Source organism: Micromonospora chokoriensis (assembly GCF_000718555.1).
In the GTDB taxonomy this organism is placed as follows: domain Bacteria; phylum Actinomycetota; class Actinomycetes; order Mycobacteriales; family Micromonosporaceae; genus Micromonospora; species Micromonospora chokoriensis_B.
Genome location: NZ_JOAN01000010.1, coordinates 228486 through 284925 on the forward strand (window position 1 = coordinate 228486; position 56440 = coordinate 284925).

The 56440-nt window shown below is 70.7% G+C and carries 54 protein-coding genes, 1 tRNA gene and 2 pseudogenes (2 of these 57 only partly in view); 32 read left to right on the forward strand and 25 right to left on the reverse strand.

The genetic code is table 11. The features are described from left to right. A pseudogene (locus IF46_RS33820) lies at nt 1-102 on the forward strand (winged helix-turn-helix domain-containing protein); it begins 67 nt to the left of the window's first position. A gap of 74 nt (nt 103-176) precedes the next feature. Here IF46_RS33820 and IF46_RS0115410 read toward each other — a convergent pair. Further along, nucleotides 177-470 (reverse strand): hypothetical protein, encoded by a 294-nt coding sequence (locus tag IF46_RS0115410; protein ID WP_030489031.1) that lies wholly within the window; start codon nt 468-470, stop codon nt 177-179. Nucleotides 471-500: 30 nt separating this feature from the next. On the opposite strand from IF46_RS0115410, the gene IF46_RS0115415 reads away from it, so the two are divergent. Next, on the forward strand, nt 501-788 hold the full coding sequence (locus tag IF46_RS0115415) for a DUF6244 family protein (protein WP_231394634.1): 288 nt from the start codon (nt 501-503) through the stop codon (nt 786-788). Between the two features lie 72 nt (nt 789-860). Here IF46_RS0115415 and IF46_RS0115420 read toward each other — a convergent pair whose 3' ends face one another. From IF46_RS0115420 to IF46_RS0115435, 4 genes are all read right to left on the reverse strand, one after another. Continuing rightward, complete coding sequence (locus tag IF46_RS0115420; protein WP_030489033.1) at nt 861-1352, reverse strand: GNAT family N-acetyltransferase; 492 nt, start codon at nt 1350-1352, stop codon at nt 861-863. 69 nt (nt 1353-1421) lie between these two features. Next, nucleotides 1422-1880: a nitroreductase family deazaflavin-dependent oxidoreductase gene (locus IF46_RS0115425; RefSeq protein ID WP_030489034.1), complete on the reverse strand. Its 459-nt coding sequence runs from the start codon at nt 1878-1880 to the stop codon at nt 1422-1424. A 174-nt stretch (nt 1881-2054) separates the two neighbouring features. Continuing rightward, nucleotides 2055-3041 carry an SEC-C domain-containing protein gene (locus tag IF46_RS0115430; RefSeq protein WP_030489035.1) on the reverse strand — a complete coding sequence of 329 codons (987 nt, stop codon included), beginning with the start codon at nt 3039-3041 and terminating at the stop codon, nt 2055-2057. A 106-nt stretch (nt 3042-3147) separates the two neighbouring features. Next, nucleotides 3148-4614 carry an MFS transporter gene (locus IF46_RS0115435; protein ID WP_030489036.1) on the reverse strand — a complete coding sequence of 489 codons (1467 nt, stop codon included), beginning with the start codon at nt 4612-4614 and terminating at the stop codon, nt 3148-3150. Nucleotides 4615-4836: 222 nt separating this feature from the next. Between IF46_RS0115435 and IF46_RS0115440 the strand changes: the two genes are divergently transcribed. Further along, nucleotides 4837-5412 (forward strand): TetR/AcrR family transcriptional regulator, encoded by a 576-nt coding sequence (locus tag IF46_RS0115440; protein WP_030489037.1) that lies wholly within the window; start codon nt 4837-4839, stop codon nt 5410-5412. Between the two features lie 7 nt (nt 5413-5419). On the opposite strand, the gene IF46_RS33305 is transcribed toward IF46_RS0115440, so the two are convergent. Further along, nucleotides 5420-6778 carry a pentapeptide repeat-containing protein gene (locus IF46_RS33305; RefSeq protein ID WP_157563042.1) on the reverse strand — a complete coding sequence of 453 codons (1359 nt, stop codon included), beginning with the start codon at nt 6776-6778 and terminating at the stop codon, nt 5420-5422. 204 nt (nt 6779-6982) lie between these two features. Here IF46_RS33305 and IF46_RS0115450 point away from each other — a divergent pair, with 204 nt between their 5' ends. From IF46_RS0115450 to IF46_RS0115460, 3 genes are all read left to right on the forward strand, one after another. Beyond that, entirely contained in the window at nt 6983-7774 is a 792-nt protein-coding gene (locus tag IF46_RS0115450) for an esterase/lipase family protein (protein ID WP_030489039.1), read from the forward strand. Between the two features lie 174 nt (nt 7775-7948). Continuing rightward, the gene (locus IF46_RS33310; RefSeq protein ID WP_051723923.1) at nt 7949-10144 is read left to right on the forward strand and encodes a M48 family metalloprotease; all 2196 of its coding nucleotides are present in this window, start codon (nt 7949-7951) and stop codon (nt 10142-10144) included. Between the two features lie 14 nt (nt 10145-10158). After that, a complete protein-coding gene (locus IF46_RS0115460) occupies nt 10159-10563 on the forward strand; it encodes an effector-associated constant component EACC1 (protein WP_030489041.1) in 405 nt (134 codons plus the stop codon). A gap of 24 nt (nt 10564-10587) precedes the next feature. On the opposite strand, the gene IF46_RS0115465 is transcribed toward IF46_RS0115460, so the two are convergent. Continuing rightward, nucleotides 10588-11460, reverse strand: a complete 873-nt coding sequence (locus IF46_RS0115465; protein WP_030489042.1) for an aldo/keto reductase — start codon at nt 11458-11460, stop codon at nt 10588-10590. 242 nt (nt 11461-11702) lie between these two features. On the opposite strand from IF46_RS0115465, the gene IF46_RS0115470 reads away from it, so the two are divergent. The 4 genes from IF46_RS0115470 to IF46_RS0115485 all read left to right on the forward strand — a co-directional run bounded on the left by IF46_RS0115470 (nt 11703) and on the right by IF46_RS0115485 (nt 16112). Beyond that, nucleotides 11703-12068, forward strand: coding sequence for a YciI family protein (locus IF46_RS0115470; protein ID WP_030489043.1), 366 nt, complete (start codon nt 11703-11705; stop codon nt 12066-12068). A gap of 132 nt (nt 12069-12200) precedes the next feature. Further along, nucleotides 12201-13583 (forward strand): FAD-binding oxidoreductase, encoded by a 1383-nt coding sequence (locus tag IF46_RS0115475; protein WP_030489044.1) that lies wholly within the window; start codon nt 12201-12203, stop codon nt 13581-13583. A gap of 199 nt (nt 13584-13782) precedes the next feature. Continuing rightward, entirely contained in the window at nt 13783-15231 is a 1449-nt protein-coding gene (pyk, locus tag IF46_RS0115480) for a pyruvate kinase (protein ID WP_030489045.1), read from the forward strand. Next, nucleotides 15228-16112, forward strand: a complete 885-nt coding sequence (locus tag IF46_RS0115485) for an acyl-CoA thioesterase (protein ID WP_030489046.1) — start codon at nt 15228-15230, stop codon at nt 16110-16112. Before pyk ends, IF46_RS0115485 begins: the two co-directional genes overlap by 4 nt. 47 nt (nt 16113-16159) lie before the next feature. Here IF46_RS0115485 and IF46_RS0115490 read toward each other — a convergent pair whose 3' ends face one another. Beyond that, on the reverse strand, nt 16160-16828 hold the full coding sequence (locus IF46_RS0115490) for a YceI family protein (RefSeq protein WP_030489047.1): 669 nt from the start codon (nt 16826-16828) through the stop codon (nt 16160-16162). A 255-nt stretch (nt 16829-17083) separates the two neighbouring features. Here IF46_RS0115490 and IF46_RS0115495 point away from each other — a divergent pair, with 255 nt between their 5' ends. The 3 genes from IF46_RS0115495 to IF46_RS0115505 all read left to right on the forward strand — a co-directional run bounded on the left by IF46_RS0115495 (nt 17084) and on the right by IF46_RS0115505 (nt 21134). Next, a complete protein-coding gene (locus IF46_RS0115495) occupies nt 17084-17548 on the forward strand; it encodes an RrF2 family transcriptional regulator (protein WP_007462839.1) in 465 nt (154 codons plus the stop codon). A gap of 142 nt (nt 17549-17690) precedes the next feature. Further along, nucleotides 17691-18608 carry a sulfite exporter TauE/SafE family protein gene (locus tag IF46_RS0115500; protein ID WP_051723924.1) on the forward strand — a complete coding sequence of 306 codons (918 nt, stop codon included), beginning with the start codon at nt 17691-17693 and terminating at the stop codon, nt 18606-18608. Between the two features lie 279 nt (nt 18609-18887). Beyond that, nucleotides 18888-21134 (forward strand): cellulose binding domain-containing protein, encoded by a 2247-nt coding sequence (locus IF46_RS0115505; protein ID WP_030489049.1) that lies wholly within the window; start codon nt 18888-18890, stop codon nt 21132-21134. 200 nt (nt 21135-21334) lie between these two features. On the opposite strand, the gene IF46_RS0115510 is transcribed toward IF46_RS0115505, so the two are convergent. Next, a complete protein-coding gene (locus tag IF46_RS0115510) occupies nt 21335-22330 on the reverse strand; it encodes an LLM class flavin-dependent oxidoreductase (RefSeq protein WP_030489050.1) in 996 nt (331 codons plus the stop codon). An 87-nt stretch (nt 22331-22417) separates the two neighbouring features. Then, nucleotides 22418-22897 (reverse strand): Lrp/AsnC family transcriptional regulator, encoded by a 480-nt coding sequence (locus tag IF46_RS0115515; RefSeq protein ID WP_030489051.1) that lies wholly within the window; start codon nt 22895-22897, stop codon nt 22418-22420. A 102-nt stretch (nt 22898-22999) separates the two neighbouring features. Here IF46_RS0115515 and IF46_RS0115520 point away from each other — a divergent pair, with 102 nt between their 5' ends. Continuing rightward, nucleotides 23000-24160, forward strand: coding sequence for a trans-sulfuration enzyme family protein (locus IF46_RS0115520; protein ID WP_030489052.1), 1161 nt, complete (start codon nt 23000-23002; stop codon nt 24158-24160). A 4-nt stretch (nt 24161-24164) separates the two neighbouring features. Here IF46_RS0115520 and IF46_RS0115525 read toward each other — a convergent pair whose 3' ends face one another. The 4 genes from IF46_RS0115525 to IF46_RS0115535 all read right to left on the reverse strand — a co-directional run bounded on the left by IF46_RS0115525 (nt 24165) and on the right by IF46_RS0115535 (nt 25762). Further along, nucleotides 24165-24815, reverse strand: a complete 651-nt coding sequence (locus IF46_RS0115525; RefSeq protein WP_030489053.1) for an NAD-dependent epimerase/dehydratase family protein — start codon at nt 24813-24815, stop codon at nt 24165-24167. A gap of 84 nt (nt 24816-24899) precedes the next feature. Continuing rightward, a complete protein-coding gene (locus IF46_RS35195; RefSeq protein ID WP_232234048.1) occupies nt 24900-25322 on the reverse strand; it encodes a hypothetical protein in 423 nt (140 codons plus the stop codon). 20 nt (nt 25323-25342) lie between these two features. After that, the gene (locus IF46_RS35200) at nt 25343-25633 is read right to left on the reverse strand and encodes a hypothetical protein (protein WP_232234049.1); all 291 of its coding nucleotides are present in this window, start codon (nt 25631-25633) and stop codon (nt 25343-25345) included. 46 nt (nt 25634-25679) lie between these two features. After that, a tRNA-Leu gene (locus IF46_RS0115535) sits at nt 25680-25762 on the reverse strand. Between the two features lie 83 nt (nt 25763-25845). On the opposite strand from IF46_RS0115535, the gene IF46_RS0115540 reads away from it, so the two are divergent. The 8 genes from IF46_RS0115540 to polA all read left to right on the forward strand — a co-directional run bounded on the left by IF46_RS0115540 (nt 25846) and on the right by polA (nt 35775). Continuing rightward, nucleotides 25846-26469, forward strand: a complete 624-nt coding sequence (locus IF46_RS0115540) for an ANTAR domain-containing response regulator (protein ID WP_030489054.1) — start codon at nt 25846-25848, stop codon at nt 26467-26469. A 50-nt stretch (nt 26470-26519) separates the two neighbouring features. Further along, the gene (locus IF46_RS0115545; RefSeq protein ID WP_030489055.1) at nt 26520-27707 is read left to right on the forward strand and encodes a hypothetical protein; all 1188 of its coding nucleotides are present in this window, start codon (nt 26520-26522) and stop codon (nt 27705-27707) included. Nucleotides 27708-27916: 209 nt separating this feature from the next. Continuing rightward, a complete protein-coding gene (locus IF46_RS0115550; protein ID WP_030489056.1) occupies nt 27917-29083 on the forward strand; it encodes a branched-chain amino acid ABC transporter substrate-binding protein in 1167 nt (388 codons plus the stop codon). Nucleotides 29084-29193: 110 nt separating this feature from the next. Further along, complete coding sequence (locus IF46_RS0115555) at nt 29194-30144, forward strand: branched-chain amino acid ABC transporter permease (RefSeq protein WP_030489057.1); 951 nt, start codon at nt 29194-29196, stop codon at nt 30142-30144. Beyond that, nucleotides 30141-31331, forward strand: a complete 1191-nt coding sequence (locus tag IF46_RS0115560) for a branched-chain amino acid ABC transporter permease (RefSeq protein ID WP_051723925.1) — start codon at nt 30141-30143, stop codon at nt 31329-31331. The genes IF46_RS0115555 and IF46_RS0115560 overlap by 4 nt, the downstream gene beginning before the upstream one ends. Beyond that, nucleotides 31324-32241: an ABC transporter ATP-binding protein gene (locus IF46_RS0115565; RefSeq protein ID WP_232234050.1), complete on the forward strand. Its 918-nt coding sequence runs from the start codon at nt 31324-31326 to the stop codon at nt 32239-32241. The genes IF46_RS0115560 and IF46_RS0115565 overlap by 8 nt, the downstream gene beginning before the upstream one ends. Beyond that, complete coding sequence (locus IF46_RS0115570) at nt 32231-32941, forward strand: ABC transporter ATP-binding protein (protein WP_030489060.1); 711 nt, start codon at nt 32231-32233, stop codon at nt 32939-32941. The genes IF46_RS0115565 and IF46_RS0115570 overlap by 11 nt, the downstream gene beginning before the upstream one ends. A 134-nt stretch (nt 32942-33075) precedes the next feature. Beyond that, nucleotides 33076-35775, forward strand: coding sequence for a DNA polymerase I (gene polA / locus IF46_RS0115575; RefSeq protein ID WP_030489061.1), 2700 nt, complete (start codon nt 33076-33078; stop codon nt 35773-35775). 306 nt (nt 35776-36081) lie between these two features. Here the strand turns inward: polA and IF46_RS0115580 are convergent. The 4 genes and pseudogenes from IF46_RS0115580 to IF46_RS0115595 form a co-directional block, all read right to left on the reverse strand. Then, nucleotides 36082-36426 (reverse strand): annotated as a pseudogene (locus IF46_RS0115580) (DUF3140 domain-containing protein); the annotation flags it as partial. Next, a complete protein-coding gene (locus IF46_RS0115585; protein WP_030489063.1) occupies nt 36413-36631 on the reverse strand; it encodes a DUF2945 domain-containing protein in 219 nt (72 codons plus the stop codon). The gene IF46_RS0115585 and the pseudogene IF46_RS0115580, both read right to left, overlap by 14 nt. A 36-nt stretch (nt 36632-36667) precedes the next feature. Further along, a complete protein-coding gene (locus tag IF46_RS0115590; protein ID WP_030489064.1) occupies nt 36668-37270 on the reverse strand; it encodes a Uma2 family endonuclease in 603 nt (200 codons plus the stop codon). 54 nt (nt 37271-37324) lie between these two features. After that, nucleotides 37325-38131 carry a class I SAM-dependent methyltransferase gene (locus IF46_RS0115595; RefSeq protein ID WP_030489065.1) on the reverse strand — a complete coding sequence of 269 codons (807 nt, stop codon included), beginning with the start codon at nt 38129-38131 and terminating at the stop codon, nt 37325-37327. Nucleotides 38132-38536: 405 nt separating this feature from the next. On the opposite strand from IF46_RS0115595, the gene rpsA reads away from it, so the two are divergent. Both rpsA and coaE read left to right on the forward strand, forming a co-directional pair. Then, nucleotides 38537-40048, forward strand: a complete 1512-nt coding sequence (gene rpsA, locus IF46_RS0115600) for a 30S ribosomal protein S1 (RefSeq protein WP_030489066.1) — start codon at nt 38537-38539, stop codon at nt 40046-40048. A gap of 203 nt (nt 40049-40251) precedes the next feature. Continuing rightward, nucleotides 40252-41433: a dephospho-CoA kinase gene (gene coaE / locus IF46_RS0115605; protein WP_030489067.1), complete on the forward strand. Its 1182-nt coding sequence runs from the start codon at nt 40252-40254 to the stop codon at nt 41431-41433. A gap of 9 nt (nt 41434-41442) precedes the next feature. On the opposite strand, the gene IF46_RS0115610 is transcribed toward coaE, so the two are convergent. Further along, nucleotides 41443-42951, reverse strand: coding sequence for a hypothetical protein (locus IF46_RS0115610; protein WP_198041447.1), 1509 nt, complete (start codon nt 42949-42951; stop codon nt 41443-41445). Between the two features lie 299 nt (nt 42952-43250). Between IF46_RS0115610 and uvrB the strand changes: the two genes are divergently transcribed. The 4 genes from uvrB to IF46_RS0115630 all read left to right on the forward strand — a co-directional run bounded on the left by uvrB (nt 43251) and on the right by IF46_RS0115630 (nt 47964). Next, nucleotides 43251-45356, forward strand: a complete 2106-nt coding sequence (uvrB, locus tag IF46_RS0115615) for an excinuclease ABC subunit UvrB (RefSeq protein ID WP_030489069.1) — start codon at nt 43251-43253, stop codon at nt 45354-45356. A gap of 82 nt (nt 45357-45438) precedes the next feature. Beyond that, nucleotides 45439-46332, forward strand: a complete 894-nt coding sequence (locus IF46_RS0115620) for a helix-turn-helix domain-containing protein (protein WP_232234051.1) — start codon at nt 45439-45441, stop codon at nt 46330-46332. A 79-nt stretch (nt 46333-46411) separates the two neighbouring features. After that, the gene (locus tag IF46_RS0115625; RefSeq protein ID WP_030489071.1) at nt 46412-46780 is read left to right on the forward strand and encodes a VOC family protein; all 369 of its coding nucleotides are present in this window, start codon (nt 46412-46414) and stop codon (nt 46778-46780) included. Nucleotides 46781-47106: 326 nt separating this feature from the next. Further along, on the forward strand, nt 47107-47964 hold the full coding sequence (locus IF46_RS0115630; protein WP_030489072.1) for a helix-turn-helix domain-containing protein: 858 nt from the start codon (nt 47107-47109) through the stop codon (nt 47962-47964). Nucleotides 47965-48100: 136 nt separating this feature from the next. Here IF46_RS0115630 and IF46_RS0115635 read toward each other — a convergent pair whose 3' ends face one another. Next, nucleotides 48101-48394, reverse strand: coding sequence for an antibiotic biosynthesis monooxygenase family protein (locus tag IF46_RS0115635; RefSeq protein ID WP_030489073.1), 294 nt, complete (start codon nt 48392-48394; stop codon nt 48101-48103). 82 nt (nt 48395-48476) lie between these two features. On the opposite strand from IF46_RS0115635, the gene pnuC reads away from it, so the two are divergent. The 3 genes from pnuC (at nt 48477) to IF46_RS0115650 (ending at nt 51566) form a co-directional block, all read left to right on the forward strand. Next, nucleotides 48477-49133: a nicotinamide riboside transporter PnuC gene (gene pnuC, locus IF46_RS0115640; protein WP_030489074.1), complete on the forward strand. Its 657-nt coding sequence runs from the start codon at nt 48477-48479 to the stop codon at nt 49131-49133. Further along, entirely contained in the window at nt 49130-50254 is a 1125-nt protein-coding gene (locus IF46_RS0115645; protein WP_232234052.1) for an AAA family ATPase, read from the forward strand. Before pnuC ends, IF46_RS0115645 begins: the two co-directional genes overlap by 4 nt. 313 nt (nt 50255-50567) lie before the next feature. Continuing rightward, nucleotides 50568-51566: a TerC family protein gene (locus IF46_RS0115650; protein WP_030489076.1), complete on the forward strand. Its 999-nt coding sequence runs from the start codon at nt 50568-50570 to the stop codon at nt 51564-51566. Nucleotides 51567-51603: 37 nt separating this feature from the next. Here IF46_RS0115650 and IF46_RS0115655 read toward each other — a convergent pair whose 3' ends face one another. Beyond that, complete coding sequence (locus IF46_RS0115655) at nt 51604-52527, reverse strand: NlpC/P60 family protein (RefSeq protein ID WP_030489077.1); 924 nt, start codon at nt 52525-52527, stop codon at nt 51604-51606. A 59-nt stretch (nt 52528-52586) separates the two neighbouring features. Next, the gene (locus IF46_RS0115660) at nt 52587-53684 is read right to left on the reverse strand and encodes a mandelate racemase/muconate lactonizing enzyme family protein (RefSeq protein WP_030489078.1); all 1098 of its coding nucleotides are present in this window, start codon (nt 53682-53684) and stop codon (nt 52587-52589) included. 43 nt (nt 53685-53727) lie between these two features. Between IF46_RS0115660 and IF46_RS0115665 the strand changes: the two genes are divergently transcribed. After that, the gene (locus IF46_RS0115665) at nt 53728-54525 is read left to right on the forward strand and encodes a tyrosine-protein phosphatase (protein ID WP_030489079.1); all 798 of its coding nucleotides are present in this window, start codon (nt 53728-53730) and stop codon (nt 54523-54525) included. On the opposite strand, the gene IF46_RS0115670 is transcribed toward IF46_RS0115665, so the two are convergent. The 3 genes from IF46_RS0115670 to typA form a co-directional block, all read right to left on the reverse strand. Beyond that, nucleotides 54494-55186 carry a lysoplasmalogenase gene (locus IF46_RS0115670; protein ID WP_030489080.1) on the reverse strand — a complete coding sequence of 231 codons (693 nt, stop codon included), beginning with the start codon at nt 55184-55186 and terminating at the stop codon, nt 54494-54496. The genes IF46_RS0115665 and IF46_RS0115670 overlap by 32 nt on opposite strands. Before the next feature lie 50 nt (nt 55187-55236). Continuing rightward, entirely contained in the window at nt 55237-56088 is an 852-nt protein-coding gene (locus tag IF46_RS0115675; protein ID WP_030489081.1) for a serine hydrolase, read from the reverse strand. Nucleotides 56089-56204: 116 nt separating this feature from the next. After that, nucleotides 56205-56440, reverse strand: the final stretch of a protein-coding gene (gene typA, locus IF46_RS0115680; protein WP_030489082.1) for a translational GTPase TypA. 1630 nt of this gene lie beyond the right edge of the window; only the last 236 of its 1866 coding nucleotides appear in the window; its start codon lies off the right edge, out of view — the gene reads right to left on this strand; it ends in the stop codon at nt 56205-56207.

Here is a 56440-nt window from a genome sequence, read left to right on the forward strand (position 1 = left end):
GCGTCTCCGCGATCGTCGTGCGCAACGCGATGCTCACCCTGAAGGCCGAAGGGCTTGTGGTTTGGTGTGCCCGGCGTGGGCGTGTACGTCGCGGAGCGTTGAGCAGTCAGGGTCAGCTTCTTCGCACGGCTTGATCTCAGAGGCTGGCTGCTCGTGTAGTGACCAACGCCGCTGCGTTAGGCGAAGCGGCCGTTCGTTAACCGCACCGCCTCGTCGATCATGGAGTTGTGGTGGGTGACAAAGTGCTCGCATTGCACTAATTCAGGCACCACAACTCCATGATCGACGAGGCCGAGCCGCCCCTTGTCCGCGATCTTGCACTTACTGTCCCGGCGTAAGGGGCATTCCGCGGTACTTGGCGACCGAAACTGCAAGATCGGCGCAGTGGCGCGTTCCTGGAGTGGCGAACCAAGGTGGCGAGTGAGCGAGCGGGTGGTCGCGTTGAGTGCGCGGATCTCGTACGCTCCCATGTGGTCTCCGCCGGTGCGGCGGTGGAGGCGATGGTCGACCACGGGGAGGTGCGCGTGAGCGCAGCACAGATCATCGCGAGGTTGGCGGCGGCTTCGCAGAAGCTGGACGAGGCGAAGGCCAAGACCGCTGCGGCAGCACAGGACGCGGCCGAGGCGCGGGCACTCGTGGCTGGTGCGCTGGAAGGCGTGGCGGCCGGTCCGCTGGTCGGCATGATCGATTCGTACCGTCAGGCGCTCGCGCAGGCGTCTCAGGGTGGCGACCCGGCCAAGCAGCACGTGCAGGAGACGATCGCCAAGGTCCGAGCGCTGGGAAACTAACCACGGGTGGCCCAGAGGCGATTGCGGTTGGCGGGTCAGCGGCGGCGACAGCATGGGCGACCGTCTGGGCGCTCACCCGATCTCAGCGACCATTGTGTCCGCGTCCTCGAACGACTCAACCGTGCGAAACCCTTCGGCGACGTATAGCCTCGCAGCGAAGTTCGCCCGCTCCACGCTCAGCGACACCGTGCGGATGCCACGTTCTCGTGCGGCGTCCAGTACCGCGCGCAGGAGCACCCGGCCCACACCCCGGCCCCTCCAGGTTTCCACCACGCCGATAGTCAGCTCTGGCACGTCGTCACTCACGTACCCGTAGCCTGGATCGGCGGCGGTCAGGTATCGGAGCCAGGCCGCGCCGACTGGCCGATCAACCGGGTCCACCGCGACCAGGCCGAGGTCGTTGGGCCGCATCCACCCGGTGACATAGTGGACCAGCGCGGGATTCGCCAGGATCTGCTCGCGAGACCAGTTGCGCTCGGGCAGCCAGTTCACGGCCTCCATGAGCATGTCAACCAGGAACTCGGAATCAGCTGAGGTGGCTGCGCGGATGCTGAGGTCAGTCACCGCCGAAGCCTTGCATACAAGATCGGACAGAGCCAAGAGTTCGGGTAAGGCGTACGACGACGGCGGAGATCAATCGGTGGCGGATTCTGAGCGTTCCACGACGATGAGCGGGATCTCGCGGTCGGTGCCCTTCTGGTAGCGGGCGTACGTCGGGAAGACCTTCGTCATCACCGGCCACAGCCGGATCTTCTCCTCGGCCGTCGCGGTCCGGGCCCGACCGGTGAACCGCTCCGCGCCGACCTGGATCTCGACAGTCGGGTCGGCGCTCAGGTTCAGGTACCAGGCGGGGTGTGTGCCCGCCCCGCCGTTGGATGCCACCAACAGGTAGTCGTCGCCGTCACGGCCGTACATCAGAGCCGTGCGGCGCAGCTTGCCCGAGCGGCGTCCGCGCGTGGTGAGCAGCAGCGAGGGTACGCCGTGGAAGGTGCCGCCGTCGGCGCCGTCGGTCTGGACGTAGCGCCGGATGTGGCTGGCGACCCAACCGACCGGGCTGTCTTCGATCGTCTCGTGCTGCTCCTGCGCGGACACGCCATCGCCTCCATCGTCGAGCCCGAGCGGCCGATCGGGCGTTCCGATCATAAGTAGAGCGCTACCGATTCAGTAATGAGTGTGATGTCGGTGAGTCATCCTGATGACTCACCGACATCACGCTCTCCGGGGAATCCGCCTCCGAGGCGTAAGCAACACGACGGCGGGGGAGTGTCAGCTTCGCGAGCGCGGCAGGCAGCACTTCTTGTACTTGGCGCCGGAACCGCACCAGCAGGTGTCGTTGCGGCCGGGCGGCCAGGCTGTCACGCCCGCCTCGTCGAGGCTGTCGGCGTACTCGTCGAGGGTCTCCTCGCTGGTGGGGTCGCTTCCGGTGCCTTCGGCGAAGGCCGCCAGCCCGGCGGCGGAGCCGACGACCACGCCCAGGTCGGCGCCGCCCAGCCCGGATGCCTCGACGAGGGCGCGTTCGATCTGGGTGCGGTGTTCGTCCCAGGTGGCGGGGTAGCTGTCGGCGAGGGCGGGCCAGCGCAGCAGCAGCGCGGTGAACTCCGCCTGCGGCCAGAACAGCAGCGTCGCCGGGCCGTCGTCGAGGGCGTCGAGCGCGTGGTCGCTCGCGGCGCGTAGCCGGTCGGCGAGGTTGTCGTACTCGTCGTGGGGTAGGCCCATCTCTTCGCGCAGGTTGTGCCGCCGCTGGGTCAGGCCGTAGATCATGGCCGCGGCCTCGTCCTGGGCATCCTCGGATTCGTGCTGCTTGCCACGGGTCCGTTCCAGGATGGTGTCGAGTGCCCCGGTGAGCCATTCCAGCGCCGTCTCGGGGTGGCCGGATTCGGCCAACTCGTCGATCAGGTACGTGGCCCGGTGGTCGGTTTCCAGCAGCGGACGCAGGGCGGTCAGCTCGGCCATGCCTTCGTCGGTACGCCCGAGTCGCAGCAGCAGACCGCCGCGCACCGCTCGGGCGTACGCGTTGTCGTCCGGCTGCTCGGCGATGGCGCGGGTGGCCAGCGCGAGCGCGTCGGCCAGGTCGCCGGCCGCCTCCATGATGTCCGCGGCGACCAGCAGGGCGTACCCGATGTCGTCGGGGTTGTCGACGCGCCCCTCGTCGACGGCACCCACCAGTTCGGCGACGAGCGCCGCCGGGTCGGGGCTCTTGAGGCCCAGGGAGCCGATCTCGTCGATGCGGTCGGCGGTCAGCAACTCGGACATGGGCGCATCCTGAAAGGCGACGAATGGGCGGGTGGGGGAGCGGCCAGCGTACTCCTGAACGAGTCGCAGCCCGGGCGGCGAACCGCCCGGGCTGCGACACGTTCCCTTAGCGGGTCGCTGGCATGGTGGCGAACTCGCCGGCTAGCTCCGACTCGACGATCGTCGCGGCGGACGGCCGGCGTCCGGCCGACGCCCGCCGGGCGGACGGGACGGCGAGGGCCGCGAGCGCGGCGGCCAGCGCGATCCCGGTGAGGACGAGAAACCCCATCGTGAAGCCGGCCTCCCGCGGCAGACCGTTGGCCTGCGGGTTCGCGGTGATCACGCCGCTGACCACGGCCGCGCCGATCGCGCCTCCGATGGTGCGGATGTTGGCGTTCATGCCGGTCGCCACGCCGGTCTGGCTGGCGGGCACGCTGGCGACGATCAGGTTCGCCATCGAGGCGAAGGCCAGACCGATGCCGAGGCCCACCAGGCCACCGGCAATGGCGACCTCCCAGCGGGTGTCGTGCGCGGCGGCGAGCATCGCGGAGGCGGCCACGTTGAACGCGGCACCGCTGGCGAGCTGCGCCTTGGCGCTGAAGACGGCCTGGAGCCGGCCGGCGATGATGCCGGCGACGAACATCGCGCTGACCATCGGGAGCATGAGCAGACCGGCCTGGCTGATGCTCGCCCCGAAGCCGTACCCGGCGGCGGTTGGGGTCTGCAGGAACTGCGGGAGGAACGCGTACACGGAGAACATCGACGCGCCGTAGAGCAGGGCGACCAGGTTGGTGGTCCAGACGCCGGGCAGGCGCATCATCCGCATGTCGATAAGCGGGTTGCTCGACCGCAGTTCGGCGATGAGCCAGCCGACCAGCAGCAGCACGGCGAGCGCCAGCAGGCCGAGCACCCGAGGAGAGGTCCAGCCCCAGGCCGCGCCCTGGCTGATCGGCAGCAGCAGCGCGACCAGCCAGCCGGAGAGCAGCAGGGTGGCGCGCCAGTCGATGCGACCGGGGGTACGCACCGGCGACTGGGGGATGAACAGGTGGGCGGCCACGGCGGTCAGCCCGACCACGACCATCGGGATCCAGAACAGCCAGCGGTAGTCGAGCGTGCTGACGATCGGGCCGGCCAGCACGATGCCCAGGCCGCCGCCGACCGCGACGATCGCCGAGATGGCGGCCACGGCGGTGGAGACCCGCGCGGCCGGGAACTCGTCGCGGATGATGCCGAACGACAGCGGGAAGACCGCTCCGCCGATGCCCTGTACGACGCGGGCGATGATGAGGACGCCGATGTTCGGCGCGATGGCGGCCAGCAGGCAGCCGAGGGCGAGGGCGGCGAGCGCGACGACGAGCATCCGCTCCTTGCCGACCATGTCGCCGACGCGGCCGAGGATCGGCGTGAAGATCGACGCGCTGAGCAGGTAGGCGGTCAGGACCCAGGTCACGGTGTTCTGGGAGGTGTGCAGGTCCTGCTGGATGGTCGGCAGCACCGGGGTGATCAGCGATTGGAGCATCGCGAAGAATCCGGCACCGGCCGCGAGCACGGTGAAGGTGAGCCGACGCGAGCCGCGTCGGGAGGTCACTGCCACGAGAGAGAACTCCCTGTTGCGTACGGGAATGAAGGCTTGTCGCCCGTCGTCTGTGACGGGGTTGTCTGTCGGGTCCGGGGCGATCGGGGTGGCCAGGCGGCGATCGAGCGGATCCCGAGGTAAGCTAACCGGAGGCAGGCCTCCGGGGATTCCGGAGGGGTGCCTCCACTAAGCTAGCGGAGGGTTTCCTCCGGATGCAACCAGGGTGAGGTGACGCACGTCATGACCAGCGCGGGGCAGGCGCCCGAGGTCTTCGCCCAGCGGCCCAAGCGGGCCGACGCGCGGCGCAACTACGACGCCCTCATCACTGCGGCGCGCGAGGCGTTCGCCGAGAACGGTGCCGCCGCCTCCCTGGAGGACGTGGCTCGCCGGGCCGGAGTGGGCATCGGCACGCTCTACCGCAACTTCCCGACCCGTCGGCACCTGTTCGAGGCCGTCTACGTCGAGGAGGTCCGGGCGCTGAGCCGCTCCGCCGAGGACCTGGCCGAGCTGCCACCCTGGGACGCGCTTGTCGCCTGGCTGCACCGCTTCGTCGCGTACGTCGCCACCAAGCGCGCGCTCGCCGAGCAGCTGCTACACGACTCGGAGATCTTCACCAGTTGCCGGGCGGAGATCTTCGCCGCCGGTGAGCCCTTGATGCGTCGCGCGCAGGCCGCCGATGTGGTCCGTGACGACGTCGGCTTCGACGATGTGGTGCGGCTGATCAGTGGCCTGACCATGGCCCAGTTCCCGTCACCCGAGCAACGCGACCGGGTTCTCGGCGTGGCCCTGGACGGGCTGCGCGCCCACACCCGCTGACCCGGTCTCAGCGGTCGACAAGCAGCAGCCACTCGTCGTCGAGGCGTTGCACCACCGTGCCCGCCGGCCAGCGGTGGCCAGGATCGACCACCGCCCGCGCCTGCTCGACCTGCGGTGGCCGGCTGAACTGTGCGTCGCGGAAGCTGACCATGCCGTGGAACCGGGACCGGCCGAAGTTCGCGGCGTCGGTGAACCGGGCCCGGTCGAACAACGCCTCCGCGCCGAACATCGTCCAGCGAAACAGCGCCATGCTCGTGAAGCGGGCGGAGTGGAAGCTGGCCGACCCGCCGAACTCGGTGTGCTCCATCGACAGGGCGCCGTCGAAGGCGGCCTCCTGGAAGGTGGCGGCGTCCTCGAAGCGGGTCGCGTCGAAGCTGGTCGGCTGACCGAAGGTCGCCCGACCAAATGAGGTCGGGCCGGCGAAGCCGGATCGACGGCAGGAGAGGCCATCGGTGAACGCGGCCCCGTCGAAACTGGCCAGACCGCCCACCCGAACGTCGTCCAGCATGACCTCGCCGTCGGCCGTGAGGCCCTCGAAGGTCACGTCGCCGAAGGTCGCCTTCCCGAGCCGGAGAGGGCCCCGCGCCGTCGCGCCCGCGAAGGTGGTCGTGCCGGTGAAGGTCGCCGCCGTGAAGTTCGCGTCGACAAGCGTGCAGCCTGCGGCATCGAAGCCGACCAGCCGTGCGCCGGTCAGATCCAGCGTGATCTCCGGCCAGTGGGCCGCGTCGTCCGCGTGTAGGTGCCGGGTGAGCACGAGCTGCGCGCTGCGCCGGACCTCCGTCTCGCGCGGCTCGTCGTCCGGCGCCGGCATCCGCAGGTACGCGCAGAGCACCGCGGCGATCGTCGGGCGCTGCCCCGGATTGTCCTGACCGAGGCGCTCCAGCGCGTGCAGGCCGCCGAGGCGTACCGCCGCGCTGTCGTTGCCGAGCAACTCGACCGCCCGGGTGTAGAGCTCGGTCAGTCGACGCTCCGCCGCGTCGTGCTCGGCGGCCCCGGACTGCCGGTCGTGGTTGCGCTGCGCGGCCTCGGCCACCGCCTCGGCGTGCGCCTGCACCCGGTCGCGGTGTGCCTGGTCCCGCGCGGCGACGCTCTCCTGGTGCCGCTGCGCGCGTTCGGTGATCCATTGTCGTCGCGCGGCCAGCAGCAGCGCGAGCCCTCCGCCGGTGCCGGCGACCACGGTCAGGCCGGTGCGGATCGCGTCGATGCGCAGCGTGGCGCGGGTGTCCGGCTGGCTGGCGCGATCGGCCTCGGTGAGCAGCAGGTCCAGCACCAGCCAGCCCAGGGCGACGGCGGCCAGCAGGCCGACCAGGACCAGCCACCACGGCATCACCCGCAGCTCGCGCTCGGTGGGTTCGTCGACAGCCACGGCCACAGCATGCCAGTCATCGCCAATGTCCGATCTGGACCGTGGCGGTATGACCGTTTGCGCCCCGGCCGGAACAACGGGTTACCCGCGCGTAACAAGTCATTGACGTTTCTGAATTGTTGCGGGCATCATCGTCGCACGGTCGACCGGACACCCCCACCCACCTGCCCGGTTCGCCGGGCGCCTCCCCCCGGAGGTGCAGCGATGCTGCTCCGAAAGACCGCCCTCGTCCTGGCCCTCACCACCGCCGCGTTGCTCGTGTCGACCGCCCCGGTGGCCGCCGCCCCCGCCGATCCCGCGCCGGCCACCGTCACCCCCGCAGCCTTCGCCGCTGCCGCGGTCAACCCTGTCATCGTGGTCGGCGGGCTCAGCGGCGTCGCCGTCGCCTACGAGCCGATCGCCGCCCGCCTGCGCGCCGACGGCTACCGCACCTTCATCTACCAGTTGCCCGGTCTGGGCCTCGGTGACATCCCCACCTCGGCCCGGGCGTTCGCCAGCTACGTCGACCAGGTACGCGCCAGCACCGGCGCCGCGACGGTGGACGTCGTCGCCCACTCCGAAGGGGGCCTGGTCAGCCGGTACTACCTCAAGCGGCTCGGTGGCACCGCCAGTGTGGGCCGATACGTCAGCCTGGGCACACCGCAGTACGGCACGTACGTCGCCAACATCGTGGCCTTCCTCGGCCTGGGCAGCTGCGCCGGCATCGTGGCCTGCCAACAGATGACCATCGGCTCGGCGTTCCTCGCCGACCTCAACGCCGGCGACGACACCCCGGGCTCGGTGCGCTACACCACCATCCGCACCCTGCAGGACGAGTTGGTCCGCCCCACCGGGAACGCCGCCGTCAACGACGGTGCCACGAACGTGCTGATCCAGGCGTACTGCCCGGTGCGGGTGGTGGGGCACCTCGGCCTGGTGCTCGACGGCACGGCGTACACCATCGTGCGCGGCGCCCTGGTCGACGGCCCGGTGCGGCCCAACTGCCTCGCGCTCTGACCAGGTCCGGTGCGGTGGTCCCGGAGGGGGCCGCCGCGCCGGATCCGCGACGGTGAGTGTCGGGTCGGCGACGTTCTTGGGAAACGGGGTGTCGGACATCAGGTGTCCTCGATAGCCTGCTGCGGCTGTCCATTCCCGACAGTGGACGCTACTCGCCGAGAAGGAGCAGCGCGCATGACCGAGCCGCCCACCGCGCCGCCGGAGAGCACCCCGCCGACAGTGCCGCAGCTCGACGTCCGGGCCGCGGAACCCCCGGCTGCCGACCCACCGGCGCCCACCGATCGGTTCGCCGACCGCCCACCGGGCTATCCGAGCGCGCTGGTCTGGCTGCGCGCCGGGATCCTGCGGGACTGGCGCGGCGTGGTCGGCGCGTTCTTCGCCACCTGGTTCTACCTGCCGGTGGCGCTGCTCCTGGCGTTCTGGGGCGGTCTCACCTTCGCCATCGCGGGGCTCTTCGCCGTCGGGACCGGCGTCGACGACCAGATGCCCCAGGTCCTGCGCGACGCCCCGCTGATCGGCTCCCTGATTGATGCGTTCCTGACCCGCTCCGGTGGGGTGCTCGGCGGGGTGGCCGGCTTCGTCATCGGCTTCCTGGTCGGCTTCCTCTACGTGCTGGCGCTGCCCTGGATGGGCGTCTCCGACGACCCCTTCGCGCTGCTCGCCGGCCTGATCGGCACGGTCGTCGCGGCGGCGCTGATCGGCGTCCTCTACACGCTCTACCGGGTGCTGCTCGAACCGCGTCTGCTGGTCGTCTCGGGCGCCCGCCAGCCCAGCCGCCGCGAGGACGCGCGGCTGCGTCCCATCCTCGACGACTGCGCCCGACGACTCGGCCTGCCCACCGTGCCCCGGCTGCTCATGGAGGACGACCCGGTCCTGAGCAACGCCCGCACGTATGCCCGGCACGTGGTGGTCACCACCGCCGTGCTGACCGAACCGGACGACGAGGTGGCCGCGCTGCTCAGCCACGAGCTGGTGCACTGGCGGACCGGGGACGAGATCACCAGCGCCTTCGTCCGCGGTGTCGGCCTGCCACTGACCCTCGCGCACGCCCTGCCGACCTGGCTGATGCGGACGTTCCCACACCCGGGCACCAACTTCGTGGTCTTCGTGTTCTTCTGGCCGGTGCTGCTCACCATGCGGTACGTGGTGCTGCCGCTGCACGCCCGCGACGTGCGGGCGGCCGAGTACCGGGCCGACCTCGGCGCCGTGCTCACCGGGCACGTCGACGGAATGCGGCGCATCCTGGACCGGCGGCTCTCCTTCGAGACTGGCCGCAGCGGCTGGGACGAGGCGGTCTGCGCCACCCACCCGCCGCACGAGCTGCGGCTCGACGCGTTGGAGCGGGCATCGCTGACTGGTGCGGGCGCACCCGTCACCGTCGAGCGGCTGTTCAATGACCCCGGCCCGGTCGGCACCCGCCGCACCTGGCTGTTGGTCGGCGCTCTCATGCTGGCAGCCTGCCTCGTCACCAGCGGGCTCGGCGTGGTGCAGTGGGCGTTCTTCCGCCCCCAGGCGGCGGTCGACGGCTTCTTCGCCGCACTCGCCGACCGGGACAGCGACGCCGCGCTCGGCTACCTCGCCGACCAGCCCAGCGGCGCCGACACCAAACTGCTCGCTCAACTCCTGCGCGGCAAGGGCTACCAACCACCGACCGACGTCGAGATCACCTCGCTGGAGCGCGACAGCGACAGCGACACCGCCAAAGCCACAGTGGCGTACCGGCTGGGTGACACGCGGGAGACCACCACCCTCACCCTGCGCCGCGAGGACGAGACCAGCGCCGGGCTGTTCCACGGCTGGCGGTTGAGCGGTGGGCCGATTCCACTCAACCGCGCGACCGCCGAACCCGGGGTACGGCTCAACGGGGTCGAGCTGCCGGTCGCCACCGAGGGCACCCCGCTGGTGCTGTTGCCCGGCCGCTACACCGCGACCGGCCCGTCCAGCGCGCTCAGTGAGACGCCGCCCGCGACCGTGCTGGTCGGTCCAGGGGAGACCGCCGCCGTTCTGCAACTGGCTCCGGTGCTCAAGCCGGCGGCGATCGCTGCCGTCGAGACGCAGGTACGCGCCTGGTTGGACGAGTGCGCCAAGCAGACCGTCGCGGCCCCGCCGGGCTGCCCGTTCAGCTACAGCAGCTCTACCCAGAAGATCACCTGGAAGATCCTGGAGTACCCGAAGCTCGCCGTCGAGCTCACCGGCCCGTCCAGCGCCCAGGTCTCTACGCCGTACGAGACGCAGGGCAGGGCGGTGGCCAGCGGCACCACCACCTACTTCGGCACCACCTCACCGTTCACGGATGAGGACGCGTTCACCGTCGCGGGCGTCGCCACCGCCGACGGCGACCGCATCACCTTCCGCCGCAGCACCAACTGACCAGGAGAACGACCGTGACCGACAGTGACGCCGCAGCCCGGCTGCCCGTCCGGCTGACCATCAACCCCCGGCAGCGGCAGCCTCCGTCGGTCGACCTGCTGACCTGGATCCACCGCCGCCCCGAGTACCGGCCGGGGGTTCGCCCGGCCGGCGGCGGCGGTGGCCGGCCGGGTTTCAGCGACGCGGTGATCATCGCGGTGCTCGCCCAGGGGCTGCTTCCGGGGCTGTTCAACCTGTTGCAGTCCTGGGTCGACCAGCAGCGCACCGAGGCCAGCATCCGGATCCAGGCCGGGGACACCGAGGTGGAGCTACAGGTGAGCGGACGGACCGACTCCGCTCGCCTGCTGGCCCAGGCGACCGAGGCACTGCGCGCCGCCCGGGAGCCCGGTTCGGAGCCCGGGTCGGACGCCGCCGGCTGAGCCGACGGCGTCCGAACCGACGGGTCAGCTCGCCTTGGCGAGCGCCTCGAACTCGTCGTCGGTGAGCCGCACGTCGGCCGCGCCGACGTTCTCCTCCAGGTGCGCCACCGAGGACGTGCCGGGGATCGGCAGCATCACCGGCGAGCGGCGCAGCAGCCAGGCCAGCGCGAGCTGCGCGGGCGACGCGCCGTGCGCCGTGGAGATGGCGTCCAGCGGGCCGCCCGGGCGGGCCAGCTCACCGGTGGCGATCGGGAACCACGGGATGAACGCGAGGTCGTTGCGCTCGCAGTACTCCAGCACGTCCTCGGCGCTGCGGTTGGCGAGGTTGTACAGGTTCTGCACGGATGCGATCGTGGTGATCGCCCGGGATTCCTCGATCTGCGCGACGCTCACCTCGGACAGCCCGATGTGCTGGATCTTGCCCTCCTGCCGCAGCAGCGCCAGCTCACCGAGCTGATCGGCGAGCGGCACCAGCGGGTCGATCCGGTGCAGCTGGTACAGCGGGATGCTGTCCAGGCCGAGGTGGCGCAGGCTCAGCTCACACTGCTGGCGCAGGTACTCCGGCCGGCCCACCGGGCGCCAGTCGCCCGGGCCGGAGCGGGTCAGCCCGGCCTTGGTCGCGATGACCAGATCATCGGCGTACGGGTGCAGAGCCTCGCGGATCAGCAACTCCGAGACGAACGGCCCGTACGAGTCGGCGGTGTCGATGAACGTCACGCCCAGCTCGACGGCGCGGCGCAGCACCCGGACCGCCTCGGCCGGGTCCTTCGGGTCACCCCAGACACCCGGGCCGGTGATCTGCATCGCCCCGTAGCCGAGCCGGTTGACGGTGACGTCGCCACCGATCCGGTACGTGCCGGACGCCTTCGCGGGCTGCTCACTGATATTGGTCGCCATGGCCCGATCCCCAATCGTCTCGTCGTGGCGGGCGTGGGCAGCGCGGGCGTGCAGAGCCCGCCCGCCACCGATAGATCATCCCCCGGAACCCGACAGTCATGCCGCTGGTTGGCCGAGTGTGGGCGTGGACACGCCGTACGCGCGTCGAGGCGAGTTGCCGGGAAGCGTCCGGTACGACGGGGTTGTCCGTGCGACGCTGGCCGGAGCCGGTGCGTTCCGGTGCGACGGCGGAGGGAGCACCCATGGCGGGAGTGCCGCAGGTCAACTTCGCGCTCGACACGTACGAGTGCATCGTGATCTATCCCGGCGCGGCCGGGCGGGCCCTGGCCAACGAGACCGTGCAGCGGTTGCAGGCCGAGCATGCCGAGCACATGCAGGCGTTGCAGCAACGCGGCATCATCCTGGTCGCCGGCTCGGTGGACGGGCCGGCGCGCGAGCCGGAGCCGCCGATCGGCTTCGGGTTGGCCCGCACCGGCAGCGTCGACGACGTACGCAGCGTGCTGGAGGCCGATCCGGCGGTGCAGGCCGGGCTCTACCGGGTGGACGTGCTGACCTTTCTCTGCCCGGCCGGTTCCCTGGAGTTCCCGCTGGTGAAGGCCGGGAGCTGAGCTGCCACCGCATCGGCGGCTGTCGGTATGACGACGGCGCTCGCCTGTGCGCCGGTGCTACGGTCGCGCCCTGCGCGGGCCGCCGCCGGGGCGTACCCGGTGTCGTGGGTCGGCCCCGGTCGAGGAGTCGCCATGGTCTCCGCCGCCACCCCCGATGTCGCGTCGGCCGCTGCCCGGCTGCGCGCCCTGCTCGGCGACCGGCTGCACGAGCCGGGCGATCCCGGTTTCGTCACCACCACCCGGCTTTGGAACGGCGCGGTGGCGCGTACGCCCGCGCTGGTCGCCCACTGCCGGGACGCCGACGAGGTGGCCGAGGCGGTCCGCGTCGCCGCCCGGTGTCATCTGCCCCTCTCGGTCCGTTCCGGGGGTCACGACTGGGCCGGTCGGGCGCTGCGCGACGGTGCCCTGGTGCTCGACCTGACCGGCCTGAACGCCGTCCGGGTCGACCCGGACGCGGCCACGGTGACCATCGGCGGCGGCACCACGGCGGCCGAGCTGCTCGCCGCCGCCCGCCCTTATGACCTGGTGGTGCCTACCGGCACGGTCGGCGACGTGGGCATGGCCGGGCTCACCCTCGCCGGCGGGTACGGCCCGCTGTGCGGCCGGTTCGGTCTGTCCCTGGACAGTCTGCTCGGCGCGGAGGTGGTCCTCGCCGACGGTCGCCGGGTCACCGCCGACCCCCGCCACGACGCCGAGCTGTACTGGGCGCTGCGCGGCGGCGGTGGCAACCTCGGCGTCGTCACCGAGCTGCGTTTCCGCGCGCACCGGCTACCCGGCGTGCTGGCCGGCATGATCATGTTCGCGCTCTCCGAGGCGCCGGCCGTGCTGCGCGGCTACGGCGCGCTGGTCGCCGAGGCCCCGGACGAGCTGACCGTGATGGCGGGTTTCCTGCCCGGCCCGGCCGGCGAACCAGTGATCTTCGTCTGCCCGTTCTACAGCGGCCCCGACCTGGACGCCGGGTCGCCGTGGATGGACCGCCTGCGCGCGCTGGGCACCCCGCTTGTCGACCAGATCGGCCCGATGCCGTACGCGGACGCGCTGCGGATGTTCGACGGCGGGATGGTCGACGGCAACCACTACCTGCTGCGTACCAGGTGGCTGCCCGCGCTCACCGACGCTGCCGTGGACGCCATCGTCGACGCGGCCCGGCAGGTCAGCTCACCGTTCACCGCGCTGGCCCTGCACCACTTCCACGGCGCGGCCACCCGGGTCCGGCCCGCCGACACGGCGTTCGGGCTTCGTACCGACCACCTGCTGGCCGAGGTCATCGCGGTGTGGGCGCCCGACGACCAGGCCGGCCCGCACCGCGCGTGGGCCGAGCGGACCTCGGCGGCGCTCGCCCCGCACGCGCTGCCCGGTGGCTACCCCAACCTGCTCGCCCCGGAGGAGACCGACCGGGTCCGGCTCGCCTACGGCGTGAACTGGGCGCGGCTGCGCCAGGCCAAGCGCCGCTACGACCCCCGCGATCTGCTCCACGCGGTGCCCACCCTGCCGCCCTCGGGGCACCCGGAGTGAGCCGCCGCCGGGAGCACCCCGACAGCGCACGCCGACGGAGGCGTACGATTCCCGGCGCGCGGTCGCCGATGCCCGTCGCCACAACGTTCCCGGTGCGGTTCCGCCCGCCGGCCCGACGCGCACCGCGCGTCGTTGGACAACTGTTCCGCTGCTTGCAATGGGTCGGCCCCGGGTCCGACCTGAAGGAGAGACTAACCTGATGGGCGTGACACGCCGCGCGAAGATCGTTTGCACTCTTGGACCCGCCACCTCGTCCCCGGAGCGCATCCGTGGTCTCGTCGAGGCCGGCATGAACGTGGCGAGGCTCAACTTCAGCCACGGCAGCCACGCCGACCACGAGGCGGTCTACCGACTGGTCCGGGAGGCGTCGGAGGCCGCAGGTAAGCCCGTCGCCATCCTCGCCGACCTGCAGGGCCCCAAGATCCGGCTCGGCAAGTTCGCCGACGGCCCCCACGACTGGCGTACCGGTGACTCGGTGGTGATCACCGGCGACGACATCATCGGCAGCAAGGAGCGGGTCTCCTGCACCTACACCAAGCTGCCCTACGAGGTGAAGCCCGGTGACCGGCTGCTGATCGACGACGGCCGGGTCGCCGTCGAGGTCACCGACGTCACCGGCAACGACATCCGCTGCCTCGTCACCGAGGGTGGGCCGGTCTCCAACAACAAGGGCGTGTCGCTGCCCAACGTGGCGGTCAGCGTGCCCGCCATGTCGGACAAGGACGCCGAGGACCTGCGTTTCTCCCTGGGTCTCGGTGTCGACCTGGTCGCGCTCTCCTTCGTCCGCTCGGCCGAGGACATCAAGCTCGTCCACAACATCATGGCCGAAGAGGGCGTGTTCCGGCCGGTGCTGGCCAAGGTCGAGAAGCCGGAGGCGGTGGAGCACCTGGAGGCCATCGTGTTGGCCTTCGACGGCGTCATGGTCGCCCGCGGTGACCTCGGTGTCGAGATGCCGCTGGACGAGGTCCCGCTGGTGCAGAAGCGTGCCGTGCAGCTGTGCCGGGAGAACGCCAAGCCGGTCATCGTGGCCACCCAGATGCTCGACTCCATGATCGAGAACTCCCGCCCCACCCGGGCGGAGGCGTCCGACGTCGCCAACGCGGTGCTCGACGGCGCGGACGCGGTGATGCTCTCCGGCGAGACCAGCGTCGGCAAGTACCCGGTGCTCACCGTCAGCACCATGGCCAAGATCGTGACGACCACCGAGGCGGGCTCGATCGGGGTGCCGCGGCTGCAGCACGACCCGCGTACCCACGGTGGCGCCCTCACCGTCGCCGCCTCGTCGATCGCCCGGGCCATCAACGCCAAGGCTCTCGTCGCCTTCTCGCAGACCGGTGACACCGTGCGACGGCTGTCCCGCCTGCACTGCGACCTGCCGCTGCTGGCCTTCACGCCGGTCCCCGAGGTGCGCGACCAGCTCGCCCTCACCTGGGGCGTGGAGACCTTCCTGATGCCGTTCGTGCAACACACCGACGACATGTTCCGCCAGGTCGACCAGGCGCTGCTCGGCCTCAACCGGGCCAACCCCGGTGACTACGTGGTGATCGTGGCGGGTAGCCCGCCCGGCACCCCCGGCTCGACCAACACGCTGCGCGTACACCAGCTCGGTTCGCTGGTCGACGCGGCGTCGGCGCGGGCGCTGCAGTGAGCGACGGTCGGGTCGCGGTCGGCCAGGCGGCGGTAGACCAACTGCTGGAAGTGCTCGACCTCGACCCGACCGGGCCCATGGCCTTCCGGGGGATGAGCCCCCCGGTCGGCCCACAACGGGTGTACGGCGGCCAGGTCGCCGGCCAGGCTCTGGTCGCCGCTGGCCGCACCGTCGACCCGGAGCGGTTCGTGCACTCGCTGCACGGATACTTCGTCCGCCCCGGCGACCCGGTCGAGCCGATCGCCTACCAGGTGGAGAACATCCGCGACGGCCGGTCCTTCTCGGTCCGCCGCGCGGTCGCCCTCCAGCACGACAAGCCGATCTTCTTCATGTCGGCGTCGTTCCAGCGGGCCGAGGAGGGTCTGGACCACCAGGCCCCGGCCCCGCTGGACGTCCCCCCGCCGCACGACGTGCCGACGATGACCGACCGGCTGTCCCGCTACCCGGAGCGGCTGGGCATCTGGGGCCAGATCCCGCGACCCATCGACGTGCGCTACGTCGGCGAGCCCGGCTGGGTCCGCCCCGGCGACCGGCCCGCCGACCCGCACCAGCGCGTCTGGATGCGCATCGACGGCAAACTGCCCGACGATCCGCTGCTCCACGCCTGCGCGCTCACCTACGCCTCGGACCTCACCCTGCTCGACTCGGTGCTCTCCGCGCACGGCGAGGTCTGGGGGCCGGGCGGGTTGGTCGGCGCGAGCCTGGACCACGCGCTCTGGTTCCACCGGCCGTTCCGAGCCGACGAGTGGTTCCTCTACGACTGCTTGAGCCCGTCGGCGTCCGGCGCGCGTGGGCTGGCCACCGGCCGGATGTTCACCACGGACGGCCAGCAGATCGCCAGCGCCGTGCAAGAGGGTCTGCTGCGCCGCGTCGGCGCCTGACGCTGTCGACCGTCCCCGCCCGGCGTGCCTGGCGGGGACGACGCCCGTCAGGGCTGGTAGATGGCCTCCCCGGCGATCTCGATCTGCACCGTCTTACCGACCAGCACCCCGCCGCTCTCCAGGGCGACATTCCAGAGCAGGCCGTAGTCCTCGCGGTCGATGCCGGCCGTCGCGCTGAATCCGAAGATGTTCTGCCCGTACGGATCACGACGAGCGCCACCAAAATTGACCTCTAGGTCGACAACCCGGGTAATTCCCTTCACCGTCAACTCACCGGTCAGCACGAATCGTCCGGGTGTGCCCGCGGACTGTGGTGAAGGAATGTGACCTCGGCCTCGTCCGCCAAACCGATGGTTGCGCAGTCGGGCCCACTGAAAGATGGGGTCCTCGTTGCCCTTCCATTTGATGCCGGTGCTTCGATATTCAAGAGTGGGGTATCGCTCCACATCGAGGAAGTCGGCACTCTTCAGATGCGTGTCCCGGTCGGCGCTCCCGGTGGTGATGCTGGCCGACATGATGGTGGCCGTCACCGAGGAGAGCAGTGGGTCCTCCGCCACGAAGATCTGTGCCGTGGCCTCGGCGAACTCGCCGCGCACCGGGCTCACCATCATGTGCCGGGACAGGAAACCGATCCGCTTGTGCGCCTGATCGAGAAGATAGGTGCCGGCGACCGGGATGGTCATGCCATCCCAGGTGCGTGTGGCGAAATCGGTCATCGTGGTGCCTTCCCCCCGAGTGTGCCCGGGTGTTTATCAATATATTGCTGGAGGTCGCGTAAACAGCCAGGCATTCGTACTCCCGCCCAGCATAAGGACGCCTCTGGAAAGCATTTCGGCCCCCACCGTCCGGTGGATCATGACGTACCTCACCGGCTCTTGCGGCGGCGCGAAGGGTGCGAGCCTCGTCGATGCGTGGCCGATCGGTCGAGGGTCGCCCGCCCGCTTGGCCGGCTAGCGACTAACCTTGCCGACATGCGCCTATCCGCCCGGGTCGACTATGCCCTCCGCGCGGCCGCCGAGCTCGCCGCGACGGCCAGTGGCCCTGGGCGCGGCCGGCCGGTCACGGCCGACCAGATCGCCCGTGCCCAGGAGATCCCGCCGAAGTTCCTGGAGAGCATCCTGCTTCAGCTGCGCCGGGGCGGCATCGTGCACGCCCAGCGCGGTCCGGAAGGTGGCTACTGGCTGGCCCGCCCCGCCGAGGAGATCTCCCTCGCCGAGGTGATCCGGGTGATCGACGGGCCGCTCGCCCACGTACGCGGGCAGCGCCCGGAGCAGCTCGGCTACCACGGCCCGGCTCGCGCGCTCCAGGAAGTCTGGATCGCGCTGCGGGCCAGCGAACGGGAGATCCTGGAGCTGGTCAGCGTCGCCGACGTGGCCGCGGGCACCCTGCCCGCGCGCGTCACCGAGCTGGCCGCCGACCCGCGCGCCTGGATCTGAGCGCCGGCCGGCTGCCCGGCCCCGTGTCGCCCGGCCGCTGACCCGCCGCGTCCCATCCACCGATCGGGGGCTTGACCCCGGGTGCCCCGTCCCGCATTGTCGACCAAGTCGATAGGAGATGCCGAAAAGTCAGGGGGCGCTCGTGCGCAAGCTGTTGGTCCTCGCTCTGGTCGGGCTCGTCGCGCAGTTGATCGATGGTTCGCTCGGCATGGCCTACGGGTTGACCTCGTCCACCCTGCTGCTGGTAGCCGGGGTCGCCCCCGCCGCCGCCTCGGCCTCGGTGCACCTGGCCGAGATCGGCACCACGCTCGCCGCCGGGGTCGCGCACTGGCGGTTCGGCAACGTCGACTGGCGGGTGGTCACCCGCATCGCCCTACCCGGCGCGATCGGTGCCTTCGCCGGCGCCACCCTGCTCAGCTCGATCTCGACCGAGGCCGCCGCACCGTGGATGGCCGGCATTCTCTTCACGCTCGGCGCGTACCTCCTGGTCCGCTTCGCCCGACCGCTGCGCACCGACCGGGTCGGCGGGCGGCTACGCGGTCGTTTCCTCGGCCCCCTGGGCCTGGTCGCCGGCTTCGTCGACGCGACCGGCGGCGGCGGGTGGGGCCCGGTGGCCACCCCGGCGCTGCTGGTCTCCGGCCGAATGGAGCCCCGCAAGGTGATCGGCTCGGTGGACACCGCCGAGTTCGTCGTGGCCGGCGCGGCAAGCGTCGGTTTCCTGATCGGGTTGGGCACCGAGGGGTTCCTGCTCCCCACCGTCGCCGCGCTGCTGATCGGCGGACTCATTGCCGCCCCGCTGGCCGCCTGGCTGGTGCGAATCGTGCCCGCTCAACTGCTCGGCGCGGCAGTCGGCGGCGTGATCGTGCTGACCAACGCCCGCACCCTGATCCGCTCCGCCGAACTGGACGGTCCGGCCCGTCCCGCCCTGTACGCACTGCTCGCCGCCGGCTGGCTGGCCGCGCTGGTGTTGGCCGTGCGGGCCCTACGCCGTACCCGCCGCGCTCGCGCTCGCGCCCAGGCCGAAGCCGCTGCGCCTGCCGCGGTGCCCGCCGAGGTCTAGTCACCAAGATCGTGCTCGATCGTGGATGTAGTGGCTTCCAAGCGCGTTCGAGGCCACTGCATCCTGGCTCGAGCGTGAACTTGATAGTCGAGCATCGATGTTGCGCGTCGGAAAGCGCTTGCCCTACGATGCGCGGTGAGTCGGATCCGTGAGTTCCAGGGCGTTTCACCCCCGATCAGATCGCCGTCCGTCGCCGTCGCGGCGGGGCGAGTCCACTGTGCTTCCCGGGCAGGGCCGGTGGGTCGTGGCGATCACCACCGGATCCCCGGAGGCAGTCCCATGCACCCGTCCAGACATCGGCTGATCCTGCTCGCCGGCACGACGGCCGCTGCCGTCGTGGCAGGCACCCTCGGCACGGTGGTCGCCTCGGCCGCCGCCGTCGGCTGCCGGGTCGACTACCAGATCACGAACCAGTGGCAGGGCGGCTTCGGCGCCAACGTCACCGTCACCAACCTCGGCGACCCGGTCAACGGGTGGGCCCTCACCTGGTCGTACGCGGCGGGCCAGCAGGTCACGCAGGCGTGGAACGCCGCCGTCACCCAGTCCGGTGCCCAGGTCACCGCGCGCAACGTCGAATACAACGCCGGCATCGCCACGAACGGCAGCGCCTCGTTCGGCTTCAACGGTTCGTGGACTGGCAGCAACCCGGTGCCGAGCAGCTTCGCGCTCAACGGCGCCACCTGCACCGGCGCCCCGCCCACCGAGGAGCCGACCACCCCGCCACCCACCACGCCACCCCCGACCACGCCTCCGCCCACCACGCCACCGCCGTCGGCCGGGGTGTTGCAGATGGAGAACCTGGACCGAGGGCTGATCAGCGTCCGCTCCGGCAGCGGCAACCTGGTCTCCTGGCGGCTGCTCGGCACCGAAACCTCCGGGGTGGAGTTCAACCTCTACCGGGGCTCCACAAGGGTCAACGCCAGCCCGATCACCGGGGCCACCAACTACCTCGACAGCGGCGCGGCGGCCGGCTCGGCGTACACCGTGCGGGCCGTGGTGGGCGGCACCGAGCAGGCGGCGTCGGCACCGGCGTTGCAGTTCGGCGCGGGCTACCTGGACGTGCCGTTGCAGGTTCCGGCCGGCGGCAGCACCCCGAGCGGCGAGAGCTACACCTACAGCGCCAACGACGCCTCGGTGGGTGACCTCAACGGCGACGGTACCTACGAGATCGTGCTCAAGTGGGACCCGTCAAACGCCAAGGACAACTCCCAGTCCGGCTACACCGGCAACGTCTACGTCGACGCGTACACCCTCACCGGCACCAGGCTGTGGCGGGTCGACCTGGGTCGCAACATCCGGGCCGGCGCCCACTACACCCAATTCCAGGTGTACGACTACGACGGCGACGGCCGCGCCGAGGTGGCCATGAAGACCGCCGACGGCACCCGCTCCGGCACCGGTCAGGTGATCGGCTCGTCGTCGGCGGACTACCGCAACTCCAGTGGGTACGTGCTTTCCGGCCCGGAGTACCTGACCATGTTCAACGGTCAGACCGGCGCGATCGCCTCCACCGTCAACTACGACCCGCCGCGCGGCACGGTGTCGTCCTGGGGTGACTCGTACGGCAACCGGGTGGACCGGTTCCTCGCCGGCACCGCGTACCTGGACGGGCAGCGCCCCTCGCTGATCATGGCCCGGGGTTACTACACCCGTGCGGTCATCGCCGCCTGGGACTTCCGCAACGGCGCGTTGACCAAGCGTTGGACGTTCGACTCGAACTCCTCCGGCAACGGCGCCGCCGCCGGTCAGGGCAACCACCAGCTCGCCATCGCCGACGTCGACGCCGACGGCCGTCAGGAGATCGTCTACGGCGCCGCCACCATCGACGACAACGGCCGGCTGCTGCACTCGACGGGCAACGGCCACGGCGACGCCCTGCACGTCGGGGATCTCGACCCGGGCCGCGCCGGCCTGGAGGTGTTCAAGGTCGACGAGGACGCCAGCAAGCCCAGCTCCTACTTCGCCGACGCCCGTACCGGTCAGGTGCTCTGGTCCACGCCGGCCTCCGGCGACAACGGCCGGGGCGTCGCCGCGGACATCTGGGCGGGCAGCCCCGGCGCGGAGTCGTGGTCGTCGGCGGTCGCCGGGCTGGCCAACACCAGGGGGCAGAACGTCGGCCGCAAACCGTCCTCGGCCAACTTCCTCGCCTGGTGGGACGGCGACCCGGTGCGGGAGCTGCTCGACGGCACGAAGGTCGACAAGTACGGCACCGGCGGTGAGACCCGGCTGCTCGACGGCAGCGGGGTGGCGTCCAACAACGGCACCAAGTCCACGCCGACGCTCTCTGGCGACATCCTGGGGGACTGGCGCGAGGAGGTGATCTGGCGGACCACCGACAGCCGGGCGTTGCGCATCTACAGCACACCCACTCCGACCAGCACCCGGATCTACACCCTGATGCACGACCCGCAGTATCGGGTGGCGATCGCGTGGCAGAACACCGCCTACAACCAACCGCCGCACCCGGGGTTCTTCATCGGCAACGGAATGGGCACCCCACCCACGCCAGACATCTACCTACGTTGATGCAACCCCTGGCGGTCCCGAGCGGGGTCGCCTAGGGTGGCAGGCACCGGGCCGTAGCCGCGGAATCCGCACAGCTCCGGCCCGGTGCGCCACACCGCGGCATTCCCAACCCGTCCCGACCGGGAATGCCGTACCACCACCGGAACCAACATTAGGCACCGTCCGGGTCGGCGGGGTGACGCTGACGTGAAGATCGTGTTTCACGCCCTCTGGCGCAGACCGCCCGCCACCTGCTCGGCGATCAACTCGTACGACCGCACCCGGTCCTTGACGTCGTACACCAGCGTGGTGAGCATCAGCTCGTCCGCGCCGGTGCGCTCCACCAGGTCGGTCAGCTGGCGACGCACCGTCTCCGGCGAGCCCATCGCCTGACCGTCGCGGCGCGCCACGACGAACTCCCGCTCAACCTCGGAGTACGGGTACGCCGCCGCCTCGTCGGGCGTCGACAGCGGCTCCGGCCGCCCGGAGCGCAACTTCAGGAACGACAGGGCGCTCGGCCCGGCCAGCCACTCGGCCCGCTCGTCGGTCTCGGCGCACACCGCGTTGACCGCCACCATCGCGTACGGCTTGTCCAGCCACTGCGACGGCCGGAAGTTCTGCCGGTACAGGGCCAACGCCGGCAGCGTGTTCGCCGAGCTGAAGTGGTGCGCGAAGGAGAACGGCAGACCGAGCAGGCCGGCGAGCTGGGCGCTGAAACCGCTGGAGCCCAACAACCACACGGCCGGCTGCTCACCGCGACCCGGCGTGGCGACGATCTGCCCCGGCTTCTCCCCGCTGAAGTAGTTCATCAGGTCCGCCAACTCGCGCGGGAAGCCCTCCGCCGACAGGCCCTCCATGGTGCGCCGCAGCGCCAGGGCGGTCATCTGGTCGGTGCCCGGCGCCCGGCCGATGCCCAGGTCGATCCGGCCGGGGTGCAGCGCCTCCAGGGTGCCGAACTGCTCGGCCACCACTAGCGGCGCGTGATTCGGCAGCATCACGCCGCCCGATCCGAGGCGGATCGTCGACGTGTTCGCCGCCAGGTGCGCCAGCAGCACCGCGGGGGCGGAGCTGGCGATCGCCGGCATGTTGTGGTGCTCGGCCACCCAGAACCGGTGGTAGCCCAGCTCCTCGGTGCGGCGGGCCAGCTCGGTGGTGGCCTGCAGGGCCGCGCCAGCGGTGGTGCCCTTGGCGACCGGGGCAAGATCAAGAACAGACATCGGTACGGTGATCACACGGTCAGCCAACCCGTCGCCGGCCGGTTTTGTTCCGGCATACGGGTTTTCGTCGGCCACCTCACCCGCCGCTCAGCCCATCCCGCGCGCCTGCTCGAAGATCAGGCTGGTCTGTGTGTGCTGCACCACCGGGTCGACCGCCAGATGGTCCAGCACGAAGTCCCGCAACGCGTCACCGGACGCCGCCCGCACGTGCAGCACGTAATCCTCCGCGCCGGCCACGTGGAACACCGACACCACCCCCGGCAGCCGCACCGACCGGGCCCGGAACGCGTCCACCGCCGCCCGCTCGTGCGCGGTCAACCGCACCGACACCAACGCCTGCAACGGCAGGCCGAGCGCCGCCGGATCCACCTCGGCGTGAAAACCACGGATCGCGCCGCGCTCGCGTAGCGCCCGCGTACGCGTCAGGCACGTCGACGGCGCCACGCCCACCCGCTCGGCGAGGGCGTTGTTCGGCAGGCGGCCATCGGCGGCCAACTCGGCCAGGATCGCGCGGTCCACCTCGTCCAGGGCCGGATACGGCCGCACATCATTCGGCGCAGGGAGCATCCCACCATCCTTACCCGAACTCAGCACGGAAACTAGCCCACAGGACAGAATCATCTGCCGCTCTATTGCTTGATCACCGACAGATGTTCGACGCTACCGGGCATGACATCGGTGGACACCCGGGCCGTACACGCCGGACGCGACGACCTGCGCACCCTCGGCGTACACGTGCCACCCATCGACCTCTCCACCACCAACCCGCTGCCCTCCGTCGACGACGGCGGCAACGCGTACGAGCAACTCGCCACCGGCGGGCCCCTCCCCACCGACGGCAGCGCCGTCTACCAACGGCTCTGGAACCCCACCGTCGCCCGCTTCGAAAGCGCCCTCGCCGAGCTGGAAGGCACCGCCCAGGCCGTCGCCTTCGCCAGCGGCATGGCCGCGCTCACCGCCACCCTGCTCGCCGCCGCCCGCGGTGACCGTCGGCACGTCGTCGCCGTCCGACCCCTCTACGGCGGCACCGACCACGTCCTCGCCACCGGCCTGCTCGGCACCACCGTCACCTGGACGCGCGCCGACGAGGTCGCCGCCGCCATCCGTCCGGACACCGCACTGATCATCGTCGAGACCCCCGCCAACCCCACCCTCGACCTGGTCGACATCGCCGCCCTCGCCGCCGCGGCCGGCGACGTCCCGCTGCTCGTCGACAACACCGTCGCGACCCCCGTACTGCAACAACCCGCCCGACACGGCGCCACCCTCGTCCTGCACAGCGCCACCAAGAGCATCGGCGGGCACGGCGACGTGCTCGCCGGCGTCGTCGCCTGCGACAACGCCTGGGCCGTGCGGCTACGCCAGGTCCGCGCAGTCACCGGCGCGATCCTGCACCCCCTCGGCGGCTACCTGCTGCACCGCGGCCTGCAAACCCTGCCGCTGCGGGTCCGCGCCCAACAGGCCACCGCCGAGAAGCTCGCCGGCTGGCTCGCCGGCCACCCCGCCGTACACCGGGTGCACCACCCCTCGGTGCACGACCCGGCGGCGCTGGTCGGGCGGCAGATGGCCGGACCCGGCAGCCTGCTCGCCTTCGAGGTACGCGGCGGCTCGGCCGCCGCGGCCACCGTCGCCGACGCCTGCCGCCTCATCACCCACGCGGTCTCCCTCGGCGGCGTCGACACCCTCATCCAGCACCCCGCCTCACTCACCCACCGGCCGGTCGAGGGCGACGCGAAGCCCGCCGCCGGCCTGCTGCGCCTCTCGGTCGGCCTGGAGGACCCCGAGGACCTGCGCGTCGACCTCGCCGACGCCCTCGACACGATCGCCTGACCGGTCAGCGCAGCTCGCGGTTGCCCAACACCCGGACGGGCGAACCCTGCCGAGCCACCCGCAGCATCGCCCGGCCGATCCCGTCGGTAGTGGTGACCTGGTTCGGCAGCAACCGACTCAGCACCGGAAACAGCGGACGCGTGACCGCGTACCCGAACCGGTACCACCGCGTCTTCGACACCGCACCGTACGTCGGCTGGATGAACCCCGGCCGCGCCGCATAACCGTTGGGCAGCAGATCCATGATCGCGTTCTCGGCGCGACCCTTGACCCGCGCCCACATCACCCGACCCTGACCCGACGAATCGGTCCCCTGACCCGAAACGTAGACGAACGTGACCTGTGGGCTCACCTCCGCCAACAACCGTGCCGCCGCCAGCGGGTAGTCGTAGCTGATCCGTGTGTACGCGGCCTCGTCCAGACCCAGCGAGGACACACCCAGGCAGTAGAAACACGCGTCGACACCGGTCAACTCGGCCCGCACCGCGTCCAACTCGCCCACGTCCGCGACCGTCAGCTCGCGCAGCTTCGGGTCCTGCTTCCCGGTCGGCCGCCGACCGATCGTCAGCACCTCCCGTACGTCGTCGGCGAGCAGACACTCCCGCAACACGCCCTGGCCGACCATGCCTGTCGCACCGAAGATGACCACCCGCATCAGATCCCACCCCTGTCGTCGCCTGCGTGTCAGCTCGATCGTCAGTCAGGCTCCCATGGTCAGCGTGATCCGCGCGGGTAGCGATCAGGACTTGGGGCCGACGTGCCGGTCCAGCGCGGCGACCGCGTCGCGCCGTGCCACCGAGAGGGAGTTGCGTCGGTTCATCCGCCAGGCGACGCCGAGCAGATCGAGGCTCCACTGGCAGAGCCCCATGATGTCGGTCGACTCGTTGACGAACATGTAGCGCGGGTAGACGTACGCCTTGCCGCGCACTGTCACCCGGTTGGCGATGCGGCAGCCGTCGGAGTGGAACAGCCCTCTCAGGAAGTCGCCGGCGCGCTGTTCGATGATCGGCCTTTGCCAGTCGGCGAGGACGATCGGTCGCTCGTGCTTCTTGCCGGGACCGTGCTGCGGGAGCAGGCAGGGCCAGTGGAGACCGTAACTCTGCACGCCCACGCAGCCCTGCTTCTGGACCCGTTGCACCTTCGAGGCCAACACGTCTCGCATAGCCACATCGCACGCCTCGATCAGCCCGGGCAGGCATCGGAACAGTAGATGCGCAACACCGGGACACGCGCCGTCGTCACCAGGTGGCCGTCGCCCAGGTAGAGACCGAGCAGGTAGGCGTAGGCCGCGGGGTCGGTCGGATTGTCGACATCCGGCCGACATCGGAAGCAGCGCAGCTCCGTGCCGCGCCGCACCGGTTCGGGTCGATCGACGCACCAGTGCCAGACCGTCGCGTACGGCAATGAGAGCGTGCGGGCTACCGAGCGGATGCTGTGCCCGCGAGCGCGGAGAGTGCGGGCTTGCGCCCGCATCTGCGGTGGATGCACCCCTGCATCATCGAACAGGCGTATGACTAAGTGCCGGGAGCGGGATTCGAACCCGCAAGCCCTTTCGGGCAGAAGTGTTTGAGACTTCCGTGTATGCCGTTCCACCATCCCGGCGGGTGGCGCTTACTGTACCCGACTACTCTCATGCGGGAGCATGGGTGGTAGCCGTGCAGTGATCGATGGTGGGGGTAGGGCTGGTGGCTGAGATGCCGACGGATGCCGAGCGCAGGCGCGTACTGATCGCCGAGGACGAGGCGCTGATCCGGCTGGACCTCGCCGAGATGCTGGTCGAAGAGGGTTACGAGGTGGTGGGGGAGGCTGGCGACGGTGAGACAGCCGTCCGCCTGGCCGAGGAGTTGAAGCCCGATCTCGTCATCCTCGACATCAAGATGCCGATCATGGACGGGCTGGCCGCCGCCGAGCGCATCGCCGGCGCCCGGATCGCCCCGGTGATCATCCTGACCGCGTTCAGCCAGCGTGATCTGGTGGAGCGGGCGCGGGCGGCGGGTGCGATGGCGTACCTCGTGAAGCCTTTCCAGAAGAGTGACCTGGTCCCGGCGGTGGAGATCGCGCTGTCGCGTTACTCGGAGGTCGCGGCCCTGGAGGCGGAGGTCGCGAGCCTGACCGACCGTCTGGAGATCCGCAAGTCGGTGGAGCGCGCCAAGGGCGCGCTGATGACGACGTACGGGATGACCGAGCCGCAGGCGTTCAAGTGGATCCAGCGCACCGCGATGGATCACCGGATGACCATGAAGGAGGTCGCCGAGCGGATTCTCGCGGAGACCGCCGGCGGCGAGGTGTCGCAGCAGCCCTCCGTCTGAGCACTGGGAGCGGCTCGGCGGCGGGCGGTCGGATCGATAGCATCGACTGCGTGTCGGTCCGGCGTGCGATCGCGGTGCTCGGGGTTGTCGTCACGCTGCTCGCCGGGTGCTGGGCCGCCGGCGACGAGCGCCTTCCCGAGCCGGTCCGTCCAGAGTGGGAGTTGGCGGATCTGCCGATGCCCCCCGGTGCGCCCGGCCGGCTCATCGTGCGCGATGTGACCGCCTGTGCGGGCCGGTGGTATTTGGTCGGTGCGGTGGGCGGGCCGGACGGCGGAACCCGGCCGGCTGCCTGGCGCAGTGCGGACGGTCGAGGTTGGACCCCGCTGCCGTTGCACCCGATCAGTTACTACGGCGAGCGCGCGATCCTCTATGCCGTCGGCTGCCGGGACGGGCGGATCGCCGTCATCGGCGCGCGGGCGGGTGGCGCGCACGGCAATCCGCGGGTGCGGACCTGGCGGCAGGACGCCGACGGTGCTCTGACCGAGGTGCCGGCGGAGTTCGAGCTGTACGGCGGGCCGGAGGCGGTCAGCGCGAGCCGCATCGCGGGTGGTGCGGGCGGGTGGTTGATCGCGGGTGCCCGGGAGAGTGGGGCGGCGGTGTGGCGCTCCCCGGATGCGGCTGGCTTCGAGTTGGTCGACGGTGCTCCCGGGCTGGCCAGTGATGCGAGGCTGACGACGATCGCCACGGATGCGCTGGCGGTGCCCGATGGCTGGTTGGTCGGTGGCGGGGGTCGGCCGGCGGGCCGGGCCGACCGTGATCCGTTCGTCTGGTCGTCGGGCGATGGCCGGGCCTGGACGCGGCTGGCGTTGCCGGCGACGGGTGCGGACGAGATCGCGCAGCGTCTGGTGCGGGTCGGTGCCGTCGTGCACGCCCTGGGGGTGCGGGGGAGCGGGTTCCAGGCGTGGGTGTTCGAGCCCCGTGCCGGGTCGGCGACGGCCACGGGTCAGTGGCGGGCGGTAGGGAGCTTCGGGGCGGCGGGCGCTGGCGCGGTGGCGGGTGTGGAGGCGGTTGCCGGCGGTGATGGTGCCGTGCTGGCCATGACGGTGGCGGCCGGTGGGCATCGGCTGTGGCGGTCCGCCGAGGGTGGCTCGTCGTGGGCCCCGGTGGCGCTGCCGGTGGATGTTTCCGCTGGTGGGGACACGTCGGCTGCGATCGCGGTGGGGGGCGGTCGGATGGTGGTCGCCATCGACGACGCAGCGGCGGCGAGGGTGTGGTACGCGCCTTCCGGGCCCGTCTGACGGGTTGTCGACAGGCGCCGATGTGACATCTAAACGCGAGGTTCTTCGGCTCGGGTAACGGTTGAGTCAATGCCGCCTTTGACACCTTACGGTGAGTAGCGCTTCTGGGATAACGTCCCGCCCCAGACCGGGTGAACGGTCCGGTCCGTCGTCGCCATCGGCGCTCTGCCAGGCGACTTCGGGCTTTCGGACGGAGGAGGGTTCCAGCCTTGAGGCAAAACTTCGTGCGCGTCCTCGGCAGCGTCGCCATCGCGGCGCTTGTTGTCGGCGGCGCAAGCGCATGTAAGAAGGACGAGGGCACGCCGGGTGGTTCCGCCAGCAAGGCGTGCGACCTCAAGATCGGTTTCTTTGGGGCGCTCTCCGGCGCCGACGCCGGCCTGGTAACCCCGATGAAGCAGGGTGCCGACCTGGCCGTGGAGAAGTACAACGCGGCGAACGCGGACTGCAAGGTCAGCGTTCAGGCGTTCGACTCGCAGGGTAAGGCCGACCTGGCCGGCGGTCTCGCCACCAGCGCGGCGGCCGACACCAAGATCGTGGGTATGGTCGGGCCGGCGTTCTCCGGTGAGAGCGAGGTCGCGCTGCCGATCTTCGACACTGCGGGTCTCGCCGTCATCAGCCCGTCGGCCACTCGGCCGAGCCTGTCGACGAAGGGCTGGAAGGTCTTCCACCGCGGCGTGGGTAACGACTTCTCCCAGGGTCCGGCGATCGCCAGCTACATCAAGAACGTGCTGAAGGCCCAGAAGGCCTTCGTGATCGACGACCAGTCCGCGTACGGCGCGGGTCTGGCCGACGAGGCCAAGAAGGGCCTCGGTTCGCTGATCATCGGCACCGACAAGGTCGTCGACAACGCGCAGGAGTTCGGTGCGCAGATCTCCAAGGTGAAGACCAGCGGCGCGACGGTGCTGTTCTACGCGGGTTACACCGAGGAGGCGGCGCCGTTCCTGAAGCAGCTGCGGGCTGCGGGCTGGACCGGCACGTTCATCGGTGGCGACGGCATCAACGACGCCAACATGCTGTCGGTGGCTGGTCAGAAGGACGTCGAGGGCACCATCGCGACCTGCCCGTGTGGCCCGGCCACCGCGGCCAAGGGCACCTTCGTGACCGACTTCAAGGCCAAGTACACCGTTGACCCGGGCGTGTACGCCGACGTGTCGTTCGATCTGGCCAACATCTACCTTGAGGCCATCAAGGCCGGCAAGACCAGCCGCGCCGACATCCAGGCGTTCCTCTCCTCCTACAACAAGGCCGGTTCCGCCTCGGGCGTGACCTACAAGTGGGAGCCGAACGGCGAGCTGGACCCGGCGCAGGTCAAGGTGTGGGCCTTCAAGGCGACCGCCGGTGCGTGGGCTCCTGACGTGGAGATCCCGAAGGCCTGATCCCGTTGGGGGTCACAGGTTTGAGGGCGTGACGAAAAGAGTTGTTTCGATGCGGTCGGGGTGCGTAACCCCGGCCGCATCGGCTCAACGCAACACCCTTCGGAGCATCGGTGGACTTTGCAGAACTCGTCCGGGGCTTCCCGGAACTGACCACAACCGGGTTGGTGCAGGGAGCGATCTACGCGCTCATCGCCCTCGGCTACACCCTCGTCTACGGCGTTCTTCGCCTGATTAACTTCGCGCACTCCGAGGTCTTCATGATCGGCACGTTCGGTGCCATCTGGACCTGGGCGGCCTTCGGGCTTGATAGCAACAGCGGCGCTCCGTCGGTGGGTCGCGCCCTGCTCCTGATCGCGCTCGCGATCGTGGCAGCGGCGCTGCTGTCCGGCAGTGTCGCGCTGTTGATTGAGGTTACCGCCTACCGTCCGCTACGGCGACGCAACGCGCCGCCACTGGCCTTCCTGATCACGGCCATTGGCGCGTCGTACGCGCTGATGGAGCTGATGGGGACGCTGACCCAGCGTCGCCAGGTCGGCTCACCGGCTCTGCTGCCCTCCGACACGCTGTTCAGCATCGGTGGCTGGAGCATCACGCCCGTGCAGATGCTGACGCTGAGCGTGGCCATCGTGATGATGGTCGGTCTGGACTGGTTCGTTAACCGCACCCGCTTCGGCAAGGGCATCCGCGCGGTCGCGCAGGACGCCAACACCGCCGCGCTGATGGGTGTCAACAAGAGCCGCGTGATCGCGCTGGTCTTCGTGCTGGGTGGCCTGATGGCCGGTGTGGCCGCTGTCTTCAGTGACATGAAGAGCGGCAACACCCGGTACAACATCGGCTTCCTGCTCGGGCTCAAGGCGTTCTCCGCCGCGGTGCTGGGTGGTATCGGCAACCTGCGGGGCGCGGCGATCGGTGGCGTTCTGCTGGGTCTGGTCGAGAACTACGGGTCGGCGCTCTTCGGCTCGCAGTGGCGCGATCTCATCGCGTTCGTCGTGCTGATCGTCCTGCTGATGTTCCGGCCGACTGGTCTGCTGGGCGAGTCGTTGGGGAGGGCGCGGGCATGACCGCTCTGCGAGAGCGCTGGCACTCCGCTTCGAGTGCCATCGGTCGGCGGGTCGACGGGCTGCCGAAGTCCGCCCGGATCACCGGGTTGTTGGCCTTCATCGCCTTCCTCTACGTCCTGCCGAACAAGTGGTTCTACGAGTACCTGAACATCCCGGGTCTGTGGATTCCGCTCTACACCACGCGCAACGACATGGCGGCGGTGCTGTTCTACTGCGCCTGGATCGTGCTGCTGTCGCTCGGTCTCAACGTGGTGGTGGGTTACGCCGGCCTGTTGGACCTGGGGTTCTTCGGCTTCTTCGCCGTCGGCGCGTACACGGTGGCGTTGTTGACGTCGCCGGAGAGCAAGCTCATCACCCAGTACAACTGGCTGGAGAGCCCGTGGCCCTGGTTGGTCACCGTGCCGATCGCGATCGCCCTGGCGCTGCTCTCCGGAGTGCTGCTCGGCGCTCCGACGCTGCGGTTGCGCGGTGACTACCTGGCGATCGTGACGCTCGGTTTCGCGGAGATGATTCGGATCATCGCGAAGAACCAGGACTGGATCTTCAACGGGGATCGGGGCATCCCGCAGGTGGGGCACCCGCCGGGCAAGTACGCGGACGGGACGGCCATCTTCCAGTTCGAGTTCAAGCCGTACTACTGGCTGCTGCTCACCGTGATCATCATTGCCGTCTTCCTGATCCGGAACCTGGCCAACAGCCGGGTGGGTCGGGCCTGGGTGGCGATCCGGGAGGACGAGGACGCGGCGGAGCTGATGGGCGTTCCGACGTTCCGGTTCAAGCTGTGGGCGTTCGCCATCGGCGCGGCGGTCGGTGGCTTGTCCGGTTCGCTCTGGGCCGGTCAGGCCAACTTCGTCAACTCCTCGACGTTCTCGTTGGAGAACTCGATTCTGGTGTTGGCGGCGGTGCTGCTCGGCGGCGCCGGCAGCATCGGCGGCGCGATCCTCGGTGGCTTCCTGGTCATCTACATTCCGGAGTGGCTGCGGTCGGTGGGTGATGTCTTCGGTCTGCCGGAGACGGCCACCGTCTTCGGTAACGACTTCGACGTGAGCCCGACGTCGTTGCGCTACTTCATCTTCGGGATTCTGCTGATCATCGTGATGATCTTCCGACCGCAGGGTCTCTGGCCGAACCGGCGGCGGGCCGCCGAGCTCAAGGACCGGCAGAAGGAGGTGGCTGTCGTTGAGTGAGCCACAGATGGGTAGCGAGCGCGACGTCACCAGCGAGCGCGACATGGCGATCGACGCCCGCACGACGGTGGGTAGCCCGCCGGAGACCTCGTCCACGCCGGACGAGGTGACCAGCGAGCCGACCCCGACCAATGGTCGTAAGCCGCTGTTGGAGGTCGACCACGTCACGCTGCGCTTCGGCGGCGTGGTGGCCCTCAACGACGTCAACTTCACCCTCTACGAGGGGGAGATCCTCGGGCTGATCGGCCCGAACGGCGCGGGCAAGACCACCTGCTTCAACGCGATGACGGGCGTGTACACCCCGACGACCGGGCAGATCCGGTTCCGGGGCGAGAAGGTCAGCGGCCGTAAGCGGTTCCAGATCACCAAGCTCGGCATCGCGCGTACCTTCCAGAACATCCGGCTCTTCCCGGAGATGACGGCACTGGAGAACGTGCAGGTCGGCGCGGACGCCAACCACAAGACCAGCGTGCCGAGCGCCCTGCTGCGGTTGCCGCGGCACTGGCGGGAGGAGCGGCAGGGCAAGGAGAAGGCCCGCGCGCTGCTGGAGTTCGTGGGCATCCAGGGCCGCGCCGGTGACCTGGCCCGCAACCTGTCGTACGGGGACCAGCGTCGTCTGGAGATCGCTCGGGCCCTGGCCACCGATCCCACCCTGCTCTGCCTGGACGAGCCGGCCGCCGGCTTCAACCCGGCGGAGAAGGTGGCCCTGCTGCAGCTGATCCGCAAGATCCGCGACTCGGGCGTCACCATCCTGCTGATCGAGCACGACATGCGACTGGTCATGGGCGTGGTAGACCGGTTGGTGGTGTTGGAGTTCGGGCAGAAGATCGCCGAGGGGTCGCCGGCCGAGGTGCGCGACGATCCCAAGGTGATCGCGGCCTACCTGGGAGGTGTCGAGGATGCTGCTTGAGATCGATAGTCTGAAGCTGCTCTACGGCCGGATCGAGGCGCTGCACGGCATCAGCCTGCACGTGGACGAGGGCGAGATCGTGGCGCTCATCGGCGCGAACGGCGCCGGCAAGACCACGACCATGAAGGCGATCTCGGGGCTGCACGCCATCTCCGGCGGCAGCATCAAGTTCGAGGGCACCGATGTCAGTCGGCTCCGCGCCGACCTCCGGGTGATCCGGGGCATCGGGCAGTCGCCGGAGGGCCGTGGTGTCTTCCCCGGCATGACGGTGCTGGAAAACCTGGAGATGGGGGCCTACACCCGTCGGGACAAGGCCGAGATCACCAAGGATCTGGCCATGGTCTTCGACCTGTTCCCCCGGCTGCACGAGCGGCGTAAGCAGGCCGGTGGCACGCTCTCCGGCGGCGAGCAGCAGATGCTGGCGGTGGGTCGGGCGCTGATGACCCGTCCGAAGCTGCTGCTGCTGGACGAGCCGTCGATGGGCTTGGCGCCCAAGTTGATCCAGCAGATCTTCGAGATCATCACGCGGATCAACGAGCAGGGCACCACCATCCTGCTGGTCGAGCAGAACGCCCAGCAGGCACTCTCCCGGGCCCACCGGGGGTACGTGCTGGAGACCGGTCGGATCGTCAAGGAGGGCACCGGCCAGGAACTCCTACACGACCCGGCGGTCAAGGAGGCGTACCTCGGCGTGGCCTGAGCCATCCCACCGGCGGCCGGTCGTCCCCTCGCGGGGTGGCCGGCCGCCGGCGTTCGGGCCGGCTGTCGTTTCGGCATCGCGGCACCCCGTGCCGCCGGCCAGGGATGTCGGTGCGACGGACTAGAGTCGCTGCCGTGACAGCTACGACGCCGCGCCTGCTCCTTGTCGACGGACATTCCATGGCATACCGGGCCTTCTTCGCCCTGCCGGTGGAAAACTTCTCCACCACGACGGGGCAGCCGACCAACGCGGTGTATGGCTTCACCTCGATGCTGATCAACGTGCTGCGCGACGAGCAGCCCAGCCACATCGTCGTGGCCTTCGACGTCTCCCGCCAGTCCTTCCGCACCGAGAAGTACGCGGAGTACAAGGCCGGTCGCAGCGAGACCCCGACCGACTTCAAGGGTCAGGTCAGCCTGGTCAAGGAGGTTCTGGCCGCGCTGCAAATCCCGGTGGTCGAGAAAGAGGGCTTCGAGGCCGACGACGTCATCGCCACGCTCGCCTGCCAGGCCCGCGACCAGGGCATGTCGGTGCTGATCAGCAGCGGTGACCGCGACGCGTTCCAGTTGATCGACGATCAGATCACCGTCCTCTACCCGCGCAAGGGCGTCTCCGACCTGGCCCGGATGGACCCGGCGGCGGTCGAGGCGAAGTACGGCGTCGGGCCACAGCAATACCGCGACCTCGCCGCGCTGGTCGGCGAGACCAGCGACAACCTGCCCGGCATCCCGGGCGTCGGCCCGAAGACCGCCGCCAAGTGGATCACCACGTACGGCGGGGTGGAGGGCGTGATCGCCCGCGCCGACGAGATCAAGGGCAAGGCCGGCGACAGCCTCCGCGAGCGGCTCGCCGACGTGATCCGCAACTACGAGATCAACCGCCTCGTCTCCGACCTGGAGCTGCCGCTACGCCCGGAGGACACCCGCTGGACCGGGTGGGACCGCGAGGCGGTGCACCAGGTCTTCGACACCCTGGAGTTCCGCATCCTGCGTGACCGCCTCTATCAATACCTGGAGGCGGTCGAGCCGGAGGCCGAGTCCGGGTTCGACCTCGTCGGCGAGGTGCTCACCGAGCCCGGCGCGCTCGCCGGGTGGCTGACCACGCACGCCCCGACCGGCACCTCGGTCGGTTTGGCGGTCAAGCTCGACACCGGCCCCAACCGCCGGCACACCGCCTCGATCACCGGCCTGGCGTTGGCCACCGCGGGCGGCGCGGCGGCCTGGGTCGACCCAGCGCGCCTCGACCCGACCGACGAGGGCGCCCTGGCCGGCTGGTTGGCCGACGCGCAGCGACCCAAGGTGCTGCACGACAGCAAGCCGGCCGTGCTGGCCTGCGCCGCGCACGGCTGGCAGCTCGCCGGCATCATCCGAGACACTCAGATCGCCGCGTACCTGGCCCGCCCCGACCAGCGGTCCTACGACCTGACCGACCTGGCGCTGCGCTACCTGCACCGGGAGCTGCGGGTGGACGTTCCGGAGTCCGGCCAGCTCACCCTCGACGGTCTCGGCGACGAAGGGGTGGCCGAGCAGAACCTGATGCTCCAGGCCCGGGCCACCCTCGACCTGGCCGACGCGATCGACGCCGAGCTGTCCCGCGACGGCGAGCAGTCCGCCCGGCTGATGGCCGGGGTGGAGCTGCCGCTGATGCGCGTGCTGGCCGGCATGGAGAGCACCGGCATCGCCGCCGACACCGACTACCTGTCCGAGCTGGAGGCCCACTTCGCCGCCGAGGTGAAGGCCGCCGCCCAGGGCGCCTACGAGGCGGTGGGTCGGGAGTTCAACCTCGGCTCGCCCAAGCAGTTGCAGGAGATCCTCTTCACCGAGTTGGGTCTGCCGAAGACCAAGAAGATCAAGACGGGCTACACCACCGACGCCGACGCCCTGCAGTGGCTCTACGCGCAGCAGCCGCACCCGGTGCTGGCCCACCTGCTGCGTCACCGGGACGTGGCCAAGCTCAAGTCGACAGTCGACGGGCTGCTCAAGTCGGTCTCCGACGACGGCCGGATCCACACCACCTTCAACCAGACCGTGGCGGCCACCGGTCGGCTCTCCTCGACCGAGCCCAACCTGCAGAACATCCCGATCCGCACCGAGGAGGGCCGCCGGATCCGCCGGGCCTTCGTGGTGGGGGAGGGCTACGAGTCCCTGCTCACGGCCGACTACAGCCAGATCGAGATGCGCATCATGGCGCACCTCAGCTCGGACGACGCGCTGATCGACGCGTTCAACTCCGGCGCCGACTTCCACGCCGCCACCGCCTCGTCGGTCTTCGGGGTGCCGCTCGACGAGGTCACCGCAGACCAGCGCCGCAAGATCAAGGCCATGAACTACGGCCTGGCGTACGGGCTCAGCGCCTTCGGCCTGTCCCAGCAGCTCTCCATCAGCACCGAAGAGGCGCGCGGGCTGATGGAGAACTACTTCGCCGGCTTCGGCGGGGTGCGCGACTACCTCCAGCAGGTGGTCGCCCGGGCCCGTCAGGACGGCTACACCTCGACCATCCTCGGCCGGCGCCGCTACCTGCCCGACCTGGTCAGTGACAACCGGCAGCGCCGCGACATCGCCGAGCGGATGGCGCTCAACGCCCCCATCCAGGGCTCCGCCGCCGACATCATCAAGGTGGCGATGCTGCACGTCGACACCGCGCTGGGCGACGCCGGTCTGCGCTCGCGGATGCTGTTGCAGGTGCACGACGAGCTGGTCTTCGAGGTCGCCCCCGGTGAGCGGGAGGCGTTGGAGGCCCTGGTCCGGCGGGAGATGGGCGGGGCGTACCCGCTGTCGGTGCCGCTGGAGGTGTCCGTCGGTTTGGGCCGGGACTGGAACAGCGCCGATCACTGATCGTTTTTTGGTCGCGTCTTTGTTGGTCGCGGTGTGGGGGTTCCGGGGCAGCCCGACCCACTCCGGGCGGTCAGGCTTGATCCCTGCGTGGGTCGGGCTGCCCCGGAACCCCTGACCGGGTCGTCCTGATCGCGGCCGACAGGCTGTGTCGGGACCCTGACCGGGTCGCTCCGGTGGCGGCCGCCGGGGTCGTGGATCAGGGTTGTCGGGCTGTGGTGGCACCCTGGCCGGTTGCTGTGGTGGCGACCGTTGGGGTGCTGGATCGGGGGTTGTCGCGTCCCTCCGGACCCTGACCGGGTTTGGTTACTTCAGGGGGTCATGGCCCCAGTTCATCAGGGACCAGCGCCACTTGGTGTCGCGGACGTTGCCGGAGGGGCGCTGCGCCATGTGTCGGCGTACGTAGCCGACCACCTTGCGCATGTGTTTGTAGTCGCCCTCGGACAGGTCACCGCGTTTGCGGCGGAGCAGGTTGATGATCTTCCGGCCGGATTCGTGCCCGACGGACTCGCCACCACCAGCGCGACCGCCCTTGTGCCAGCCGACCTGCTTCGACTCGTCGGTCTCCAGCCACGTGGACAGCTCGCCGGGCTTCATGTTCACCGCCTCGGTGAACTCCCGGTAGGTGTCCCGGCCATCGTCACTTCTGCTCATGACGCAGCGCCTCGGGGCGGTGGGCCACGTCGCGGCCCGTGCCGTCACTGCGGACCCGGTACTGCGGGTCATCGGGGGCCGCGTTCACGGCCCGTCCGCGCAGCCGCGTCCGTTCGGTGATCGTCCCCTGCACCACGCCGTACGCGCGGCTGCCATGCGCCGACCAGGAGACATGGTCGCCCTTGTGGAATCGCTGTTCGGCCATGGTCCTCGGCTACCCGACACCGCCGGGGCGAAACGACTACGAGGTGATCTCGGCGACCAGCAGTTTGATCTCGAACGGCTCGGTCAGCTCGATCACGTCGGCGCTGTCGGCGACCAGCTCGTACAGCCGCTCACCGCTCGGCCCCACCCGGTCACCGGCCCGGTACGCGTACACGTGCACCGGGTCCTGCTCGATCCGCCAGTAGAACGGAATGCCGGCGGCGGCGTACTCACCGGGTTTCACGAACCTGTCGACCCGTCGCGTGCCCGGCGAAACGATCTCCACGGCGAGCACGACGTCCTCCGGTCGCAGCGAGGACCGGTCGGACGGCACGTCGGCACGACACAACAGGACATCCGGGCGTCGGCTGGTGTGGTGACTGAGCCCGACCGCGACGGACTGGGTGGCCCGGACGTCCGCCGGTGCGTGGCATCGCAGCCACATCCAGAGCAGGCCGGAAATGTCCTGGTGACCCAGGGTCGGGAGGGGCATCACCTGGAGGACCCCGTCGACGAGTTCGACGCGTGGGGAGTCGTCCGGCAGGTTCTGCGGGTCGGCGACCTGATAGTCGGTGCGCTGTTGTCGGAACGGGTACGGACGCCAACGGTCCGGCGGTGTGGGGTTCGGCCATGCGCTCACCAGCGGACCGTAACGCCGGCGAACGGCAAGTCCGTCGCACTCCGCGTGCGGCGCTCACCCCCCGGGCTTCTCGGTGACGAAGATGGCGGTGCCGGGGAAGAGTCGTCCGCGCAGCGGGCTCCACTGCCCCCAGATCCCCTCGTGCCCCTCCGGCCACTCCGGCTCCACCAGGTCCAGCAGCCGGAACCCGGCGCCGACCAACTCGCGGATCCGGTCGCCGAGGGTGCGGTGCTGCTCGACGTAGGTGGCCACGCCGGATTCGTCCTGCTCGACGTAGGGGGAGCGGTCGAAGTACGAGTGCACGGCCAGGAGGCCACCATCGCCGGGGTCGTCGAGGAAGATCCAGCGCATCGGGTGGGTCACCGAGAACACCCACCGACCGCCCGGACGCAGCACCCGGTGCACCTCCGCGTGCAGTGCCGCCGAGTCGTCCACGAACGGGATCGCGCCGAATGCGGTGCAGGCGACGTCGAACGACCGGTCGGCGAACGGCAGGGCGAGCGCGTCGGCCTGCACCAGCGGTACGCGTACCCCGGTGCGGTCGGCGGCCTCGGCGGCGTGCCGCAACATGCCGGCGGACAGGTCGAAGGCGACCGGCTCGGCACCCTGTGCGGCGAGCCAGCGGGCGGCGGCCGCGGCGCCAGCGCCCACCTCCAGCACCCGCCGCCCCGACACGTCGCCGAGCAGCCGGGCGTCGGCCTCGCGCAGGCCCTCCGGGCACCACACGAAGTCCACGTCGCCGAGGAACGCGCCGTGTTCGGCCTGGTAGTCGTCGGCGTCGGTGTCCCACCAGCCGCGGTTGGCCCGCCGAACCTCGGCGTCACCCACCCGGCGCCGGGTAACCCGGCTGTCGTCATCCACGCGCTCACGCTAGGCCCCGTCGAGGCCGATCGGCCTGCTGGGCCGACCCGACCCGCCGACCCGTGCTCGACGCACCCGCCGCCCGCCCCCACCGGTGACGCGTGGGGCTGCTGTGACGCAAGAGACAGCAGGGGTGGTTTCCGGGCGATTGTTCGGCTTTCGCAGGTCATCGCACGGAGAGAAGCCGGGAGGGCTTGCACGCTGTGGTAATGCGCACGGTAGGCTAGACGATGCGCTCGCGGATCGCGTTGCCTCGGCAGGGAGCAGGTACGCGGTCGACGGAGCCACATCATGATCTCACTAGGCGATCGTTCGGTGTGCCCGGCGACGGATCCGCTGGCGCGAACAGGTCACTGCGACACACCAGCCTGCTGTGACAACCCACCGACCGGAGCAACCGCCCACATGACGAGCAGCATCGAGGCCCCCTCGAGCGCCACCCGGGTCACCCACGACGATCTCGGTTCCGAGGAGGCATTCCTCGCCGCGATCGACGAGACCATCAAGTACTTCAACGACGGCGACATTGTCGAAGGCACCGTCGTCAAGGTCGATCGGGACGAGGTCCTGCTCGACATCGGCTACAAGACCGAGGGTGTCATCCCCTCTCGGGAGTTGTCGATCAAGCACGACGTGGACCCCGCCGAGGTTGTGACGGTTGGCGACCACATCGAGGCCCTGGTCCTCCAGAAGGAGGACAAGGAGGGTCGTCTGATCCTCTCCAAGAAGCGGGCACAGTACGAGCGGGCCTGGGGCACGATCGAGAAGATCAAGGACGAGGACGGCGTCGTCCGCGGTTCGGTCATCGAGGTGGTCAAGGGCGGCCTCATCCTCGACATCGGGCTGCGCGGCTTCCTGCCCGCGTCCCTGGTCGAGATGCGTCGTGTGCGCGACCTGCAGCCGTACGTCGGGCGGGAGCTCGAGGCCAAGATCATCGAGCTGGACAAGAACCGCAACAACGTGGTCCTGTCCCGCCGGGCCTGGCTGGAGCAGACGCAGTCCGAGGTGCGCACCGAGTTCCTCAACAAGCTGCAGAAGGGCCAGGTCCGCAAGGGCGTCGTGTCCTCGATCGTCAACTTCGGCGCCTTCGTCGACCTTGGCGGCGTCGACGGTCTGGTGCACGTCTCCGAGCTCTCCTGGAAGCACATCGACCACCCGTCTGAGGTCGTCGAGGTTGGCCAGGAGGTCGAGGTCGAGGTCCTGGACGTCGACCTGGACCGCGAGCGGGTCTCGCTGTCGCTGAAGGCGACCCAGGAGGACCCGTGGCGGCAGTTCGCCCGCACCCACGCGATCCAGCAGATCGTGCCGGGTAAGGTCACCAAGCTGGTCCCGTTCGGTGCGTTCGTCCGCGTGGACGACGGCATCGAGGGCCTGGTCCACATCTCCGAGCTGGCCGAGCGCCACGTGGAGATCCCGGAGCAGGTCGTCCAGGTTGGCTCCGAGGTCATGGTCAAGGTCATCGACATCGACCTTGAGCGCCGCCGGATCTCGCTGTCGCTCAAGCAGGCCAACGAGGGCTTCGTCGAGGGCGAGGAGCACTTCGACCCGACCCTCTACGGCATGGCCGCGACGTACGACACCGAGGGCAACTACATCTACCCGGAGGGCTTCGACCCGGAGACGGGCGAGTGGCTCGAGGGGTACGACAAGCAGCGCGAGACCTGGGAGAACCAGTACGCCGAGGCTCGTCTGCGCTGGGAGGCCCACACCAAGCAGGTGCAGACCTCTCGGGCCGCCGACGCCGAGGCTGCCGCCAACCCGACTCCGGTCGTCCCGGCCGCTGGCGGCACCGGTGGCGGTGGCACCACCTCTTCGTCCAGCCCGGCCCCGAGCCGGCAGGCCGAGGAGCCGGCCGGCACGCTGGCCACCGACGAGGCGCTCGCCGCACTGCGGGAGAAGCTCGCCGGCGGTAAGTGACCCGCTGAACGACGACGGGCCCCGTCCCCGCGATCTCCGGATCGCTGGGGGCGGGGCCCTCGCCGTACCCCCTGGGCGAGCTGCGCCGGGCGCTGACCTGCCCAACGGGCGCTGCGTCTGGCGCGGCGCGGGGCGGGGCGGGATGTCGCCTCGCGGGAGCAGTGGGTTTGGCGACGGGCTTGTGGATCCGGTTGACTGTTCTGGTGCTGAGGGTGGGGTTGACCGGCGGGATTGGGTCGGGCAAGAGCGCGGTGGCCGCGCGGTTCGTCCAGCGGGGTGCGGTGCTCATCGACGCCGACCAGGTGGCCCGGGAGGTGGTGGCGCCGGGCACCGACGGGCTGGCCGAGATCGTTGCCGCCTTCTCCGACGCGGTGGTGGACGCCGACGGCGCGTTGGACCGTGCCGCACTGGGGGCGGTGGTGTTCGCCGATGAGGCCGCCCGCCGTCGGCTGGAGGCGATCACCCACCCCCGGGTCCGGGCCCGCACGGCGGAACTGGCAGCCGCGGCAGCACCCGACGCGATCGTCGTCAACGACGTACCGCTGCTGGTCGAGGTGGGTCTCGCGCCGACGTACCACCTGGTGGTCGTGGTGCAGACGGCCGTGCCGACCCGACTGGCGCGGCTGGCGCGCGACCGGGGGATGAGTCGCGCGGAGGCCGAGCGCAGGATCGCCGCCCAGGCCGACGACGCCCGTCGTCGGGCGGCGGCGGACGTGGTGCTGACCAATGACGGGAGTCTGGCGGCGCTGCACGACGCTGTCGACGCGCTCTGGAGGCAGCGGCTGGTGCCCTACGAGGACAACCTGCGCCAGCGGCGGGTGGTCCCGCCGAGCCGGGCCGAGCTGGTGGGGGCCGACGCGAGTTGGCCGGAGCAGTACGCGCGGGTGGCCGCCCGGATCCAGCACGCGCTCGGCTCGGACGCCCTGCGGATCGATCACATCGGCTCGACGGCGGTGCCTGGCCTCGCCGCTCAGAACGTCCTCGATGTGCAGGTGGCGGTCTCCAGCCTCGCCGAGGCTGACGGGCCGCTCGCCGATCGGTTGGCGGGTGCCGGGTTCCCCCGGGTGCCGGGGCAGTGGTGGGACGACCCCCGTCCGGCCGGCCGGGGTCGGTGGGAGAAGCGGCTGCACGGCAGCGCGGACCCGGCCCGCCCGGTTCGGCTACATGTGCGGGTGGCGGATTCGCCGGGTTGGCGGTACGCGCTGCTGATGCGCGACCACCTGCGTGCCGACCCGGACCAGCGGGCCACGTACCTGATGCTCAAGCGGGACCTGGTCGACGCGGCGCCGGAGGCCGGCGATTCCGGTACGGCCCGCAACCCGTGGTTCGACGAGGAGTACCTGCGGGCCGAGCAGTGGGCCGCGCAGACCGCCTGGCACCCCTGAGGGTACGGCTCAGCGCGCACCGGGCCGAGGCGCTGAGGACCGAGGCGCTGAAGACCGAGGGTTGGCGGCCAGCCGGGGCACGACGGCGGGGTGGAGATCCAGGTGTGCCCACGCGCCGGCGTCGGTCCGCAACTCCAGTCGGCGCAGCGACCCGTCGCGGTCGATCCAGTAGCGCAGCCGCGCGTCGGCCGGCCCCGACTCGATGACGTCCACGGTCCGTCCGGCGGCGACGTCCTCGCGTAGCCGCACGGCCGCGCCGCGGTGCCCGACCGACCCGGCGGCTACCGCGGTGTCGACAAGCAGGCTCAGGTCGTCCCCGCCGGGTCGGGTGACCCGCCACGTCACGGCCGGTGGCGGCAGCGGCGGCCGGGCCGGCGCCTCCGCGGTGCCGCCGCCAGCGGCGGCCGTCGGCAGGTCCGCCCGGGCCAGACCGGCGGTGTCGCGCCGCAGCAGGGTCCGGCGATCCGGTACGCCAAGATCGGCAACCGCGAGGTACGCGGTGCGCGCGGTCCAGCTCAGCCAGCCGGTGCCCCGCAGATTCGTGTCTGTGCCCAGTGGGGCGGTCAGCGTCACCGTGGCACCGCCCTGGGCGCGTAGCCGGGTCGGCAGCCGGTCCAGCCGACGCTGCTCGGCGTCGGTAAGCGCGCGGGGCAGACCGGGTCGACCGCCGAGTGCGTCCACCGGCCGCAGTGTCGGCCGATCCGCCCGGTTGAAGATCATCGTGACCGGGCCGGCGTCGGGCAGCAGGGTCACCAGCTTGTGCAGCCGGGCATCCTGGTCGAGCCAGTACCGGGTCGGGCCGTCCGGCGCGGCCGTGGCGGCGCTCGGCGTGCCGGAAGCCGTGTTGGCGGCGGGTTGCGTGCTGGTGGGCAGTGGTGCCTGGATGACGTCCAACGGGCCGGCCGGCACGGTCTCCCGGGCGACCCAACGCGTACCGCTGCTCGGTGCCGTCTGGATCGGGTCCGAACGGTCGGCGGCGAGATCGATAAGCAGGTCGAGCACCGGTGCCAGGTGTGCCCCGGGTGCCAGGCGGTGCAGGCGCCACCGGTCCGCCGGTGGCACCAGTGGTGGTGCGGCGGGGGTGGGCACCGCCGCCGGGTCGGGCCGGATCACCAGCACCGGACCACCCTTCTGCAACAGCCCACGCTCGGCACCCGCGCCCGGCCCACCCACGTCGAGGTAGAGCAGCGACCGGGACCAGTCCACCCAGCCCACCAACTCGATCCGGTCAGCGCCGGTGCCGGCCGTGACGCGTACGCCGGCGCGTACGTCGCGCAGGTTGGTGACCCGTACGGCGGCCAGCCGCTCACCCTCCGTAACGGTCAGCGACCGGGCCGGCTCGGGCGGCGGGTCGGGCGCCCAGCTCAACAGCCCGAGCACCAACGCCGTCGCGGACGTCACCGCCGTCAGGGCGAGCAACAGCAGCACCGTACGCCGACGACGCCCGACCGGGGCCGGGCTGGCGGCTTCGGGGGTGTCGGCGGCGGTGTCGGGCGCCGGGGTCAGAGAGGTGTCCACGGAGATGAAACGGGCGGGGAGGCGCCGGGGTGACGAGCAGGGGCGCTCGCGGCGGCCGGTCTGCGCCTCGAGCGCGACCACACGGGTGCGCACGCCGGACGAGCCGGGTGCTGCGACCGCAGTGCCGAGGGCGGCCGGCCGTGATGACGGCCTGGCTACCGGCTCGGTCGGCCGCCGCGAGCGGCCTACATGAAGAGGGTAGTCCCGGTGACATGGGCCACACAATGGGAATATTGAAGCCGATCACGTACCTGGCGTGACGGCCGAACCTGTCGGACCTCCGGCGTACGGTTGATGGCATGGCGCTCGACATTCCCCGGCTGGACAGCCGCTTCCAGGTCGTCAGTGATTTCCAGCCGGCCGGCGACCAGCCGGCGGCCATCGACGATCTTGAGCGTCGGGTTCGGCGCGGCGACCGCAACACCGTGCTGCTCGGCGCGACCGGCACCGGCAAGAGCGCCACCACCGCGTGGCTGATCGAGCGGCTGCAGCGCCCGACCCTGGTGCTCGCCCCGAACAAGACGCTCTGTGCGCAGTTGGCCAAGGAGTTCAGCGAGCTGCTGCCGCACAACGCTGTCGAATACTTCGTGTCGTACTACGACTACTACCAGCCCGAGGCATACATCCCGCAGACCGACACCTACATCGAGAAGGACTCCTCGATCAACGAGGAGGTCGAGCGGCTGCGGCACTCGGCGACGATGTCGCTGCTCACCCGCCGCGACGTGATCGTGGTGGCGACCGTCTCGGCGATCTACGGCCTGGGCACCCCGGAGGAATACCTCAACCGGGCGGTGAAGGTGCAGATCGGTCAGGAGCTCGACCGCGACCAGTTGCTGCGCCGGCTGGTCGACATCCAGTACACCCGCAACGACATGGCCTTCCAGCGGGGCACCTTCCGGGTCCGCGGGGACACCCTGGAGATCATCCCGGCGTACGAGGAGCTGGCGATCCGGATCGAGCTGTTCGGTGACGAGGTGGAAAAGCTCTACTACCTCAACCCGTTGACCGGTGACGTGGTGCGCGAGGTCGACCAGTTGGTGATCTTCCCGGCCACGCACTACGCGGCCGGTCCGGAGCGGATGGAGCGGGCCATCCGGGACATCGAGGTGGAGCTGGCCGAGCGGCTCGCCGAGTTGGAGCGGCAGGGCAAGCTGCTGGAGGCGCAGCGGCTGCGGATGCGCACCACCTACGACATCGAGATGATGCGGCAGGTGGGCTTCTGCTCCGGCATCGAGAACTACTCGATGCACATGGACGGGCGGCTGCCCGGCAGCCCGCCGCACGCCCTGCTCGACTACTTCCCCGACGACTTCCTCACGGTGGTCGACGAGTCGCACGTGACCATTCCGCAGATCGGCGGCATGTACGAGGGCGACGCGTCGCGCAAGCGGATGCTCATCGACCACGGCTTCCGGCTGCCCAGCGCGGCCGACAACCGGCCGCTGCGCTTCGATGAGTTCCTGGAGCGGGTCGGCCAGATGGTCTACCTCTCGGCGACCCCCGGCACGTGGGAGATGGAGCAGGCTCAGGGCGAGTTCGTCGAGCAGGTCATCCGACCCACCGGTCTGGTCGACCCGCAGGTGGTGATCAAGCCGACCAAGGGCCAGATCGACGACCTGATGCACGAGATCAAGCTGCGGACCGACCGGGACGAGCGGGTGCTGGTCACCACGTTGACCAAGAAGATGGCCGAGGACCTCTCCGACTACCTCCTGGAGAATGGCATCCGGGTGCGCTACCTGCACTCGGAGGTCGACACCCTGCGGCGGGTGGAGTTGCTGCGTGAGCTGCGCAAGGGCGACTACGACGTGCTCGTCGGCATCAACCTGCTCCGCGAAGGTCTGGACCTGCCCGAGGTGTCGTTGGTGGCGATCCTCGACGCCGACAAGGAGGGCTTCCTGCGCAGCGGCCGGTCGTTGATCCAGACCATCGGGCGGGCTGCCCGTAACGTCTCCGGCCAGGTGCACATGTACGCCGACAAGATCACCCCGTCGATGGCGGCGGCGATCGACGAGACCGATCGGCGTCGGGCCAAGCAGATCGCGCACAACGAGGCGCACGGCATCAGCCCGGAGCCCCTGCGTAAGAAGATCCACGACATCCTGGACGACATCTACCGCGAGGCGGAGGACACCGAGAATTCCCGGGTCGGCGGCGCGGTGCGTCAGCTCTCTCGAGGCAAGGCGCCGGTCAAGGAGACCCGCAGCCGCAGCCGGTCCGCCACCACCACCTCGCGGGAGGGGATGGCCCGCGCCGATCTCGCCCAGCTCATCCAGGAGCTCAACGACCAGATGTTGGCCGCTGCCCGCGAGCTGCAGTTCGAGCTGGCGGCCCGGATCCGCGACGAGGTCTCCGATCTGAAGAAGGAGCTGCGCGGCATGGACGCCGCCGGCGTGAAGTGACGCACACCCGGTCGACCCCGACTAGCGCACCGCGCAGGCGAGGGCGGCCGGGGCAGGCGAAGGGCGGGCGAGGGTGACGGCGGTGGCACCGATCGGCGAGCTGGTCCTCGGGCTGCCCGACATCAGCCTGCGTCCGTTCGTCGACAGGTATGTGGGCTACCGGGAACGGGCGGACGTGCCACTGGTCCGACGCGAGTCGGCAGGCGTCTTCGTGGTGCTGATCCTGGGTTGGGGCGCTCCACTGGACGTGACCGACCCGCGCAGCGTGGAGCGCGGCGTGACCATGGTCGACTCGTTCGTGGCCGGCACCTTCGACGGTTGGTGCACCACCCGCACCGTGGGTGTGGGGGAGGGCGTCGAGCTGCTGCTCGCCCCGTTGACCGCTCGCCGGCTCCTCGGCCTGCCGTTGAGCGAGCTGACCAATCGGGCCGTCGGTGTCGGGCAGCTTCCGGGCCGTTGGCTGCACCGGCTGCGCGGCCAGCTCGCCGAGGCTCCCGGCTGGCCGCAGCGCTTCGCCCTGCTCGACCGGGTGCTCGCCGCCCGTCTGTCGGCGTCCCCGCCGGTGGACTCGCGGCTCGACTGGGCGTGGCGGTGGCTCGTCGCCAGCGGTGGGCGGGGCAGCGTCGGTGTGCTGGCCGACGAGCTGGGTTGGAGCCGGCGGCACCTCGCGTCGCGGTTCCGGCAGGAGGTCGGATTGCCACCCAAGATGGCCGCCCGGCTGCTGCGTTTCCAGCGGGCGTACGCGACGCTGACCGACAATGGCGCGACCCTCGCGCAGGGCGGTCCGGATGGCCGGCCGGCGGCCGGCGCTGGTCCGTCCGAGGCCGTCGACTGGGCAGCGGTTGCGGCTGGTTGCGGCTACTACGACCAGTCCCACCTGATCCGCGACTTCCGCCAGTTCTCGGGAGCAACTCCGGCCGCGCTGCTCGCCTCCCGGTCGCCGACTGACGCCGCCTGGTCGGCGGTGGCCGACTGACGCCGCCTGGTCGAGGGGCGACCCGCCGAGGTCACATTCGTCCAATCCGAGAGCGGGCCGCCGGTAGCAGAATCCGTTCATGCGAACCGTCTATCCGATCCTCCGTTACCCCAATCCCCGTTCGGCGATCGACTGGCTCTGCTCGGCCTTCGGCTTCCAGGTGCATGCCGTGCACGATGCGCCGGACGGCACGGTCGCGCACGCCGAACTCGTGCTCGACACCGGCATGATCATGATCGGCGGTCGTGCCGACGTGACGCCGCGGCCGGCCGCCGAGGACTGGTCGGTCTACGTGGCGGTGCCGGACGTCGACGCCCACTGCGCCCAGGCCCGCGCGGCCGGCGCCGAGATCACCCGTGAGCCGTTCGACACCGACTACGGCTCCCGTGACTACGCCGCCCGCGACCTGGCCGGCATCGTCTGGGCCTTCGGCACCTACCGCCCCTGAACCCGCCTTGCCGGTCCGGAAGCCCGGCCCTCGCCGATCTTGCACATACTGTCGCCCTACGTCAGGGGCCGCCCCTTTCGCGGGGGCAGAAACTGCAAGATCGGCGCGCCTCGCCGACCGTCGGACGCCGAATCGTCTACGACATCAGCTCCAGAGCGACGCCAGCGGGACAACATGGCCCAGGACAACCGCCCTCGACGTGTGGAAACGGCAGGCACGAGCCGGTCCGACCGGCCGGCAGCACCGAATGCCCTGATTGCGGTGCGCGAGCGAGCTATTGCACTGGGTGACCGTCCTGCGTAGTCTCCCTCGGTGGGGAGGCCGGGATGCCGCTGCCAACAAGTCCTGTCATTCGACGTGCACGTCTCGGCGCAGAGCTGCGCCAGCTCCGTCGGCGTGAGTCGCTGACCCTGGAGCAGGTCTGCGACCGGTTGGGCTGGGCCTCGACGTCGAAGCTGTCCCGCATCGAGCTGGGCCAGAGTCGTCCGGATCTCGCCGACGTGCTCGACCTGCTGGACATCTACAAGGTGCCGACGCCCACCCGGGACGCGTTGATCGTCATCGCCCGGGACGCGGCGACCAGCCGAGGCTGGTGGAAGACGCTTGGCGAGATGAGTGAACGGCAGCGCACCTACGCCGAGTTGGAGGCGGGCGCCGCCGACATCGTCGAGTACCAACCTTCGGTCGTGCCGGGGCTGCTCCAGACACCCGCGTACGCCCGGGTGCTGGTCACGGCCGGCGCCCAGCTCACACCGGAGGTCGATGTCGAGGCCGAGGTGCGCGCCCGGGCGCTGCGGCAGGAGGTGCTGCGGCGGGCCTATCCGCCGCGCTACACGGCGCTGCTCGCCGAGGCCGTCTGCGACCCGGGTGACCTGCCGGTGGCCCTCTGGCGGGAACAGCTGCGGCATCTGGTCGCCGTGACGGGGCTGTCGCACGTCACGGTGCGACTGCTGCCCCGCGGGGCGGCCGGCGGCGGGGTGCATCCGCTCACGCCGTACTCCTGCTATGCCTTTCCCGACCCGGCGGACCCACGCACGGTGATGCTCGAGGCGTTGACCACCGACGTGCGGTTGGCCACCGTGCTCGACGTCGACCGCTACGAGCGGATGACCGAGGCGCTGCTGGCCGCCGCGCTGTCAGCGGAGGAGACGGTCACCGTGCTGGCCCGCCGCGTCGGCGGGTGAGGGCCACGCCTGCGGCGACGACGCCGATGGTGACGCGCCGCGCGGCCACCGGGCCCGGCGCCCCCGAGCCCGTCGGGACCGGCGGCCGGCGCGTGCGCACGGCACGATAACCGCCGGGTACGACAGGCAGCTCGGCTCAGGCCGGTACGTCGAGGAAGTGTTCGACCACGGGCGGTCCGGCGAAGTGTGGCCCGATCAGCGCCCGCCACTTATCGAACCGTTCGGTGGCCCGGAAGTTGTCCTCGTGCGCCTCGACCGAGTCCCATTCGACGAGCAGCACGAAGCGGGTCGGCGACTCGATTCCTCGGGTCATCCGCACGGACCGGCAGCCGGTCGCCCCGGCGAGCACCGGGTGACCCTCGGCGTACGCGGCGGCGAACGCGTCCTCGTGTCCGGGTAGTACGTCGATCAGCGCGACCTCAAGCACCATGTCGGACAGCCTCCCACGGCGCTCGGGGCCAGCGGTGGCGCGGGGTCTGTTCCGGCGTCGGCGACGCCCCTAGGGTGGCCTCGTGATCATTGATTGGCTCACCGGCACCGCGTTTCGAGTGGCCGGTACGGGCACCACGTGGGCGGAGCTGCTGGGGTTCGCGACAGGCGTGCTCAACGTCTGGCTGGTGGCCCGGCAGAAGATCGCCAACTGGCCGATCGGCATCGCCAACGTGCTGCTGCTCATGCTGCTGTTCTGGACGGCCGGGCTGTACGCCGACGCGGGGCTCCAGGTCGTCTACGTCGCGTTGGGCTGCTACGGCTGGTGGCACTGGCTCTTCGGTGGCGAGCGGCGAAGCCGGCTCACGGTGAGCCGGACGGGCCGACGGGAGTGGCTGGCGCTGGCCGTCGTCGGGGTGCTGCTGACCGGCGCGCTCTGGGTGCTGTTGGACCGGGCCACCGACTCGACCGTGCCGCTGCCGGACGCGCTGACCACGGCGCTGTCCCTGCTGGCCACGTACGGGCAGACCCGCAAGCGGGTGGAGAGTTGGTGGCTCTGGATCGCCGCCGACCTGATCTACATCCCGTTGTACGCGTACAAGGGGCTGCACCTGACCGCTCTGCTCTACCTGGTCTTCCTCGCCCTGTGCGTACTCGGTCTGCGCGCCTGGCGGGCCGATCTGCGTCGGGCCGACCGGCCGCGAGTGGTTCCGCCCGGCCCGGCCCCGGTCACCGCGTGAGCGCCGAGGCGTCCGGCCGTCCGCCGGCACCACGGGTGCCGTCGCGCTCGGCCGCTGCGGAGTTCGGGCACGGGATGGTGGTGGGCAAGTTCTACCCGCCGCACGCCGGGCACCACGCGCTGGTCGTGGCCGCCGCCGCCCGCTGCGCTGAGGTGACCGTGGTGGTGGCGCCGTCGAGCCGGGAGTCCATCCCGCTTTCGCTACGGCTGGACTGGCTGCGGGAGGTGCACGCGGACACGCCGTGGGTCCGATTCGTCGGCCGGTACGACGACCACCCGGTCGACTATGCCGATCCGGCCGCCTGGGACGCGCACTGCGCGGTGTTCCGTGCGGCGGTCGGGCCGGGGCCGGTGGACGCGGTCTTCTCGTCCGAGGCGTACGGCGCTGAGTTGGCGCGGCGCTTCGACGCCGTACCGGTGTCGGTGGATCCGGACCGGCGGACCGTGCCGGTCTCCGGGACGGCCGTGCGTGCGGACCCGGCGGGGCACTGGCGGTGGCTGAGCCCGCCGGTGCGGGCGTGGTTCGTTCGGCGCGTGGTGGTGGTCGGGGCCGAGTCGACCGGCACCACCACGATGGCGGCGGCGCTGGCCGAGCACTACGGCACATCCTGGGTGCCGGAGTACGGCCGGGAGTTGACCGCGCGCAAGCTGGCCCGGTTGCGCGAGCGCACGCCGGAGGCGACCGTCTTCGACGTCACCTGGGACTCCGACGACTTCCGCGCGGTGGTCCGCGAGCAGCAGGCGGCCGAGGACGCGGCGGCCCGGACGAGCGGGCCGCTGCTGATCTGCGACACCGACGCGCGGGCGACGGCGGTGTGGGAGGAGCGCTACCTGGGCAGCGCCTCGGAGCAGGTGCGGGCGGCGGCTCGCCGGCCGGCGCTGTATCTGCTGACGGATCACCGGGATGTGCCGTTCACCGATGACGGGCTGCGCGACGGCGAGCACCTGCGGGCCTGGATGACCGAGCGGTTCCGCGGCGAGCTGGCCGGGTGCGGGGTGCCGGTGGTGGAGCTGACCGGGTCGCACACCGAGCGACTGGCCCGGGCGGTGCGGGCCTGCGACGACCTGCTCGCCGCCGGCTGGTCGCTCACCGACCCGATCGCCGCACCCGATCTGCACTAGCCTCCTAGGAAACCCTAGCGAGGGTGACCCGCCGAGCACGTGTCCGGTACCACCGGCTGCCCGGGGTGTGATCACGGGGCGTGGTGGGCAACAATGGTCACCGAGGAGGGGAGTATTCCCCCGCAACGGAGTCGTCAGCACGGTCGATCGCCGCAACATTGGCGTCCCGACCCGGCCCCGTAGGTCGCCGCCCTTGCCGGGGCGGCGGCGGAAGAGACCTCCGACAGTCACCAGAGTGAGCGACAGCGGCACACCGGCCCTTCCGGGGGCGTACGGTGTGCCCGACGCCGCGTGTCTGCCGGAGGAATGAACGTTGGACGTGTCCGGATTGGTGTGGGCGGGGACGCTTGTCGCACTGACTGCGGTCCTGCTCGTTGACCTGTTGATCATCGGTCGGCGACCGCACGAGCCGAGTGTGCGGGAGTCGAGCCTCTGGGTCGCCTTCTACGTCGGTCTTGCCCTGCTCTTCGGCGCGGGTGTCTGGCTGACCTCCGGGGCCAGCGCGGCTGGCCAGTTCTACACCGGCTGGCTGACGGAATACAGCCTCTCGGTGGACAACCTCTTCGTCTTCGTGATCATCATGGCCCGCTTCGGGGTGCCTCGGCAGTACCAGCAGAAGGTACTGCTCGTCGGCATAGTGCTGGCACTTGTGATGCGCGGCGGGTTCATCGCCGCCGGTGCGGCGCTGATCACGCAGTTCTCCTGGGTCTTCTACATCTTCGGCGCGTTCCTGATCTACACCGCGGTGAACCTGGCCCGGCAGGGTGAGCCGGACGAGGACGAGTTCTCCGAGAACGTGCTGATCCGGTGGAGCCGTAAGGCGCTGCCGATCTCGAAGGAATACGACGGCGCGAAGCTCACCACTCACGCGTCCGGCCGGCGGCTGTTCACCCCGATGCTGATCGTGATGATCGCGATCGGCACCACCGACCTGATCTTCGCACTGGACTCGATCCCGGCGATCTTCGGCATCACCCAGGAGCCGTACCTGGTCTTCACCGCGAACGTCTTCGCGCTGATGGGCCTTCGTCAGCTCTACTTCCTGCTCGGTGGCCTGCTCGACCGGCTGATCTACCTGAGCTACGGCCTGGCGGTCGTGCTCGGCTTCATCGGGGTCAAGCTGGTGCTGGAGGCGTTGGCCGACAACAACCTGCCGTTCATCAACGGTGGCGAGCACGTGGGCTGGGCGCCGCACATCCCGATCTGGTTGTCGTTGCTGGTCATCATCGGCACCCTGGGCATCGCCACCGCCGCCAGCCTGATCAAGTCCTCCCGGGACCGGCGTCGCGAGTTGGCCGACGCCCGACGCTGACCGGTCGCCGGCCGGGTGCGGACACGCGCCCGGCCGGTCAGACCCGGTGCGCGCCGACCAGTGTCGCTGTCCGGTCGTCCGGCAGTTGCTCCTCGATGACGCGCCGCCGCCGGTAGCAGGCGTGCAGCATCCGGCGCTGGCCGCCGTCGCCGGGGGTGGCGGTGACGATGCCGATGTGGTGGATCTTGCGGCCGGGGCGGGCGAAGAAGTAGAGATCACCCGGTCGTTCCGCGCCCAACGGCAGTGGGGTGGTGGCCACGGCCTGGTCATCGGCGTCGCGGGGCAGCAGCACCCCGAACCGCCGCCAGGCCAGATGCACCAGCCCCGAGCAGTCGATGCCGTGCGCGGAGAGGCCGCCCCAGATGTAGACCACGTCCAGCAGGCGCTGTGCCACCGCGAGTGCCTGCTCGGCGGTTGGCGACGCGGCCGGCGCCGGGACCAGGTGGCCGTCGGGCAGCCAGAGCGGGGTGGCCCGGCCGGGGACGTGCACCGGCCGCCAGTCGTCGAGCGCGGGGCCGGCCGGGACGAACCGGGTGCCGACGACGACACCGGGCAGCGCCACCGGCCCGTTCGGGGCGGTGTGCAGCCCGGTGACCGTGGCGTCCACCACCACTGGGTGGTCGGTGGTGGGGTGGGCCGGGTCGACCGTGGCCAGTTGGTCCGTGGGGAGCCAGCCCGGGTAGCCGCGGGGGTCCAGCTTGGCGGCTGGTTGTTCGACGGCGACGACCCGGGCCCAGCCGTCCGGGCGTAGCTCGCTGACGAGGACCCGCTCACCGAGCAGGAGTTGGCTCAGCACGCAGTCGCCGACCTGCTGGTCGGTGTCCATTGCCGAGACCCAGGCCCGGATGTCGGCACCTGCGGTCAACGCCGGGCGGTCGACCGGGCGGACTGCCTCGGGGGAGGTCCACAGCGTTGCCACCGCGACCCTGACGACGGCCTCGCGGCCCGGTTGCAGCTCCACGTCAACCCCCAGATCGTGTCGGCTGTCCACCGGAACCCTATGAAAGAAACCAACGATCATCAACCGCGAGGTTGCATCTTTACTTCATCCAGGCCGGATATGCCCAGGCCAGGGGCGTTCGGCAGCACCACGGTTGCCCCGTTGTAGCGTACGCCGCCCTGCACTGGTGACCAGGCCAGCCACCAGGCGGCGTCCAGGTCGCTGACCGCGGTGGTGCCGTACGCGGCGACCAGGCTCGCCGCCGCCCCGATGCCGACCTGGCTCTCCATCATCGAGCCGACCACCGTGCCGAGCCCGTGGGCGGTGGCCAGGTCGAGCAGGGTGCGGGCCGGGTGTAGCCCGCCACACTTGGCCAGCTTGACGTTGACCAGGTCGGCGGCCCGGCGGCGGATCACCTCCACCAGGTCACGGACCCCGAAGACCGCCTCGTCCGCCAGGATCGGCACGGACACCCGGTCGCTGACCCAGGCCAGCCCGTCCAGGTCCCAGCGGATCACCGGCTGCTCCACCAACTCCACGTCGAGCCCGGCGTCCTCGATGCCGCGGATCACCCGGACCGCCTCCCGGGGCGTCCAGCCCTGGTTGGCGTCCAGCCGGATCCGGGTGCCGGGGCCGACGGCCGCCCGCACCGCGCGTACCCGGTCCAGGTCGCCGGCCGCGTCCGTGCCGACCTTCAACTTGAGCACGCCGAAGCCGTCGGCCCGCCGCTGCCGTGCCGCCGCCGCCAGGTCCACCGCGTCGCCCGCCGCCAGCGTGACGTCCGTCGGAACCCGCAGCGTGGTGCCCCCGAGCAACCGCACCAGAGGTACGCCCAGCCGTTGGGCGGCGAGGTCGTGCAGGGCGACGTCCACCGCCGCCTTCGCGGCCTCGTTGCCGACCACCGCGCGCTGTACCTCGGCGCACCGGGCCACCAGGTCGTCCGGGTCGCGGCCGACCAGCTGTGGGCCGAGCAACTCGTGGACGCACGCCTGCGAGCCGGCGACCGACGCGCCGGTGACCTGCCAGACCTGGGGTGCCTCGCCGAAGCCGGACCGGCCGTCGCTGTCGACGAGTTCGACGATCAGGGTGTCCACTGTGGTGGTACGGCGCAGCGCGGTGACAAACGGGGTGTGTAGGGGGGCGGAAACCCGGTGGGTGCGTACCGCCGAGATCGTCATTCAGGCACCCTATACGCAGGCTCACGGCGGGAGGAGAGACCGGATGACCGGGCAGGACTGGGAGCTGGTGGGTGCACCGAACGCGCGTGACCTGGGCGGGCTCGTCGGCGCGGACGGGCGGCGGGTGCGCGTCGGCCAGCTGATCCGTACTCCGGCGCTGGGTCGGCTGACCGACGAGGACCTGCCGGTGCTCGCGAAGTTGGGGCCGGCGTGCGTGGTCGACCTGCGGGACGGCTCGGAGATCGCGGTCGCCCCGGCGGACCGGTTCGCCGGTGAGCCACGGGTGGTGCGCCTTCCGGTGCACGACCCGGAGCACCCGGTCTTCACGTACGTCTCGGCGGTGCTGCTCGGTCACGACCTGGACGCGTACGCGGAGTTGGCCCGGCAGGGCACGGCGGGGGCGATGGCGGCGATCTACCGCTGGTTCGTCACGGGCGAGTCGGCGCGGGTCGGGTTCGCCGAGTCGGTGCGGCTGGCAGCCCAGGCGGAGAACCTGCCGCTGCTCTACCACTGCTCCGCCGGCAAGGACCGCACCGGTTGGCTCACCGTCATCCTGTTGACGGCGCTCGGGGTGGACGAGGCGGCGATCCGCGCCGACTACCTGCGCAACAACGAGCTGACCGACAGCCTGCGGGCGGTGATCATCGAGGCGATGCGCCGGCGGAAACCCGAGCTGGACGTCGACGCGGTGCTGCCGGTGCTGGAGGTCCGCGCCGAGTACCTCGACGCCGGTTACGACGAGGTACGTCGGGTGCACGGCTCGTTCGACGCGTACCTGCGGGACGGGCTGGGGCTCACCGACGCCGATCTCAGGGCACTGCGGGCGCAGCTGCTGGAGTGACAAGTGCGCCGGTGGGTGTGCCGGCGCGGCCGAGAACGATCAGGGCCTGGCCGGCGGCGTAGGTCGCCATGACCAGCACCGGCGCTCCGGGTGGCTGGGCCACCCCGGCCACCCCGGCGGCGATCAACAGGTCGGAGCCGAGGAACAGCGCGGCGCCGAGACCGACGCGCCAGCCCTGGGTGGTGGCGGTGCTGGCCATGGCGGCCAGCGCGAGCGCGTACCCGGCCACCGGCGCGGCCAGCCCGACGTCGGTCAGCCCCGCCCACATCCAGGTCAGGGCGGCGACGGTCAGCACCGCGTACCCCAGGGGGACGGCGACCAGCGGCGCACGGCGCAGCGCGGTCGCGGCGCCGTGTCGGGTGAACGCCGCGAGGTAGCAGAGGTGTGTGCCGAGGAAGCAGGCCATGCCGGCGAGGAACCAGCCGGTGCCGTCGATCATCAGGGCGATGTCGCCGCCGGTGGCGAAGGCCAGCCCGGCGAGCAGCAGCCGGTCCGGTCGGGCCGCGCGTTCGGCGCTGGCCCGCCAGAGGTACGCGGCCAGCAGCGGCATCAGCAGCGGCTTGGTGAGGCGGAAGACCAGGTCACCGCCGAGGGCGTTGGCCAGCAAATTCGCCGCCGTGACGACGAGGAAGGCGATCAGCACGGTGCGACTGCGAGGCATCGGGCGGCTCCGGGGTGGGGGTGCGAGCAGCGTAGCCGCAGTCGGTCCGGTCAGAGCCTGTGGCGGGCAGCCCAGACCTGCGCCGAGATGTGTGCGAGCAGCAGGCAGGCGTCGTCCTCCACCTGGTCGTCGCCGTCAGCCAGGTCGGTGGTGGTGCAGACGGCGATCAGGTACGGCGGGGCGTCGTCGGGCAGCACCACGCCGGCGCCGTGGCGTACGCCCCGTACCCAACCGTTCTTGAGCGCGATGCGGGTGCCCTCGGGCAGGCCGGCGGCTAGGTCCTCGCGGTGCTCCTGGGCCAGCAGGACGTCCAGCATGGCGGTGCAGGCGGCCGGCGAGGCGAGCCGGCCAGGGGTGCTGGCCCCGGTCGCCAGGGCGTCGAGCAGGGCGGCCAGGTCGGCGGCGGTCACGGTGTTGGTGATGCCGGCCTCGCGGGCGGCGAAGTCCTCGATGCCGCGGCCGGTGACGCTGTTGCGGGTGCCGGCGAGCGCCCAGACCTCGGCGACCGCGGGCAGCCCGACGTGCCCGAGAACGATGTTGGTGGCGAGGTTGCTGGAGCGCACGATCATCCGGTCGGCCAGCCAGCGCAACGACGCCGTGGCACCGAGCCGGTCCCAGACCACGTCGTCGTTGTCGTAGGGCCGCGCGCAGGCGAACCGGGGTGCGCCCGGTTGGGCGGAGTCGAATTCGTTGACGACCGGGACCGGGGCGTCCAGCTCCAGGGTGCCGGCTTCGGCGGCGCGGTGCAGCGCGGCGAGCACCGCCACCTTCATGGTGCTCGCGGCGTAGTGGGTGGCGTCCGCGTGGCGGGTCCAGGTCGGTGCCGCGTCGAGCCGCCCCACGTACGCCGAGACGGTGCCGGGCATCCGGTCCAGGTGGGCGTCGAGATCATCCCAGGTCATGCCGGTGACCGTAGCGGATCAAGGGTGGGTGGGGCTCGCGTACCCGTCGCGGGAAAAGCGGGCGGGCGCGCCGGCCGCATGCGGCCGACGCGCCCGTCGTCGGGGTGCTGGTGGGGTCAGGCGTGCTTGCGGCGGGCGGCGGCCCGGCCGCGCAGCTGCTGGTCGAGCACCACCTTGCGGATGCGCACCGTGGCCGGGGTGACCTCGACGCACTCGTCCTCGCGGCAGAACTCCAGTGCCTGCTCCAGGGAGAGCTTGCGCGGCGGGACCAGCTTCTCGGTCTCGTCGGAGGTCGACGCCCGCATGTTGGTGAGCTTCTTCTCCTTGGTGATGTTGACGTCCATGTCGTCGG

Bases quoted from the DNA above. Each gene is read 5' to 3' on its own strand.
- IF46_RS0115410 (WP_030489031.1), bottom strand. From the start codon at position 470: ATGGGAGCGTACGAGATCCGCGCACTCAACGCGACCACCCGCTCGCTC.
- IF46_RS0115415 (WP_231394634.1), top strand. From the start codon at position 501: ATGGTCGACCACGGGGAGGTGCGCGTGAGCGCAGCACAGATCATCGCG.
- IF46_RS0115430 (WP_030489035.1), bottom strand. From the start codon at position 3,041: ATGTCCGAGTTGCTGACCGCCGACCGCATCGACGAGATCGGCTCCCTG.
- IF46_RS0115440 (WP_030489037.1), top strand. From the start codon at position 4,837: ATGACCAGCGCGGGGCAGGCGCCCGAGGTCTTCGCCCAGCGGCCCAAG.
- IF46_RS0115450 (WP_030489039.1), top strand. From the start codon at position 6,983: ATGCTGCTCCGAAAGACCGCCCTCGTCCTGGCCCTCACCACCGCCGCG.
- IF46_RS33310 (WP_051723923.1), top strand. From the start codon at position 7,949: ATGACCGAGCCGCCCACCGCGCCGCCGGAGAGCACCCCGCCGACAGTG.
- IF46_RS0115465 (WP_030489042.1), bottom strand. From the start codon at position 11,460: ATGGCGACCAATATCAGTGAGCAGCCCGCGAAGGCGTCCGGCACGTAC.
- IF46_RS0115470 (WP_030489043.1), top strand. From the start codon at position 11,703: ATGGCGGGAGTGCCGCAGGTCAACTTCGCGCTCGACACGTACGAGTGC.
- IF46_RS0115475 (WP_030489044.1), top strand. From the start codon at position 12,201: ATGGTCTCCGCCGCCACCCCCGATGTCGCGTCGGCCGCTGCCCGGCTG.
- pyk (WP_030489045.1), top strand. From the start codon at position 13,783: ATGGGCGTGACACGCCGCGCGAAGATCGTTTGCACTCTTGGACCCGCC.
- IF46_RS0115490 (WP_030489047.1), bottom strand. From the start codon at position 16,828: ATGACCGATTTCGCCACACGCACCTGGGATGGCATGACCATCCCGGTC.
- IF46_RS0115495 (WP_007462839.1), top strand. From the start codon at position 17,084: ATGCGCCTATCCGCCCGGGTCGACTATGCCCTCCGCGCGGCCGCCGAG.
- IF46_RS0115505 (WP_030489049.1), top strand. From the start codon at position 18,888: ATGCACCCGTCCAGACATCGGCTGATCCTGCTCGCCGGCACGACGGCC.
- IF46_RS0115510 (WP_030489050.1), bottom strand. From the start codon at position 22,330: ATGTCTGTTCTTGATCTTGCCCCGGTCGCCAAGGGCACCACCGCTGGC.
- IF46_RS0115515 (WP_030489051.1), bottom strand. From the start codon at position 22,897: ATGCTCCCTGCGCCGAATGATGTGCGGCCGTATCCGGCCCTGGACGAG.
- IF46_RS0115520 (WP_030489052.1), top strand. From the start codon at position 23,000: ATGACATCGGTGGACACCCGGGCCGTACACGCCGGACGCGACGACCTG.
- IF46_RS0115525 (WP_030489053.1), bottom strand. From the start codon at position 24,815: ATGCGGGTGGTCATCTTCGGTGCGACAGGCATGGTCGGCCAGGGCGTG.
- IF46_RS35195 (WP_232234048.1), bottom strand. From the start codon at position 25,322: ATGCGAGACGTGTTGGCCTCGAAGGTGCAACGGGTCCAGAAGCAGGGC.
- IF46_RS35200 (WP_232234049.1), bottom strand. From the start codon at position 25,633: ATGCGGGCGCAAGCCCGCACTCTCCGCGCTCGCGGGCACAGCATCCGC.
- IF46_RS0115560 (WP_051723925.1), top strand. From the start codon at position 30,141: ATGACCGCTCTGCGAGAGCGCTGGCACTCCGCTTCGAGTGCCATCGGT.
- IF46_RS0115570 (WP_030489060.1), top strand. From the start codon at position 32,231: ATGCTGCTTGAGATCGATAGTCTGAAGCTGCTCTACGGCCGGATCGAG.
- IF46_RS0115585 (WP_030489063.1), bottom strand. From the start codon at position 36,631: ATGGCCGAACAGCGATTCCACAAGGGCGACCATGTCTCCTGGTCGGCG.
- rpsA (WP_030489066.1), top strand. From the start codon at position 38,537: ATGACGAGCAGCATCGAGGCCCCCTCGAGCGCCACCCGGGTCACCCAC.
- uvrB (WP_030489069.1), top strand. From the start codon at position 43,251: ATGGCGCTCGACATTCCCCGGCTGGACAGCCGCTTCCAGGTCGTCAGT.
- IF46_RS0115625 (WP_030489071.1), top strand. From the start codon at position 46,412: ATGCGAACCGTCTATCCGATCCTCCGTTACCCCAATCCCCGTTCGGCG.
- IF46_RS0115630 (WP_030489072.1), top strand. From the start codon at position 47,107: ATGCCGCTGCCAACAAGTCCTGTCATTCGACGTGCACGTCTCGGCGCA.
- IF46_RS0115635 (WP_030489073.1), bottom strand. From the start codon at position 48,394: ATGGTGCTTGAGGTCGCGCTGATCGACGTACTACCCGGACACGAGGAC.
- IF46_RS0115660 (WP_030489078.1), bottom strand. From the start codon at position 53,684: ATGACGATCTCGGCGGTACGCACCCACCGGGTTTCCGCCCCCCTACAC.
- IF46_RS0115665 (WP_030489079.1), top strand. From the start codon at position 53,728: ATGACCGGGCAGGACTGGGAGCTGGTGGGTGCACCGAACGCGCGTGAC.
- IF46_RS0115670 (WP_030489080.1), bottom strand. From the start codon at position 55,186: ATGCCTCGCAGTCGCACCGTGCTGATCGCCTTCCTCGTCGTCACGGCG.
- IF46_RS0115675 (WP_030489081.1), bottom strand. From the start codon at position 56,088: ATGACCTGGGATGATCTCGACGCCCACCTGGACCGGATGCCCGGCACC.